Origin of the sequence: Aliiroseovarius sp. (genome assembly GCF_030148435.1) — a bacterium.
Taxonomy (GTDB): Bacteria; Pseudomonadota; Alphaproteobacteria; order Rhodobacterales; family Rhodobacteraceae; genus JASBTN01.
Genome location: NZ_JASBTN010000043.1, coordinates 1 through 55,818, shown reverse-complemented (window position 1 = coordinate 55,818; position 55,818 = coordinate 1). Strand labels below are relative to the sequence as shown.

Genomic DNA, 55,818 nt, shown 5'->3' with positions numbered 1-55,818 from the left:
TGTTGTCGCCGATCAGCAGCGCAGCGTTGGCGCAGAAATCATTGGACGCGATAACCTGGGTGTTTTCGGGCAGGGAAACAACCTGATCCTGATGCCAGGCGTTCAGCGCCAGGGTCTCGTCGCCGAAATCATACTCGGTCCGGCCGACGGCCCAGCCGCCTGGGAATTTCTCGACCTTGCCGCCAAGGGCCTGGGCGATGATCTGGTGGCCGAAGCAGACGCCGATCATCGGGCGGGCGCTGTCGCGAATGGCGCGGATCAGGTCTTCGAGCGGGGGGATCCAATCATGTGCCTCATAGGCGCCGTGTTTCGAACCGGTAATCAGCCAGCCGTCCGCCGCTTCGGGCCCGGCGGGAAACTCGCCATCCACCACATTGTAGATGTCGAACCCGAAGCCATGCCCGTCCAGCAGGCGCCGGAACATGTCCGCATAGTCGCCCAGGCTTCCCTGGACTTCGTCCGGCGCGTGGCCGGTTTGAAGGATGCCGATCCTCATGAGTCACCAAATTTGATCAAATTTCTGCCCGACCCTAGCCGAGGGCCTCTCATGGGGCAAGGGGGGAGGTGAAAAAACCGGGCGTCCCCGGTCCGGCTCCTACCCTTGGCGGCCTTTTGAAAGACCGCGCCCGGGTGCCACCCCACCCCGCCGGATCGGGGAGAAATGACGCGTATCCCTTTCATCTTTCAATAAATATCCCCGCCGGAGGCGAAGCGCCCGCCTGTGGGCGCGCCGCTCCCAAAGAGGGCGCCTTGGCGCCTGATGAGGGAGCCCCCCCCTTGCCCGAGACTCAGCGGATCAGGTTCGGACGAATGCGCAGCTTGCGCTTCCTTTCCGCGGGCAAGTGCCGGTTCAGCCGCTTGTTCACCAGCCCGTAAAGGCCGATCACGCAAAGCGTCAGCAGGATGAAATAGCCCGCCAGGATCGGGTAGGGCACGAACGGGTTGAAAGTCTTGTCGGCGAAATAGCTGGCGTAATACAGCGCGTCGCCCTGTTGCCGCCAGGTCGGAAACCCCGAGAAGAAGACCAGCGTGGTGGCGTGGAACAGAAAGATCGCCTCGTTCGTATAGGCGGGCCAGGCCAGGCGCAGCATGGTCGGCCAGGTGATGCGGCGGAACCGGCTCCAGCCGGTAATGCCATAGGCCTTGGCGGCCTCGATGTCCCCCCGCGGCACGGCTTTCAGCGCGCCGTTGAAGATCTCGCCCGAATAGGCCGAGGTGTTCAGGATCAAGACGATCAGCGCACCGGCCTGGGCCGAGGTCAGCCAGGGCATGTATCCCGCCTGCTTGACCTTCAGGAACATGACATAGGCAAAGAAGAACTGGATGAACAAAGGCGAGCCGCGGAAGACGAAGATGAACCACTCGGACGGTTTGCGCAGCCAGGGCGACCGCGCGCTTTTCCCCACCGCCACTGCGGAGGCGATGAAGAAGCCGACCAGCAGGGCCAGCGCGCCGAAATAGAGGTTCCAGATCATGCCCGACCCGATCAGCGTGAATTGCTGACAGAGGGTGAAATCGGTTTTCGGAAGCAACCGTTCACCAATGCCGATCGAACGCAGCGCATAGTCCTGGATCGTCTCGATACAGCTCATGACGCGCCTCCCGTGGCGATCGCCTGGCCATGGGCCAGCCTGCGCGACAGGCGGTCGAAGGCGATCTCGGACACGCGGGTAAAGCAGAGGTAGAAGACCAAAAGGCCAAAGAAGAACTGCGCGCGCCAGTCACCATGCGGATAATCGGTAAAGCGCGGGTTGATGCTGCCGCCCAGCTCGCGCGCCCAGTAGACGATATCCTCGACCCCCAGCAGGAACAGAAGCGGCGTGGCCTTGATCAGGATCATCCACAGGTTGCCCAGCCCCGGCATGGCATACATCCACATCTGCGGCACCAGAACGCGCCAGAAGGCCTGTCGGTGGCTCATGCCATAGGCCTCGGCGGTTTCCATCTGGCCGTGCGGCACCGCGCGCATGGCGCCGAACAGCACGTTCGCGGCAAAGGCGCCAAAGACGATCGAAAAGGTCAGTACCGCCAGAAAGAAACCGTAAACCTCGTGCACCCACTGGTCCGAGGTCGACAGGGGCAGCTTGGCCTGGGCGCAGACGATGAAATCATTGCCCTGGCGGATCGGTTGGTCCCAGTCCGGGCAGAGCGCCTGGTGGCGCAGGTACTCGAACCCCTGATCCAGCGCGATCACGAAAAACATGAAAAAGGCGATGTCCGGCACACCGCGCACGATCGCGATATAGGCCTTGCCCAGCCAGCTCACCGGCGCGACATGGCTGCGCGCGGACATGGCGCCGAGGAAGCCGAAGGCCAGCGCCGTGGGGGCGGTGATGAACAGAAGCACCAGCACCGTGACGAAGGAGCCATAGAAATTGAACAGCTTGCCCGTGGTGAAATAACAGGCAAACCACTGGAAATCTCCCAGCGTCTCGGGATTGGTGCAGAATTCGAACATGGAGGTCCAAGGTTTGCCGCGCGCGCCCGGGCCAGCAGGCCGGCGCGCGCGGCGGGATCAACTTACCATTGGGAAGAGACTTCCCACTTGGCGATCAGGGTGTTCAGCGTGCCGTCGTCCTTCATCGACTGGATCGCCGCGTCGAACTTGGCGCGCAGCTCGCCGTCGCTTTCACGTACGCCCATGCCGACGCCGCCGCCGATGGCTTCCATGCGCTCCAGCATCACCAGACCGTCAACACCGTTGTGGGTGTCCAGGAAGCTCTTGTCGGCCAGCACCGCGTCGGCTTCGCCGTTGCGCACGGCGGCCACGGTTTCCTCGGGCGTGGCATATTCGACCAGGGTCCAGCCCTTTTCGGCGATGAAACCGGCCTGGATGGTGGTTGCCTGGGCCGCGATCACGCCGCCTTCCAGGTCCACATCGGTCGACATGGCCAGATAGGCCGAGGGATCCGGCGGGGTGTAGGCCTGGGTGAAGTCGATGACCTCGTCACGTTCGTCGGTGATCGACATGCCGGCGATGATCGTGTCGTAGTTGCCGGACACGAGGTTCGGGATGATCGAATCCCACTCGTTCGTCACCCAGGTGCACTCCAGCTCGGCACGCATGCACAGTTCGTCGCCCAGCTCCCGCTCGAAGCCGTCCACTTCGCCCGCGTCGTTGATGAAGTTCCACGGGGCATAGGCGCCCTCGGTGCCCAGGCGCACGGTGTTGCCGTCGGCGGCCGCGAACCCCGCGGTCAGCGCCAGGGCGGCGGCGGAAAGGATCAGTTTTTTCATATGTTTACTCCCTTGATGATAGGTCAGGACGGCACGGTCGCAGACAGGAATTGCTGCAGGCGTTCCGTCTTTGGATTGCCGAAGAGCTCTTGTGGCGGCCCTTCTTCTTCGATCTTCCCCTGGTGGAGGAAAACCACATGGTCGGCGACGTCCCCGGCCATGCGCATGTCGTGGGTGACGATGATCATCGTGCGGCCCTCGGCGGCGAGGTCCTTGATCACTTTCACCACTTCCTGTTCCAGCTCGGGGTCCAGCGCCGAGGTGGGTTCGTCGAACAGAAGGGCGCGCGGCTCCATGCAGAGCGCGCGGGCAATGGCGGCGCGCTGTTGCTGGCCGCCGGACAGCTGCGCCGGCCACATGTCGCATTTGTCGCCGATGCCGACCTTGTCGAGGTAATAGCGCGCCTTTTCCTCGACTTCGGCCCTGTCGCGTTTCAGCACCGTCACCGGCGCCTCCATCACGTTTTGCAGGATCGTCATATGGGCCCACAGGTTGAACTGCTGGAACACCATCGACAGGTTTGTGCGGATGCGCGTGACCTGTTTGCGGTCGGCGGGATGGCGTGACAGCCCCTGACCGCGCCACTGGATCGGTTCGCCTTCGAACCGGATCTCGCCCTGCTGGCTTTCCTCCAGCAGGTTGGCGCAGCGCAGCAGGGTGGACTTGCCGGAGCCCGACGAGCCGATGAGCGAAACCACATGGCCGCGCGGCGCTACAAGGTCGACGCCCTTGAGCACCTCCAGTTCACCATAGCTTTTATGCAGGTCACGGATCTCGATGACGGGCGTGTCGCCCGCATTCTGGTCTTGGGACTGTTGGGTATCTTTCAAGGCGGCAGCTATCGGTTGTTTCAGACGAAGAGTAGGGCGCAATTTCGTCGCGAATGCAACGGCGAAATCGCGGTTTACGCGGGGGAAATCGGACGCATTGACGCCCGAAAGCGTCAAAAGGTCGGAGCGGGTGGGATCGGTTGCGCGAGGTATTCCGAGGCCGGAATGTGAACCACGCCGCAGAGGTGCAGAATGTCGCGGTCCTGCGGGGCGAGCTTTTCAATGGCCGCTTCAACCACGGCGCGCAGGCGCGGGGCGTCGGTGCCCCTGGCTGCGATCAGTGGCAGGCCCGGAGTCGGCGGGGTGGTGGCCACTTCACGCAGGGCCCCGGCCCATGCGTCATGGCGCCGGATCAGGGCCCAGGTGACGCTGTCGAGCGATGCGAGGTCGGCGCCCCCCTCGGTCACGGCCCGGGCAGAGGCGCGGTGCGCCCCGGTCCGCAGGCAGCGCGCAGGCGAGAGGTTCCGCGCCGCCAGATAAGCCAGCGGTGCCGCCCAGCCGGATTGCGACAGGCCCTCGTTCACCGCCATGGTCCCGGCGGCCAGTCCGGCCAGGTCGCGGGGGTCATCCGCGCGGGCAACGAGGGTCGAATGGTAGTAGCCCGGCGCGCACCCCGGCAGGCCGTAGTCCGGCGTGCCGATCAGGGCGACCTTGTCATGCAGCCTCGCGCGGAAGGGCAGGCCACAGGTCTGGGCCAGAACCAGGCCCGGGTCGGTCCAGACCTCCCAGAGGTCGCGGTCGCGGGTGAGCCTCTGCGGCCCGTGCCCCAGCTCTGCGCGGATGGCGGCCCAGAGCCGGTCATTGGCCGCGGCGGTCTCGGCCCGGTCATACATGGAAAGGGCGGCGGTTTGGCGCCGTTCGGGCTGGGCGGCGCTCATGCGCCCTTTTGCGCCCGCTGCCGCGCCAGCGCCGAGTCGCGGTCGTTTATCCCCAGAAGGTTCGCCACCATGCGCATGAGCGCGTCCTCCTCATCCGCCCGGGTGCCATCGGCCAGCACCACGGCCCAGGCGGCCTCCACGACGGCCGCGCGCGCCTCGTGGGGCACCGCGTCCTTGATCGCGCGGGTAAAGCGCACGGTGTCGGGGGCGTTTTCCTCGAACAGTTCGGCATCACGGCGCAGTTCGTTGGCGGCGTCCCCCTCCAGCCCGTAGCGGTCGGTGATGATGCGTTCGATCTGGGCCACTTCGACGCGGGCGTAATCCCCGTCCGAGCGCGCCAGCCGCACCAGAAGGGCGGTCAGCGCCAGCCGGGCGTCATTCTCGGGCAGGGGGCTGGGCGTTTCGCCCATCAGGCGGTTCAGAAGCTGTTGAAACATGTCTTTGATATAGGTCCGTTGCGACGGGGCGCCAAGCGGCGCTCAGCCGTCATAGCCTTCGATGATTACCACATCGCCTTCGGAAACCGGCAGGCGGAAGGCCCTGGCCTGCTGGTATTCCGGGCTGTCATAGCAGTCCTTGGCGGCCTGGTAGGACGGAAACTCGATCACCACATTGCGCGCGCGGGCCTGTCCCTCGCGGGCCTCGAATTCGCCGCCCCGGATCAGGAAGCGCCCGCCGTATTTCTCGAACGCCCCGGCGTTGGCGGCAATGTATTTCCTGTATTCTTCCGGGTCGTGCACATCGACGCGACCGATCCAGTATCCTTTGGGCATTGGGGCCTCCTTCTTGTCGACCGGATGCTGACGGGCGCGCGGGGCAATGGCAAGAGGGAAGTCGGTCCGCATGGGCGAAGGGCAAGGCTGAACCTGTCCTCGCCAATCAACCCGGGGCGCGTGTCAGACCAGGCGCTCCACCTCTTTCGCGGCGCGCACGAAATCGGCAAACAGCGGGTGCGGCAGGAAGGGTTTCGACTTCAGTTCCGGGTGGAACTGCACGCCGATGAACCAGGGGTGGTCCTTCCATTCGACGATCTCCGGCAGGCGGCCATCCGGCGACATGCCCGAGAACTCCAGCCCGCAGGCTTCCAGCTGCTCGCGGTATTTCACGTCCACCTCGTAACGGTGGCGGTGGCGTTCCTCGATCGCGGTGCCGCCATAGACACGCGCCACGGTCGAGCCTTCGGCCAGGGTCGCGTTATAGGCGCCCAGGCGCATGGTGCCGCCCTTGTCGTCGCCGAGTTTGCGCTTGACGGTATAATTGCCCTGCACCCATTCCTTGAGGTGGTAGACCACCGGTTCGAACCGTTTGGCCCCGGCCTCGTGGTCGAATTCCTCGGACCCTGCTGCCTCGATCCCGGCCACGTTGCGGGCGGCTTCGATCACTGCCATCTGCATGCCCAGACAGATGCCCAGGTAGGGGATCTTGCGGGTGCGGGCGAACTCGGCCGCCTTGATCTTGCCCTCGGTGCCACGTTCGCCGAAGCCGCCGGGCACCAGGATCGCGTGGAACCCTTCCAGATAGGGGGCGGCGTCCTTGTCGTCGAACTGTTCGCTGTCGACCCATTCCAGCGTGACCCTGACCCGGTTGGCCATGCCGCCGTGCACCAGGGCCTCCTTGATCGACTTGTAGGCGTCTTCCAGCTGGGTGTATTTGCCGACCACGGCCACGCGCACCTCGCCCTCGGCGTTGTGAATACGGTCCTCGACATCGACCCAGCGGCTGAGATCCGGTTTCGGCGCCGGGCTGATCTGGAAGGCGTCCAGAACCGCCTGGTCCAGACCCACATTGTGATAGGCCATCGGCGCTTCGTAGATCGATTTCAGGTCATAGGCCGGGATGACGCTGTCCTGACGCACGTTGCAGAACAGCGCGATCTTGCCGCGTTCCTTGTCCGGGATCGGGTGTTCCGAGCGGCAGACCAGCACGTCGGGCGCGATGCCGATCGAGCGCAGCTCCTTCACCGAGTGCTGGGTCGGTTTGGTCTTCAGCTCGCCCGAGGCGGCCAGGTAGGGCAGCAGGGTCAGGTGCATGAAGATGCATTGCCCGCGCGGGCGTTCCTGGCTGAACTGGCGAATGGCCTCGAAGAAGGGCAGGGCCTCGATATCGCCGACCGTGCCGCCGATCTCGCAGAGCATGAAATCGACCTCGTCGTCACCAATGGCGATGAAGTCCTTGATCTCGTTGGTGACGTGGGGAATGACCTGGATCGTCTTGCCCAGATAGTCGCCGCGGCGTTCCTTCTCCAGCACCGTGGTATAGATGCGGCCCGAGCTGACCGAGTCCGTGTTGCGCGCGGCCACGCCGGTGAACCGTTCGTAATGGCCCAGGTCCAGGTCTGTCTCGGCGCCATCGTCGGTGACGAAAACCTCGCCGTGTTCGAACGGGCTCATCGTGCCGGGATCGACGTTCAGATAGGGGTCCAGCTTGCGCAGGCGGACCGAAAAGCCGCGCGCCTGCAAAAGCGCCCCGAGCGCGGCAGAGGTCAGCCCCTTGCCGAGCGAAGAAACAACACCACCGGTGATGAAGATGTAACGTGCCATAAGGTTGGCTGCCCCCGTGTTCTAAGCGTGCCTGTGCGGGTCGTTTAACCCCGGACCGCCCGGCAATTCATGCCAATCGAATCCGCTTCCCACGGGACTCGAGCCATAACCGGATTCGGCGTCCCGCGCAACCGAACCGCAAGATGATGGGGCGATGAAATCGCCCGTCTCAAGGTATTGTCTGGGTGATCCCGGGCTGCCTGAACAGCACCGGGAGGGATCAGTTCGCGATGTGCCGGGTCATTCGGCGCGCGGCGGGGCCAGGCCGTCATCCGCCGCGGGCGGCATCAGGCTGTCCAGATCCACCGCTGGCGGGGTCACGGCATCTGCGGCCGGTGCGGCTTGTTCGGCCGGGGCGATGATGTCGACCACCGACGTGTCCTCCGAGCGTTGCGCGGCAATGATCGTCAGGCCGATCGACGTCGCCAGGAAGGCGATCGCCAGCCCCCAGGTGATCTTCGACAGAGCCGTTGCAGCGCCACGCGACGACATGACACCGCCACCGCCGCCGCCACCAATCCCAAGGCCGCCGCCTTCCGAACGCTGCAGCAGCACGACGCCGATCAGGCTCAGGGCCAGGATCAGGTGAACAACAAGAACGACGTTTTCCATGTGGCGGAATCCCCGGGGTAACGATCTGATGGGGCTATCTAGGCGCTTGGACGCGCGCCCGCAACCCCCTAAGCGTGGGGGGAGCATGCCGGGATTGCCTGGTCGCTTACAGATTCAGGTTTCAACGCGGCGCGCATGCCGCTATACGGGCGCGGGTTTACCGAACACAGGATTAAAGACATGGCCAACGTCGTCGTTGTGGGCGCCCAATGGGGTGACGAGGGAAAAGGCAAGATCGTGGACTGGCTGTCCGAACGTGCCGATGTGATCGCGCGTTTCCAGGGCGGGCATAACGCGGGTCACACGCTGGTCATCGACGGGGCGGTCTACAAGCTGCACGCGCTGCCTTCGGGCGTTGTGCGCGGTGGCAAGCTGTCCGTGATCGGCAATGGCGTGGTGCTGGACCCGTGGAACCTCCTGCGCGAGATCGAGACGATCACCGGCCAGGGCGTGGACATCAGCCCCGAGACGCTGATGATCGCGGAAAACACCCCGCTGATCCTGCCCTTCCACGGCGAGCTGGACCGCGCCCGCGAGGAAGCCGCCTCGAAGGGCACCAAGATCGGCACCACCGGGCGCGGCATCGGCCCGTGCTATGAGGACAAGGTGGGCCGCCGAGCGATCCGCGTCGCCGACCTGGCCGACCCTGCCACGCTGGAGGCCCGCGTCGACCGCGCGCTGCAGCATCACGATCCGCTGCGCAAGGGTCTGGGCGTTGATCCCATCGACCGCGACGCGCTGATTGCGCAACTGTCGGAGGTTGCGCCGAAGATCCTGAAATATGCCGCCCCCGTGTGGAAAGTGCTGAACGAGAAGCGCAAGGCGGGCAAACGCATCCTGTTCGAAGGGGCGCAGGGCGCGCTCTTGGACATCGATTTCGGCACCTACCCGTTCGTCACCTCCTCGAACGTGATTGCGGGGCAGGCGGCCACGGGCGTGGGCATCGGCCCGGGCTCGATCGACTACGTGCTGGGCATCGTCAAGGCCTATACCACCCGCGTCGGCGAGGGCCCGTTCCCGACCGAGCTGTTGAACGAGGATGGCACGCCGGATGCGGATGGCGAACGTCTGGGTACGCGCGGGCACGAATTCGGCACCACCACCGGGCGCCAGCGTCGCTGTGGCTGGTTCGACGCGGCCCTGGTGCGCCAGACCTGTGCCACTTCGGGCGTGTCGGGCATCTCGCTGACCAAGCTCGACGTGCTGGACGGGTTCGAGACGCTGAAGATCTGCGTCGGCTATGAACTGGACGGCGCGCGCCTGGACTACCTGCCGACCGCTGCCGACCAGCAGGCACGCTGCACGCCGATCTACGAGGAGATGCCCGGCTGGTCGGAATCGACCGAGGGCGCGCGCAGCTGGAACGACCTGCCGGCCAATGCGATCAAATACGTGAAACGCGTGGAAGAGCTGATCGAGTGTCCGGTTGCGCTGCTCTCGACCTCGCCGGAGCGCGACGATACCATTCTGGTGACTGACCCCTTCGCCGACTGATCCTGACCAATTGGAGGCCCCATGGCGCTCAGCTACAAGACCCGCAAGCGGCTGTCGATCCTGATCCTGGTGGTCGGGCTGCCGCTGTATATCATTGCGGCCGTCAGCCTGGTGAACTGGCTTGACCGGCCACATATCCTGGTCGAGCTGGCCGTCTATGTCGTTCTCGGGTTTCTGTGGATGATACCGTTCAGGAAGGTCTTTCTGGGCGTGGGCAAGGGCGACCCGGACAAGGATCCGGACAGTTATCCGCATGATCCTGCGGGCAAGTACGGCCCGCAAGGCGGCAAGGACAAGGACTGAGGAAAGGCCCCGCGTGGGGCCTTTTCCTTTGGTCCGCTCCGGGGCAAGCCTGCGAAAGCAGGAAGGGCCCCGATCCGGGGCCCTTCCTGTTCGTATGTCTGTCCGGTTCAGGCGCTTTCGCGACCTTCGTCCGGGTGAAAGCGGGTGGCTTCGTTCAGAACGAACTGGCCCCGCTTGATCTTGCGGATGCGACCCTCGCGCAGCAGTTTGCCGAACGCGCGCAGACCGTCTTCGCGGCTATGGCCCGCTTCGGGGTCGTGGGCCAGCGCCAGCTTCATGATCTGCGGGCGCGAGAAATGCGGGCGGCCTTCGATGAAGACGGCATGGGCCGCGGCGGCTTCCAGCAACTCGCCCATGCCGGTGGCACCCTTCTGGCGGGCAAAGCTGTCGAAATCGATCCGCGCATCGATCTTGGCTGCGGGGCGGGCGGGCGGAATTTCTTCGCCGACGGCTTCGTCCAGATCGTCCTCCAGCGCCAGGTTGCCCTTCGTCACGCGACGCGGACGCACGGTGGCGGCAGGCGCGGCCTGGTCCGGAGCGGGGGTGTCAATGCGCTGTTCCGAGACCAGCATCAGCGGTGCCAGGCGACGTGCGACGCCTTTGGCGCCACCATCCGGCCGGCGGGGCCGGACCACATGGGCCAGGTCGTCGCGATAGGCCTCGGTCTCGTCGGGCGAGGGGGTGTCTTCCAAAGCCTCCTTGTCGGCACGGGTGGCCTGGACGGCGGCCTTCAGATGGGCGATCGCAGAGCGGCGACGGCTGACTTCCGAACTGTCCATCTTGACGTTGGTCTCGGCCAGGATGCGATCGACGGCGACGCCTTCGGCAAAGCCGGGCTGGTCGGAGCCTTTCGGGGCGGCGTCCTGCGCTTCGTCTTCGGCGCCTTCCCCGGCGTCCGGATCCGCGAAGTCCCGTTCGACATCGGCCAGTTCGGCCATCAGCTCGGCCTCGTCCTGCGGGCTGAGCATGCTGTCTTCGTTGTCCTGCGATTCCGGTTCCGCCGCGTCGTCTTCATCGCTCGCGACGGGCTCGAAATCGGTGCGCTTGACCTTGATGACACGGGCGATCGGGCGGCGCGGCTCCGGAGCCTCCGAAGCCTCTTCGGCCTCGGTCTCGGCAAAGACGTTTTCGGCCTCTCCCTCTTCGGACGGGTCTGCGGCGGCGTCCGGGCTGTCGTCCAGATCGACGCTCAGGTCATCGCCCAGGTCATCGTCCAAGTCATCACCAAGGGCAATGTCCCGTTCTTCGTTCCGGGCATCGTCCCCGGTCCTTTCTCCGGTCCTTTCGTCGGTGCTGTCGGGGGTGGCGAGACCGGCCAGGACCGAGCTGATGGGATCGTCTTCCTCGGACAGCTCTTCGACGATCTCGAACTCGTCCTCTTCATAGCTGTCCTCGACCGGTGTCGCACTGGCCATTGTTCCCATGACGGCGGCGAGCGCATCGGCGCCTTTGCCATCGTCGGGAACTTCGGCGTCTGCCTCGGCCTCGATGTCACCGGCTTCGGCACCCGTCTCTTCGGCAGGTTCCGAGGCCACGGGGTCGGCGAATTCGGTTTCGGCGAACATCGGCGGGGCGGGGGACGGAATCGGGGCGGGGGACGGCGCCGGCGTTTCGGTGACGGGATCTGCCGCAGCCTCCGCTTCGGGTTCGGCCTCTACATCCAGGGTGAGAGGTTGCTGGTCCTCGGCGTAGTCGTCAGGCTCGTCATGGCCCCGATCCACCACGGCACGAATGCGCTGAAGCTTGGCGGCAATCGAATCGGCGGGGAGATCCGAGGCAGGGTCCTCCACCGCTTCGGCCACCAGCCCGGCTTCGGGGGCGTGTTCTGGGGTCCGGGCCGGCTCTGCGGCGGGTGCGGCAACGGCGGGATCGGCCACCACGGCGGGCGCCGGGGCCGCGTCCTGTGCCAGATCTTCATCGTCCAGCAGCGTCTCGCCGGGAATCAGCGTGGCGGCAGCCGGTTTGATCCGGGGCGCGGCAGCATCGGCCTGACGCAGCACGACCTCGTCATTCTCGACGCGGGCTTCGACTCGCTTCTGGATCTCACGTTCCGCGATGCGATGCAGCATCTCGGCGTCCGGGGTCGGCGGTTCGGCTCCGAAGTAACGATCATCTGCCGCCAGGTCGCGAAAATATTCCGCGATGGACTTCATCGTGTTGAACGGCTCGTCAAACCCTTCGAGCGTGCACGAGAAGGTCCCGTATGAAACTGTGAGAATCTTGCTCGTACTCACCATGGTTGCCTCGCTTTCTCCCCCGATCCAGCAACAGTCTGTTTACCATGCACTGGTTCGATTTTTGGAACAGAACCGGGAAAAACCCGGTATTTTTTCAAGGCGGGAATGTGGTTAGTTTCCCGGATGGAGACAATAAACACCATGATAGACGACTTTTTGCCATTTTGCGAAAGCATAACGCTTGTGGGTGGTGGGGATGTTAGCCGCTCAACCCTTGAGGAAGCGTTGATCCACGCGCCGAATCTGGTGGCCGCCGACGGCGGGGCGGACCGGGCACTAGCGCTGGGCCATGACCCCCTGCGCGTGGTTGGAGACATGGATTCGGTGTCCGAGGCGGCGCGCGCGCATCTGGGGGCGGAGCGGTTCCAGCAGATCGAAGAACAGGACAGCACGGATTTCGACAAGGCGCTGCGGTCGGTCGGGGCCTCGCTGGTGATCGGGGTGGGCTTTCTGGGGCGGCGGCTGGATCATGAGCTGGCCTGTCTGAACAGCCTGGTACGCCATGCCGACCGGCCCTGCGTGCTGTTGGGCGAGAAGGACCTGTGTTTCCACCTGCCCGGCGAACTGGCCCTGGAGTTGCCGGTGGGAATGCGCCTGTCGCTCTTTCCCATGGCCGGGCTGGAGGCCCGGGCCGAGGGGCTGCGGTGGTCCTTTGACGCGCTGACCATGGCGCCCTGGGACAAGATTGGCACCTCGAACGAGGTCGCGGGGCCGGTGCGCCTGCGCGCGGACCGGCCGGGCCTGTTGGTGATGTTGCCGCGGGCGGCTTTGCCCCGGGTGGTGGAGGCGCTGGCCTGACGCTTCCGGTCTCAGCAGTTGGGCACGTTCACCGCCAGCCCGCCCAGCGAGGTTTCCTTGTATTTCTCGTGCATGTCCTGGCCGGTCTCGAACATGGTGCGGATGCAGGCATCGAGCGGCACCAGGTGGGAGCCGTCGCCGCGCAGCGCCAGAGAGGCAGCGGACACGGCCTTGATCGCGCCCAGCCCGTTGCGTTCGATACAGGGCACCTGCACCAGCCCCTTCACCGGGTCGCAGGTCAGGCCCAGGTGGTGTTCCAGCGCGATCTCGGCGGCGTTTTCCACCTGTTCGGGCGAGCCGCCCATGACAGCGGTCAGCCCGGCGGCGGCCATGGCGCTGGCTGACCCGACCTCGGCCTGGCAGCCCGCTTCGGCGCCCGAGATCGACGCATTATGCTTGACGATCCCGCCAATGGCCGAAGCGGTCAGCATAAACTCGGGAATGCGCGAGGGCACGGCGCCGGGCACGTGGTTCAACCAGTATTTCAGCACCGCAGGCAGCACGCCCGCTGCCCCGTTGGTGGGGGCGGTGACGACCTGTCCACCGGCGGCGTTCTCTTCGTTGACTGCCATGGCATAGACGCTCATCCAGTCGTTGATCGTATGCGGTGCGCCCAGGTTCAGGCCCCGTTCGGCCAGCAGTTCCTGATGGATCTTGCGCGCGCGGCGCTTCACATTCAGCCCGCCGGGCAGGATGCCGTCGCCCGCCAACCCGCGTTCGATACAGGCGTCCATCACCTGCCAGATCCTGTCGATCCCCTCGGCCAGCGATCCGGGACCGCGATGTTCCAGCTCGTTGGCGCGTTTCATCTCGGCGATCGTCTTGCCCGAGGACTTGGCCATGGCCAGCATCTGCTGGGCGCTCTCGAACGGGTAGGGGTGGGTGGCGGCGTCTTTGGCATCCATCTGCGGCTCGGCGGCCTGTTCGGCTTCGGTCACGACGAATCCGCCGCCGATGGAATAATAGGTTTCCTGCACCACCACGTCGCCCTGGGCGTCCACCGCCATCAGCCGCATGCCGTTGGCATGGCGGGGCAGCGGGTGGTCGTAGTCGAAGACCAGGTGATGCTCGGGCTGGAAGGCCAGCTCGGGCAGTCCTTCGGGGGTAACGGTGCCGGTCGCCGCGATCGCGGCAAGCGCCGCCTCCGCGGCCTCGGCGTCATAGCTGTCGGGCAGGAAGCCCGCGAGGCCCAGGACGGTGGCGCGATCCGTGGCGTGGCCCACGCCGGTCCAGGCCAGCGAGCCGTGCAGCGAGGCGCGCAGCCCCGCGACCTCGAAGGGCGAGGCGCGCAACAGGTCCAGGAACCGGCCGGCGGCCACCATCGGTCCCATCGTGTGGGAGGAGCTGGGACCGACCCCAACCTTGAACATGTCGAATACGGACAGGAACATGGGCATACCTCGCGTGCGTCTTCCCTTAGCCTGCGGCAAAGCGGCGCGGCGTGTCATGCAGAAAGCGACGTTTTGTGGGGTAGCATCGTCGGTGGTGCCCAAGGGGGGGCGCATGCGTGGAGGCGGCGAGGTCGGGGAGGGGGCGTTCAGCGGGTCATGCCGTCGGGCCGGGTCAGGATGAAGGCGGCCCCGGACCCCATCGCCACAACCTGCAGGGCAATCACCCACAAGGCCGCGCCCAGGATCAGGCTGGCGCCCAGCACCAGCGCCATCATCGAACAGGCCAGAACCTTGGCCCCGCGCGAAATCGCGCCGTTTTCTTCCCAGTTGCGGATCGCCGGGCCGAAATGGGCGTGTTCGATCAGCCAGGCCCGCGCCTCGGGGCTGCCCTTGCCGAAGGCGAAGGCGGCGACCAGCAGGAAGGGCGTGGTCGGCAGCACCGGCAGGATCACCCCCACCAGCCCCAGCGCCACGGCGCACCAGCCCAAAACGATATAGATCAGCCTGCCCATCGGTCTCCGTTCGCGCGACTCGTAACTCCGAGCCATATGCTCAGGTATCTGGGGGCGGATGTCCATGCGACAAGAGGCAGGCCGCCCGGAGCGGCCGGTCAGAGTGCGGTTCCCTCTTTCGGCGTGGCGTAGCGCGGCGCGGTCAGGGGGGAGGGGCCGAGCCCTTCGGCCTCGATTGCGCTCTGCATCGAGGGGCGGCGTTCGACGGCGGCGCAGAGCGCCTGCAGCCTGGGCCAGGTGCCCAGGACGAACCAATCCGTGCCCCCGCGCGGATAGAGCCCGTGCCAGCGCAACAATACGGTGACGTAGATGTCGAGCACCGTCATCCTGTCGCCCGCGAACCAGCCATGCCCGTCGCCGGCAAGCGCTTCGAGCCGGTCCAGCATGCGGATCAGGCGCGCACGGACCTTGGCGGCGTGGCTTTCGGTGTCGTCGCCTGCGTATCTCTCGGGGTAGGAAAGCTGGCGCAGCTCCATCTGCAACCCGGTCGATATTGCGACGAGCCAGGAGAGGAAGGGCGCGCGCTCGGGCGTACCGGGCAGGGGCGCCATGAGCCCGTATTTGTCCGCCAGCCACAAGAGGATCGCGGCGGTCTCGAACATCGGACCGTCCGGGGTCTCCAGCGCGGGGATCATGCCCATCGGGTTGATCCTGAGATAGGCCGCGCTGTGTTGGGCAGTGACGGAACGGTCCACAAGGACCGTGCGATATGGCAGGTCCATTTCCTCCAGCACCAGGCGGATGATCAGCGAAGCGTTGTCGGGGGCATAGTGCAGGCGGTACATGGCGGGCTCCTTTCTGTCCCTCTCAGTTTGGCGGGCAGGCTGGGAATGGCTGCGCCATGGGCGTCGTCGCAGGGTTCGAAGGCGACCTTGCCACCCTGGGCAACGGGCGCAAGCGACCCACCAGCGGCGTGCGCCCCCCCCCCGAGCTTTTTTCAGGTAAAAATCGTCCGCCCCCTCGCATGGGCCGCACATCTTTCCTATAAGTCCCGGGTACGTAACAGGGAGCGCTGCAATGTCCGGGGAATTGTCACCCATCGATACCGCCAAGTTCGTTGCCGCCAAACGCGCGGTGGATTTCGTCGAGGACGGCATGCGCGTAGGGCTCGGCACCGGTTCGACCGCCGCCTGGATGGTGCGCTGCCTGGGCGAGCGTATCCGCGAGGAAGGGCTGAAGATCTCCGGTGTGCCGACCTCGACCCGGACGGCGGAACTGGCCCGCCAGGTCGGCATCCACGTGGTCAGCCTGGACGAGGCACGCTGGCTCGACCTGACCATTGACGGGACCGATGAATATGACGCCGACCTCTGCCTCATCAAGGGTGGCGGCGGGGCGCTGTTGCAGGAAAAGATCGTCGCCACGGCCTCGGACCAGATGGTGGTCATCGCCGACCCCACCAAACAGGTCGAGAAACTGGGGGCCTTTCCGCTGCCGGTCGAAGTTGTTCCCTTCGGCTGGCAGACAACCAAGGCGTTGCTGGAGGAAATGCTGGTCAGCATGGATGTGCTTGGCCGGCGCTCGACCCTGCGCATGAACGGCGATGCGGCCTTCGTCACCGACGAGGGCAATCACATTGTCGACCTGCACCTGCAGCGCATCGGCAATCCGCGCCAGCTCTCGCTGGTGCTGAACCAGATCCCCGGTGTGGTGGAAAACGGCCTGTTCATCGATATCTGTGACGTGGTCGTCGTCGGCCATGGCGACGGAAAGGTCGAGGTGACGGACATCAACGAAGGCACCCACGAGGAAGATCGGATCGAGTTCGTCGATACGGACAACCTGTTCGCGGATATCTGAGCCGGTAATGGCTCAGGAGAAGTGGCTGAGCCAGATTTTCGTCCGTTCTGCGTCGCGCGCGTCGTAGTCCGCCATCGCATCTGACAGGTCGATCTTCCCGGCAAAGGTGCCGTTTACCCGGTTCTCGGCGATCTCGGTCATCCGCATGGTGTACCAGGCGGTCACGCCGCCCTCGGGCGTTTCGATGAAGCGCGGGAAGGCCGGTTCCGGCACGCGATCCGCCTGCCACAGGTTGGGCAGGTCGGGCTCCAGGACAAGGGCGCGGGCCAGGCCGACCATGTCCACCGCGCCGCTGGAGACCGCCTTGTCCGCCTGAGCGCGTGTCTTGAACCCGCCGGTCGCCATCAGCGGTTTTGTGGTCACGGCCCGGGCCCGGCGCGCGAAATCCAGGAAATAGGGACCGCGACCGGCGCTGTCCGACGCGGATTTGGCGCCGGGGAAATAGGTGCCGCCGCTGATGTCGATCAGGTCGACCGAGGTCGCGTCCAATGCGCCGATCACCTTGAGGGCCTCGCCTTCGGCAAAGCCACCTTCCAACTGGTCCGAGGAATTAAGTTTCACCGCAATCGGAAACCTGGACCCAACCGCGGCCCGGACCGCGTCGATGACCTGCACGAGCAGCCGCATCCGGTTTTCGATCGACCCGCCGTAAGCGTCTTCGCGTTGGTTGAACAGGGGCGACAGGAACTGGCTCAATACGAAACCATGGGCCGCGTGGACCTGCACACCCCCGAAGCCGGCTTCCCTGGCCAGTCGCGCGGTGCGGGCGAATTCGCCGGGCAGGGCGGCAATCTCGTCCCGGCTCAGCGCCTCGCAGTGCAGCCCCGGAAGGTCCAGGGCACTGGGGCCCTTCGGTCGGCTGGTGGGGGCGTAGGCCAGCGCCCCCGCGTGGCCCAGTTGCAGCCACAGTCCGGTTTCATTCGCGCCGCCCAACCGGGCCAATTCGCGAAACCTGTCCATGTCAGAGGCCGGGTCCAGCAGCAGATTGCCCGGTTTCTCGATATATCCCGGCACGCCCTGCACCTCGCCGATGATCGACAGGGCCAGCCCGCCCTCGGCCCAACGGGAATAGAGCCGCATCTGGGCCTCGGTCGGGTGGCCGGTGCCATCCCCGAGGGAATCGGACATGGCGGATTTGGCGATCCGGTTCTTCAACGTGACCCCACAGGGCAGGGTCAGCGGGGCAAACAGCGACGGTGCGTTGGTCAAGGCGGGCCTCCCAATTGTCTGACATTTAGGCAATCACGTTTCTTTGAGCGCCGCAAGTGCCCTTCCCCTGCCGCCCCAAAGCCACTACATCTGACCGGAAATTTGATCTGGCCGTTGCGCGGCCCGGAAAAGCCCATGAAAGGCAGGCAAGATGGCATTCGACTATGATCTTTTCGTGATTGGCGGCGGCTCGGGCGGGGTGCGCGCGGGGCGCGTGGCGGCGCAGACCGGGGCCAGGGTCGGACTGGCCGAGGAATTCCGCATGGGTGGCACCTGCGTCATTCGCGGCTGTGTGCCCAAGAAGCTGATGGTATTCGCGTCGGGTTATGGCCCGGCCAGCGAAGCTGCGCGCGCCTATGGCTGGGACTACGAAGGCGGCACCTTCAACTGGTCCCGGTTCCGGCCGATGCTGCACAGGGAGCTGGAGCGGCTCGAAGGCATCTACCGCAAGAACCTGGGTGGGGCCGGTGCCGATATCTTCGACGCCCGCGCCACCATCAGGGATCCGCACACGGTCGAGCTGTCGACCGGCGAGAGTTTCACCGCCAAGCACATCCTGGTCGCCACCGGCGGCCGCCCCTTCCTGCCCGGGACCCCGGGCGCGGCCGAACTGGGCATTACCTCGAACGAGGTGTTCGACCTGGACGCCTTCCCCGAGCGAATTCTGATTGTCGGCGGCGGCTATATCGCTTGTGAATTCGCCTGCATTTTCAACGGGTTGGGCGCCCATACCGCACAATGGTACCGCGGTGCGCAGATTCTGCGCGGTTTTGACGACGAGGTGCGCGGTTTTCTGGCCGAACATATCCGCGACCGTGGCGTCGACCTGCATGTCGGGCTGGAGGTCGAGCGCATGGAGCGTTGCGCCGAAAATGGTCGTGACCGCATCTGGGTCAAGGGCACTGACGGGCGCGAGGACATTTTCGACCAGGTGCTCTTTGCCACTGGTCGTGTGCCGAACTCGGACGGGCTGGGCCTGGAGGAGGCGGGCGTCAAGCTGGGTCGCAAGGGCGAGATCCTTGTGGATGACTACAGCCAGACCTCGGTGCCTTCGATCTACGCGGTGGGCGACGTGACCGACCGGATCAACCTGACCCCGGTGGCGATCCGCGAAGGGGCGGCCTTTGTCGAGACCGTGTTCAACGGCAACCCGACCAAGCCCGACCACGAGAATGTCGCCTCCGCCGTCTTTACCCAGCCGGAATACGGCACCGTGGGCCTGAGCGAGGAACAGGCGCGCGACCAGGAGCCGATCGACGTCTACTGCGCCGCCTTCCGGCCGATGCAGAAAAGTTTCATCGGCGTGAATGAACGCGTTCTGTTCAAGCTGATCGTCAGCCAGGCAACGCAGAAGGTTCTGGGCTGCCACATCGTGGCGGACGGGGCGGGCGAAATGATCCAGCTTGCCGCCGTGGCGGTAAAGATGGGTGCCACCAAGGAGGATTTCGACCGCACCGTGGCGGTGCATCCGACCATGTCGGAAGAGATCGTGTTGATGAAAACTCCGACCCGCCGGGACTGAACGGTCCCTATCGGGTTGAATTATCCACGCTGTGGGGCCATTTTCCACAGCATATCCGTATGTTTGAAAGGACAGGAGCACATGGCCAGTGACAATGGCGGACCCTGGGGCGGCGGTGGCAACCGCGGCTCGGGCGGGTCCGGGGACGGGCAGGGCCCCAATCGGGGCGGGGGCGGCAAGCGCCCCGGCGACGACGGCCCGCAGATCCCCGAGATCGACGAACTGATGAAGAAAGGCCAGGAGCAGCTGCGCGTGCTCATGGGCGGCAAGGGCGGGAACGCCCGGCGCGGTGGCGGTGGCCAGGGCGGCGGCGGAATGCCCAGCTTCGGGCGTGGCTCGATTGCGCTGGTGATCCTGGCGGCCGCGGCGGTCTGGGTCTTTGCCAGCTTTTACCGGGTCGATACGTCGGAACAGTCGATCGAGCTTCTGTTCGGTGAACGATTCGGTGTCGGGCAGGAGGGTCTGAATTTCGCCCCCTGGCCGGTCGTGACCAAGGAAATCTATGCCGTGACCCGCGAGAACGTGGAAGATATCGGCGTGGGCTCGGCCGAGGGGCTGATGCTGACCGGGGATGAAAACATCGTCGACATCGATTTCCAGGTGGTCTGGAACATCTCGAATGTCGAGGATTTCGTCTTCAACCTGGCCGAACCGGAAGGCACCATCAAGGCGGTGTCTGAATCGGCCATGCGCGAGATTATCGCGCGGTCGAACCTGGCGCCGATCCTGAACCGTGACCGGGGCGCGATTGCCCAGGAGCTCGGGGAATTGATCCAGGCCACTCTGGACAGCTACGAGAGCGGCGTGAACATCGTGCGCGTGAACTTCGACCGTGCCGACCCGCCGCGTGAGGTCATCGACGACTTCCGTGAAGTGCAGGCCGCCGAACAGGAACGCGACACGCTGGAGAAACAGGCGGACGCCTACGCGAACCGGGTCGTTGCCGGGGCCCGGGGTGAGGCCGCCCAGTTGCTGGAAGAGGCCGAAGCCTACCGCGCCCAGGTCGTCAACGAGGCCGAAGGTGAAGCCGCGCGTTTCATCGCCGTCTATGACGAATATGCCAAGGCGCAGGATGTGACGCGCAAACGTCTGTACCTGGAGACTCTGGAGCGTGTTCTGGGCAGCGTGGACAAGATCATCATCGACGAAGGTGCCGGCGGCACGGATGGCATCGTGCCCTATCTGCCGCTGAATGAACTGCGCACCCCCAATACCGGGAGGACCAACTGATGCGACGTTCCCAATTCCTGATCGGCGTGGTGGTCGTGGCGCTGGTCGCCCTGGTCAACTCGATCTACATCGTCGACGAACGTGAAAAGGCCCTGCGCCTGTGGTTCGGTGAGGTCACGGCCGTGATCGAAGAGCCGGGCCTGAACTTCCGCATTCCGGTGCTGCACGAGATCGTCAAGTATGACGATCGCATTCTGGCGCTGGACACCGATCCGCTGGAAGTCACCCCGGCCGATGATCGCCGCCTTGTGGTCGATGCTTTCGCCCGCTGGCGGATCAAGGATCCGGTCCAGTTCCGCCGCGCGGTGGGGGCCAGCGGCATCAATGGCGCCCGTTCGCGGCTGGAGCGCATCCTGAACGCCGAGCTGCGTGAGGTTCTGGGTGGCGTGGATTCGGGGGCGGTCCTGTCCGCCGACCGTGTTGCGCTGATGAACCAGATCCGTGACCAGGCCCGCATCCAGTCCGCAAGCCTGGGGATCGAGGTCGTCGACGTGCGCATCAAGCGCGCCGACCTTCCCGCGCAGAACCTGGCCGCGACCTTCGAACGTATGCGCGCCGAGCGTCAGCGGGAGGCCGAGGACGAACGCGCCCGGGGCCGCGAGGCCGCGCAACGTGTGCGCGCGGGGGCGGACCGGACCGTGGTCGAGACCACCTCGGAGGCGACCAAGCAGGCCGAGATCATTCGCGGTGAAGCGGATGCCCGCCGCAACGCGATCTTCGCCGAGGCCTTCGGCCGCGACCCGGAGTTCTTCGCGTTCTATCGCTCGCTGGCGGCCTATGAGCAGTCGCTGCTGGGCGAGAACTCGACCCTGGTGATCTCGCCGGACAGCGAGTTCTTCGACTACCTGAAGTCGGCAACTGTCGAGTAACGGGCGAAAGATGCTTGAAACGATCCTCCTGGGCCTTGGCCTGGTACTGATCATCGAGGGGCTGGTGTTCGCACTGGCCCCTTCGCGTCTGGACGAACTGGTTCAGATGATGGCCGAAATGACCCGCGACCGGCGCCGGGCCCTGGGCCTGGGTGCCCTTGCGCTGGGGCTGGTCCTGGTCTGGATTTCGAAAGGCTGAACCGGTCGGCCGGCTCTGCCGGGGCCCCCGTCCCCCCATCACAAAGCGGTGAGGTGCAATTTGCGCAAGTTTGCGTTGCAGAAACGCCTTCCTATCTAGAGACTGTCAGCAGACCCCGGGGCGATTTCCCCGCAAGAACAGTCGAAGGAGGACCGCGTGACACCGCAGGCACTATCCATCCCGAACCCGTCCCGAAGGACGATGCACGCCTTTGTCGCCCTGGTCATGGGCGTGGCCCTGGTCCTGGCCTCGGCCATGCAGGCCCGGGCGCGCGGCGTGCCCGAAAGCTTCGCCGACCTTGCCGAAAAAGTCAGCCCCGCGGTGGTGAACATCACCACCTCGACCATGGTCGCCCAGCCGGGTGGTGGTGGCCAGATGGTGCCCGAGGGCTCGCCCTTCGAGGATTTCTTCCGCGACTTTCTGGACCGCGACGGCCAGGGCAACGGCCCCGACCGCGAACGCCGGCGCCGCAGCCAGGCGCTGGGCTCGGGTTTCGTCATCTCCGAAGACGGGTTCATCGTCACAAACAACCACGTGATCGAAGGCGCCGATGAGATCCTGATCGAATTCTACAATGGCCAGGGAGAGCTTCCCGCCACGGTGGTGGGCACCGACGCGAACACCGACCTCGCGCTTTTGAAGGTCGAAAGCGACGCGCCGCTGGCCTATGTGCCCTTCGGCGACAGCGACATCATGCGCGTTGGCGACTGGGTCATGGCCGTAGGCAACCCCCTGGGGCAGGGTTTTTCCGCCTCGGCCGGGATCGTTTCGGCGCGCAACCGCGAGCTGTCGGGGACCTATGACGACTATATCCAGACCGATGCGGCCATCAACCGGGGCAACTCGGGTGGTCCGCTGTTCAACATGGACGGCCAGGTGATCGGCGTGAACACCGCGATCCTGTCGCCCAATGGCGGCTCCATCGGCATCGGGTTTGCCATGTCTTCGGCCGTGGTCGAGCGCGTGATCGGCCAGCTCAAGGATTTCGGCGAGACCCGCCGCGGCTGGCTTGGGGTCTCGATCCAGGACCTCTCCGACGATATCGCCGAGGCGATGGGGCTGGAAAACACGGTCGGTGCTCTCGTCACCGACGTGCCTGAAGGCCCGGCCCGAGAGGCCGGCATGGAGGTCAATGACGTGATCCTCTCCTTTGACGGTGCGGACGTGGCCGACACCCGCGATCTGGTGCGTCAGGTGGGCAACGCCCCCGTCGGCAAGAGCGTGCGGGTCATGGTGCTGCGCGACGGTGAGACCCAGACGCTGAAAGTGGTCCTGGGACGCCGGGAAGAGGCGCTGGCCAGCCGCTCCAACGAAGGTTCCCAGGTCGAACCGGAGGGGCCGATGCGCAAGTCGCTGCTGGGGCTCGATCTGGCCGAGATGAACGACGATCTGCGGGCCGAGCTGGGGTTGAACCCGGGCGAACAGGGCCTGGTCGTGATGCAACTGGCCGAGGACAGCGAAGCCTTCGCCAAGGGGCTGCGCGCCGGTGACGTGATCGTCGAGGCCGGGCAGGAGAAAGTCGGAACGATTGCCGAATTCGAGGGCCGCCTGAAGGATGCCCGTGCCGGTGGGCGCAAGTCGATCCTGCTCCTGGTCCGCCGCCAGGGCGATCCGCGTTTCGTGGCGCTGGGATTGAAGTAAACCCTGGCCACAGCGTGACCGGACCGGCCGTTTCCGACGCGGAGGCGGCCGGTCTTTTTTTTTGGGGGGAAGGGCAGGCCGCGCCCCTGAAACTGCACCTGCACGTGCCCCTGAAAAAGCAAAACCCCCGCAAATCAGCGGGGGCCAGTCACGCGGGTCGCCCGGATCGGGCGGCCCGTTTGCTTTGTCGCGTTCAGTGGATCGCGTCGATATCCGAGCGGGTAAGCCCGATGTCGTCGAGTTCGCGATCCGACAGCTTCGCCAGGGCGTTGCGGGTCATGCGCGCGTCGTTCCACGCGGCGATGGTGCCGAACATATTGGCGATGGTCTCGGACAGACGGCCCCCGAAGGAGAGACCGTCAACCGTCAGGCGGGTCGTTTCGAAAGCAGCCATTGCAGTGTCCTTTTCTGAGTAGACTGGCCCATGCGTCATTGCATAATTGGCCAATTAGGGCCAAAAATTCGGGCACACAAGCGCTGGAATTGCATGTCTCTTATGCAGTTTCTGCATCGCAGAAAAAAAGCGACATCCCGGTGTCGCAAACGGCTTTCGAACGTGGCGGAAGTGTCGTTTTCATTCCATGCCAAGGCGAAAACGGAACAGTTTCATCACCGCTTCATTTCGGTGAAAAATCTTTTAAGAACTGGCGAATGTTCGCGTTTCGTGCTAACTGTGCCGGAAAAGCAACAAGAGCAGGGGCGCAACATGCGGGTATTGGGAATCGATCCCGGGCTTCGAAACATGGGCTGGGGCGTAATCGACACCGATGGCGTGCGCATGACCCATGTGGCCAACGGGGTGGTGCATTCGGTTGGCACGGAACTGCCGGAACGTCTTCTGTCCCTGCATGAACAGCTCACAGATGTGCTGACGCAGTACCAGCCCGACTCCGCGGCGGTGGAGCAGACTTTCGTCAACAAGGACGGCGTCGGTACGCTGAAGCTCGGTCAGGCCCGCGGCATTGCCCTTCTGGTTCCGGCCCAGGCCGGGCTGAGCGTCGGCGAATACGCCCCCAACAAGGTCAAGAAGACCGTGGTCGGCGTGGGCCATGCGGACAAGCGGCAGGTCGATCATATGGTGCGGCTGCAACTGCCGGGCTGCGAGATTGCCGGGCCGGATGCCGCCGATGCCCTCGCCGTGGCGCTGTGTCATGCCTATTACGCGCGCTCGGGCGGATCGCTCGAAGCGGCCTTGAAGAGGGCGGTGTGATGATCGGACGGATTGCGGGGCGGGTCGATTACAAGGCGCTCGATCACGTGCTGATCGATGTGCGCGGCGTGGGCTACCTGGTTTTTGTTTCCGACCGGACCATGGTGGCACTCCCGCCGGCGGGAGAGGCGGTGGCGCTCTATACCGACCTTCTTGTGCAGGAAACCAACCTGCAGCTCTTCGGCTTTACCTCGCTTGTGGAAAAGGAATGGCATCGGCTGCTCATGTCGGTGCAGGGCATCGGTGCCAAGGCCTCGATGTCGATCCTGGGCGCGTTGGGGGCGGATGGGGTCAGCCGGGCGATTGCGCTGGGCGACTGGACCGCGCTGAAAGCGGCCAAGGGGGTCGGGCCGAAAACCGCCCAGCGGGTGGTGATCGAACTGAAGGACAAGGCGCCCTCGGTGATGGCGATGGCCGGTGGCGGCGACCTGAGCGCCGACCCGGCCGAAGTGATCGAAGACACGCCCGCCCCCGCGCCCGAACGCAGGACCCCACCGCAACCCGCCGCAAATGCAGCGGCGCAGAGCGAAGCCCTCTCGGCCCTGGGCAACCTCGGCTACAGCCCATCGGATGCGGCCTCGGCGGTGGTGCAGGCGCTGGGCGACAGCCCGGACGCCGACACGCCCACGCTGATCCGCGAGGCGCTGAAACTACTGGCACCGAAAGGCTAAGCCATGACCGGATCCGATCCCACCCTGCGACCGGAGCCGCGCCCGGAAGACGCCGACCGCGCCCTGCGGCCAAAGCAGCTGTCCGATTTCATCGGCCAGGCCGAGGCGCGGGCGAACCTGCGCGTCTTCATCGAAAGCGCGCGTCAGCGCGGCGAGGCGATGGACCATGCTCTGTTCCACGGCCCGCCCGGCCTGGGCAAGACGACGCTGGCGCAGATCATGGCGCGCGAACTGGGGGTGAACTTCCGCATGACCTCGGGCCCTGTGCTGGCCAAGGCGGGGGATCTGGCGGCGATCCTGACCAATATGGAACGCAATGACGTGCTGTTCATCGACGAGATCCACCGGCTGAACCCGGTTGTCGAGGAAGTGCTCTACCCGGCGATGGAGGATTTCGAGCTTGACCTGGTGATCGGCGAGGGGCCTGCCGCGCGCACGGTTCGGATCGAGCTGCAGCCCTTTACCCTGGTGGGCGCGACCACCCGGCTGGGGCTTCTGACCACGCCGCTGCGCGACCGGTTTGGCATCCCGACGAGGTTGCAATTCTATACCGAGGACGAGCTGCACCAGATCGTCACCAAGAACGCAACCAAGCTGGGCGCGCCGGCCGATGACGAAGGCGCGCGCGAGATTGCGCGCCGGTCTCGTGGCACGCCGCGCATCGCCGGGCGGCTTTTGCGCCGGGTGCTCGATTTCGCCATTGTCGATGGCGACGGGCGCATTACCCGCGATCTGGCGGACAACGCGCTGACACGGCTCGGGGTGGATCACCTGGGTCTGGACGGGGCCGACCGGCGCTACATGAAGCTGATGGCGGACCATTATGGCGGCGGCCCGGTCGGGATCGAAACCCTCTCGGCCGCGCTGTCGGAAAGCCGCGACGCGCTGGAAGAGGTGATCGAGCCCTACCTGCTGCAACAGGGCCTGATCCAGCGCACCCCGCGCGGGCGCATGCTGGCGCAGAAGGCCTGGCGGCACCTCGGGCTGGAGGCCCCGCGCGCACCGGGGCAGGGGCAGCTGTTCGACGGCTGAGGCCCGGAGGCGTAACCGGGGCGCAACCGGGGGCGTGGCCGGGGGCAAAGCCGCCTCGGACAGGGGCAGGGCCTTGCGCGGAGGCGATTTGGATTTTATGCCCTCCCTCACATTCTTCGAATGTGCTGTCGGGCAAAGGCGCCCGCAAGCGACCGCCAGGCCTCCGGCGGGGATATTTGGGAAAGATGAAAGCGACATGACACCTGACGACATCCAGGCTCATTTCACCCGGGGCGACGGCAGCTATGGTTTTGCCCGCTGGGGGCGGCCGATCGTGCCGGTGGTCTTCGGCGTTGAAGAGGCGACGCTTCAGACCGTCAAGGGCGCGATCGAGGCGGTGGTTGCGCTCGCCGGCCACAAGATGGCCGAGACCGATGCGGAGCTGGGTGCGAACCTGATGCTGTTCTTTTTCCGCGAGTGGGACGAGCTGCTGGAGGTGCCGAACCTTGAAAAGATGGTGCCGGATCTGCCCGCCTTGGTGGCGCGCCTGAAGGCGGGGGAGGCCAGCCAATATCGCGGCTTCCGTTTCGACGATCAGGGGGGGATTCAGGCCTGTTTCACATTCGTGCGCATGGCGGGCGGCATGGAGAAACTGCCGGCCGAGACCATTGCGCTGACCCAGGCGGTTCTGGCGATGTTGACCTGGGCGGATACGGCCTTTGCCACGCAGAGCCCGCTGGCGGTGCTGCCCGGTGACGGGCCGGACGGAGGCAAGACGGTGCTGCGGCCGGACGTGGGGGCTCTGATCGCGGCGGCTTATGATCCGGTGTTGCCGGTGGCGGCGGCCGATGCTGCTCACGCTTTGCGGCTGTTTGCGCGGATGCAGGCGGCGGGGTGATGCAGCCGACCGAAGCCGCTTTGGACGGGCTGACCCCCTGGTGGCCATCGATCCTGACGGGCGGATGGTTTGCGTGAGGTGTTTCCTGGCCCTTCCCCTGCCGGAGGCAACGCGCGAAACCCTCGCCGATCTTGCCCATGCCCTGCCCATGGGCCGCCCGGTGCCGGAGGAGAACCTGCACCTGACGCTGGCGTTTCTGGACGAGGTGACTCACGACGACCTGGAGCGCCTGCACGAGGGGCTGGAGGCAATGTGCGCCCCGCCGGTGACGCTGACCCTCTCCGGGCTCGAACTTTTCGGCGGCAAATCCCCCGCGCTGATGGCGATCCTGGCGTCGGGGGCTGACGCCTTGCAAGGCAAGCTCGTGCGTGCCGCCGGCCAGGCGGGGATCCCTCTGCCACGCCGCCGTTTTCGTGGCCACGTCACCCTGACCCGTTTCCCGCGCCGCATGGAGCCGGGGCAGCTCGACAAACTGGGCCTCTTCCTGCAATCCGAAGCCGCCACCCGCCTGCCGCCCTTCGAGGTCGGCCACTTTGCGCTCTACGCCTCCCACCTCCACCCGGAGGGTGCGCGACATGAGGTCTTGGCGCAGTATCCTCTGGAAGGCTAGGGTGCCCACACGAGCAGACAGAAAGGCCCCCCATGCATACATTCCCCATCCGCGTCTATTACGAAGACACCGACATGGCCGGGATCGTCTTTTACGCCAACTACCTGCGCTATATCGAACGGGCGCGGTCGGATTGGGTGCGCCGGATGGGTATCGACCAGGGAGAGATGCGCGCCGACGGGCTGATCTTTGCGGTGCGCCGGGTGGAAGCCGACTACCTCGCTCCAGCGCGGTTCGATGACGAGCTGACCGTGACGACCTCCACCGGCCAGATGACCGGTGCGCGGCTGGTGCTGGACCAGGTGGTGCGCCGTGGCGACGAGGTGCTGTTCGAAGCGGTTGTGACGATCGTGTGCCTGACCGTGACCGGCCAGCCGGCGCGCCTGCCGGCGCTTCTGCGCCAGTCGGTTCATTAGGGGCAAGCCGCGGACCAGCTCGCCGTCCCCTGTATCCGGGCACTTGAAGAATTCTCCGCAGTGGTCCTTGCCCTGTGCGGCCCTCTTGTCCCGGAGGGGTCTCATGACCCTCGTTCACCCCCGCCCGGACCAGTTCCCCACGGCAAATATCCGCCCAAATTCCCACTCTTGGCAGACAAATCTCCGCCGATGTCGCGCTTTTGTTGCCTTTCCCCGTGAATCTGCGCTAGATTCAGCGCAATAGAGCTGCCCAGAAGAGGTGGCGGTATAGAGGCAGAAACATGGAAACGGAAACGCTTGCAGCGGCGGCGGAGATCGATTTCTCCTTCCTTGCGCTGTTCCTTCGCGCGACACTGATGGTCAAACTGGTGATGATCCTCCTGATCATCGCCTCCTTCTGGTCCTGGGCCATCATCGTCACGAAATTCATCCAGTACCGCGCGGCCAAGCGCGAAGCGTCGGCGTTTGACCGCAGTTTCTGGTCGGGCGAGCCGCTGGATGAGCTTTTCGACCAGATCGGCCCGGCCCCGGACGGGGCGGCGCAGAAAGTGTTTGCCTCGGGCATGCTCGAATGGCGCCGAAGTCACCGCGAGGATGGCGGGCTGATTGCCAACGCCCAGGCGCGGATCGACCGCTCGATGGATGTGGCCATCGCCAAGGAGGGCGAGAACCTGAACAACGGGCTGTCCTTCCTGGCCACGGTCGCGGCCACGGCGCCCTTCGTCGGGCTTTTTGGCACGGTCTGGGGCATCATGAACGCCTTCATCGAGATCGCCCAGCAGCAGAATACCAACCTGGCCGTGGTTGCGCCCGGCATTGCCGAGGCGCTGATGGCGACCGGGCTGGGGCTTCTGGCCGCGATCCCGGCCTTGATCTTCTACAACAAGCTCACTTCGGACAGTGACAATATCCTGGCCAGCTACGAGGCCTTCGCCGACGAATTCGCCACCATCCTCAGCCGCCAGTTGGACAGCTGAGATGGGTGGCGCGGTTCAACAACAGGCCGTGCGACGCGCCCGCCGGGGCCGTCGGCGCGGCAAGCACCGCAGGCTGATGGGCGAGATCAACATCACCCCCTTCGTCGATGTCATGCTGGTGCTTCTTATCATCTTCATGGTGGCCGCCCCACTGATGACCGTGGGCGTGCCGGTGGAGCTGCCGAAAACGGCGGCCACCACTCTGCCGACGCCGGACGAGGAGCCCCTCACCGTGACCATTACCGCCGAAGGCGAGGTGATGTTGCAGACCACCGCGATCACCATCACGGACCTGGTGCCGCGCCTGCGCGCCATCGCCGAGGAGCGGGATGATGACCGCATCTTCCTGCGCGCCGACGGGCAGGTGCCCTATGAGCTGGTCGCCCAGGTCATGGGCGCGCTGAACGCAGGCGGTTTCCACAATATCGGCCTGGTGACGGATACCGGCGGGCCGGGGCTGGATGGTGGCTGACGCCCATGCGCACGGGGTTCTATATCTCTGGGGCGGGGCACGGGCTGCTTCTGCTGGCCATGCTGTTCGGTGGCGTGTTTTCCTGGGAGGACGAAGAGCCTTCGATCCGGGTGACGGAAGTGTCGATCCTGACCGAGGAACAGTTCGCCGCCCTGTCGGTTCCCGAGGCCGCGCCCGAGCCGCCCGCGCCCGTGGTGTCGCCCCCGCCGCGCCGCCGTCCCGACCCCGAGCCGACGCCCGAGCCTGACCCCGAGCCCCCGGCGCCCGAACCGCTCCCGGAACCCGTGCCCGAGGCCCCCCCCGCGTCGGAAAGCGTGCCCGCACCCGCCGAACGCATCGCCCCGGTGCCCACGCCGCAACCCGACCCGGTCGCCGAACCCGCCCCCGAACGGATCGAAGCGCCGGAGCCCGCGCCTGCCGAGGACGTGGCCGCCCCGCCGCCCGAGCCCGTCACCCCGACCGCGCCGGAGGAAACCACCACCGCGATCCGGCCCGAGCCGCCCTCGGCCGCGCCTGTCACCAGCCCGCGCCCGCAGCGTCGCCCGAACCCGCCGCGCCGGCCTGAGCCCGAACCGGAGCCGACCCCCGAACCGGAAGCGCCCAGCGTGGCGGATGCGATCGACGATGCCGTGGAAGACGCAATCACCGGCGCGCTGGCCGATGCCACGCCCGACGCGCCGCAGGGCCCGCCGCTGACCGGTGGCGAACGCGAGGCGATGCGCCTGGCGGTTTCTGCCTGCTGGAACCTCGGCGCGCTGTCCACGGATGCCATGGCCACCGTGGTCGTCGTCGGCTTCGACATGGCGCGTGACGGCAAGCCTGACGCGGGGTCGATCGAGATGCTCTCCTATCGTGGCGCATCGGAAGCCGGCGCCAGCCAGGCCTTCCAGGCCGCCCGCCGGGCCGTCATCCGCTGCGGGGTGAACGGCTATGACCTGCCGGAAGAGAAATACGACCACTGGCGCCGGATCGAGATCACCTTCAATCCCGAACAGATGAGGCTGCGCTGACATGGTCCATCTGCCCGTCCCACAAGCCGAATTCTGCCGATGCCCCGGCACGGATTTTGCAATTCCCCCCCCCGCGGATAAGAGGTTCGCATGAAGCTTCTCAAACTCCTGACCCTCGCTCTGGCCCTGTCCGGCCTGACCCTGAGCCTTCCCGTTGCCGCCCGGGCCGAGCCCCTGCGGCTGGAACTGACCGACGGGATCATCGAACCCTTGCCCTTCGCGGTGCCCGCCTTCCAGGCGGAAAACTCCGGCGCGGCGGAGCTGGCGCAGAATATCGCGCGGGTGGTGGCCTCGGATCTTGCCGGCACCGGCCTGTTTCGCGAGATCCCGGCCTCGGCCTTCATCTCCAACGTCACGAATTTCGACAGCCCGCTCCAATATGCCGACTGGCGCGCGATCAACGCCCAGGCGCTGATCACAGGGGCGGTTTCGACCGGGGCCGGGGGCAGGATCACGGTGAAGTTCCGCGTCTTCGACGTGGTCTCGGGCGCGCCCCTTGGGGAAGGGCTGCAATTCGGCGGCTCGGTTGCCAGCTGGCGGCGCATCGCCCACAAGGTGTCGGACGTGGTTTACAGCCGGATTACCGGCGAGAGCGGCTATTTCGACAGCCGCGTGGCCTTCGTGTCCGAAACCGGTCCCAAGAACGCGCGCCGCAAGCGCCTGGCGATCATGGATTACGACGGTGCGAACGTGCAATACCTGACCGAAAGCAACGCCATCGTGCTGGCCCCGCGGTTTTCGCCCACGGGCGACCGGGTGCTCTATACGAGTTACGAGACCGGCTTTCCGCGCATCTACCTGCTGGACGTGGCAAGTGTGGGGCGCCGGGTTCTGGATGACCAGGACGGCACGATGACCTTCGCGCCGCGCTTCTCTCCCGATGGGCGCACGGTGGTGTTCTCGTTGTCCAGGGGCGGCAATACGGATCTCTATCGGATGAATGCGGACGGGTCTGGCCAGCAACGGCTGACCTCGGCGCCGTCGATCGAGACCGCGCCCAGTTTTTCGCCGGACGGGCAGTATATCGTTTTTGAAAGCGACCGCTCGGGTTCACCGCAGCTCTATATCATGCCCGCAACGGGGGGCGAGGCCCGCCGGATCAGCTTCGGCCCTGGCCGCTACGGCACGCCGGTCTGGTCGCCGCGCGGTGACATGGTGGCCTTTACCAAGCAGAACCGGGGGCGTTTCCACATCGGCGTGATGCGCACGGATGGCAGCGAAGAACGGCTGCTCACGGCGTCGTTTCTTGACGAGGGGCCCAGCTGGTCGCCCAATGGGCGGGTGATCATGTTCACTCGCGAAAGCCAGGGCGCAGAGGGGCAGCCGGCGCTTTATTCGATCGACATATCCGGGCGCAACCTGCGCCGGGTGGCGACGCCGCAGGCGGGATCCGACCCAGCCTGGGGGCCGCTGCAGAACTAGATTCCCAATGGGCGTCCCGAGTGATAGACTGGCGCCCAAGAGCAGAAACACACAGACAGGACAACCCCATGAGATATCTGATGAAAGCGTTGCTGTTGGTTGGCGTGCTTGGCACCGCTTCAGCCTGTACCAACCCGGGCCGGTTCGACACCTCTGGCGCCGGTGGCGCGGGCATGGTGCCCGGATCGGCCTCGGACCCGACCAGCCCCGCCTATTTCGAGCAGACCGTCGGTGATCGCGTGCTCTTTGCCGTGGACCAGTCGACCCTGTCGGCCGAGGCCGTGGCACTGCTGGAAATGCAGGCGACCTGGCTGATGGACAATCCCGCCTTTACCGCCGTGATCGAAGGTCACGCCGACGAACAGGGCACACGGGAATACAACCTAGCGCTGGGAGCGCGCCGCGCCAGCTCCGTGCAGAACTTCCTGATCGAGCGTGGTGTGGCGCCGAACCGCCTTAAGACGGTCAGCTATGGCAAGGAACGGCCGCTGGAGATCTGTTCGGCCGAATCCTGCTATGCCCAGAACCGCCGCGCGGTCACGGTGCTGTCGGCGGGCATGCCGACCAGCTGAGCCGGATGACCGGTCACAGGGTGTACAGAAAGGACACGCCATGAAAGCGCTTCTGGGGGCCGTGCTGACGGCCGGGATCATTGCCGCCACGCCTCTGCTGGCGCAGGACCGCAGCGAGACCCTGGCGGACATTCGCCAGGAGCTCTCGGTGCTTTATGTCGAGATCCAGATGCTGAAACGCGAGCTGTCCACCACCGGCGCCGCCAGCGGCCTGGCGGCGGGCGGCAATGCGACCGACCGGCTGAATGCGATCGAGGGTGAGCTTGCCCGGCTCATCGGTAAGACCGAAGAGCTGGAGTTTCGCATCACCCAGGTCGTGACCGACGGCACCAACCGTGTCGGCGACCTTGAATTCCGCCTCTGCGAGCTGGAAGAAGGCTGCGACCTGTCCCAGGCCGGGCAGGGAGGGACACTGGGCGGGGGCGATCTGCCCGCCGGGCCTGTGACCGTGCAGCCAACAGAGCCCGAAGGCGGCCAGATGGCCGTGGGGGAACAGGCCGATTTCGACGCCGCCATGGCGACCCTGGCGGAAGGCGGGTTCGAGGATGCAGCCGCCATGTTCGCCCGCTTTGCCGAAACCTACCCGGGCGGGCCACTGACCGGTCAGGCCCATTACCATCGCGGCGAGGCGCTGGAGGCGCTGGGCCAGGTGTCCGATGCCGCGCGCGCCTATCTGACCTCGTTCTCCGGCGCGCCGGACGGGGTGCGGGCGCCAGACGCCCTGTTCAAGCTGGGCACCAGCCTGGGCGCTCTGGGTCAGGTGCAGGAGGCCTGCGTGACGCTGGCCGAGGTTGGCGTACGTTTCCCCGGCAGCACGGCCGAGGCGGATGCGGAGGTGGCGCGCCAGGAGCTGGCCTGCCCGTGACCACGCAGGACTTCGAGCAATTCATTGGGGGAGCGCAAGGCCGCTCCCCTTTCGCGTCTCTGGGGCTGGCGGTGTCGGGCGGCGGAGATTCCATGGCGCTTCTGCACCTGGCGCATGGCTGGCTGGCCTCGCGGCATTCCCAGGGGGCTGCGCTGGAGGTGTCGCTGCATGCCGTGACCGTGGATCACGGGCTGCGCGACGAGGCGAAGGACGAGGCGGCGATGGTTGCCCGAGCCTGTGCCGGGCTGGGGATCTCGCATGAGGTTTTGCTCTGGAAATGGGACGGGCAGGGCAACCTGCAGGATGCCGCGCGCCGGGCCCGCTATGCGCTTATGGCGGACTGGGCGCAGGCGCGCGGGATTGACGCCATCGCCCTGGGTCATACCCGGGACGACCAGGCCGAAACCTTTCTCATGCGCCTTGCCAGGGGCTCCGGCGTGGACGGGCTCGCGGCAATGCGCGGGGACTGGCAGGCCGGTGGCACCCGCTGGCTGCGACCGTTGTTGCAGGTGCCCCGGGCTGATCTGCGCGATTACCTGACCGCTCGGGGCGTGACCTGGGCTGAGGATCCGTCAAATGAGGACGCGCGTTTCGACCGGGTCAAGGCCCGCCGTGCGATGGGTGTCCTGGCCGAGCTGGGGCTGGACGCCCGGCGCTTGGCAGAGACATCTGCGCATATGACGAACGCCCGCGCGGTGATGGAAGCGCACGCCCATCAGGCGGCGCGTCGCCTATGTGAGGTAAAAGGCGGGGGCGTGGCCTTCGATCTGGCCGGGCTGACCGACGAGCCGATGGAAACGCAGCTGCGCCTTGTTGCCCATGCGCTGGTCTGGGTGTCGGGGGCGGATTATCGCCCGCGGCTGGAGGCCCTTCAGGAAGCCCTGACGCTCGCCGCCTTCGGGGATCGGCGTACTTTGCATGGCTGCGTGATCGAAGGCGATCTGGAGCATCTGGAAATTCACCGCGAATACAACGCGGTACGGCGCAAGCGTGCCTTGCCCGGGGAAGCTTGGGACGGGCGCTGGCTGCTGGACGGCCCCGATCCCGATGCGCAGATCCGTGCGCTGGGGGAGGCGGTGAAACTCTGCCCCGACTGGCGGGAAACGGGGCTGTCACGCCGCGCGCTGATGGCCACCCCAGCCGCGTTTCGGGGGGATGAATTGCTGTCCGCGCCGCTCGCCGGGTTGGGAAATGGCTGGACCCTGACACCGGTCCGGCCGGACAATCACTTTTTCACAAGTGTTTTATCGCATTGAACATGCTGGTGTGATCCCTATTTTAAGGGTAAGCCTCCCACGCCCGGCCCCGGGCCTGGCAAGTTGTGCCCGCCGTCGGCTGGGCAAGTTTAAAGGAGATCCCCTTTGGGCAACGCGAGAAATTTCGCCTTTTGGATCGTGCTGTTTCTGCTGATCCTTGGCCTGTTCCGACTGTTTTCGGACGGCCAGACCATGGCCTCGACAAACGAGGTCCCCTATTCGCAATTCATCCAGCAGGTCGACAGCGGCAATGTCGCCATGGCCGACGTGGATGGGGAAACGGTGCGCTACCGCGGATCTGACGGTAGGGATTATTTCACTATCGTGCCGGGCAACGAGGAAGTCGTCGCCAACGTTCTGGACCGCATGCTGGAAAAGGGCGTCGAGGTGGCAGCCGAACCGCAGGCGCAGTCGGGCTTCTTCTCGCTCCTGTCGCTGCTTCTGCCGGTGCTGATCCTGATCGGTTTCTGGTTCTTCATGATGAACCGCATGCAGGGCGGCGGCAAAGGCGGCGCGATGGGCTTTGGCAAGTCCAAGGCCAAGATGCTGACCGAACGCGAGGGCCGCGTGACCTTCGACGATGTCGCCGGCATCGACGAGGCCAAGGAAGAGCTGGAAGAGATCGTCGAGTTCCTGCGCAACCCGCAGAAATTCTCGCGTCTGGGCGGCACCATCCCGAAAGGCGCGCTGCTGGTCGGCCCGCCGGGCACCGGTAAGACCCTGCTGGCCCGCGCCATCGCCGGTGAGGCGGGCGTGCCCTTCTTCACCATCTCGGGCTCGGACTTCGTGGAAATGTTCGTGGGCGTCGGCGCAAGCCGTGTGCGTGATATGTTCGAACAGGCCAAGAAGAACGCGCCCTGCATCGTCTTCATCGACGAGATTGATGCCGTGGGTCGTCACCGTGGCGCCGGTTACGGCGGCGGCAATGACGAACGCGAACAGACGCTGAACCAGTTGCTGGTCGAGATGGACGGGTTCGAGACCAACGAGGGTGTCATCATCCTGGCCGCGACCAACCGCAAGGACGTTCTGGACCCCGCGCTGCTGCGCCCGGGCCGTTTCGACCGCGAGGTCACAGTGCCGAACCCGGATATCAAGGGCCGCGAGAAGATCCTGGGCGTACATGCGCGCAAGGTGCCGCTGGGCCCGGATGCCGACATGCGCGTGATTGCGCGCGGCACGCCCGGTTTCTCCGGCGCGGACCTGGCCAACCTGGTAAACGAGGCCGCGCTGATGGCCGCCCGTGTGGGCCGCCGCTTTGTCACCATGGAGGATTTCGAAAACGCCAAGGACAAGGTCATGATGGGGGCCGAGCGGCGCTCGATGGTCCTGACCGACGAGCAGAAGGAAAAGACCGCCTATCACGAGGCCGGTCACGCCGTGGTGGGTCTGGCCCTGCCGCAATGCGACCCGGTCTACAAGGCGACGATCATCCCGCGCGGTGGTGCGCTGGGCATGGTCGTGTCCCTGCCGGAGATTGACCGTCTGAACTGGCACAAGTCGGAATGCGAGGAAAAGCTTGCCATGACCATGGCCGGCAAGGCGGCCGAGATCATCAAATACGGCGAGGAGAATGTCTCGAACGGTCCGGCCGGCGACATCCAGCAGGCCTCCGGGCTGGCGCGCGCCATGGTGATGCGCTGGGGCATGTCCGACAAGGTCGGCAACATCGACTATGCCGAGGCGCATGAGGGCTACCAGGGCAACACCGGCGGTTTCTCGGTCTCGGCACATACGAAGGAACTGATCGAGGAAGAGGTCAAGGGTTTCGTCCAGGAAGCCTATGACACCGCCTTCAAGATCTTGTCCGAACGGGCGGACGAATGGGAAAACCTGGCCCAGGGTCTGTTGGAATACGAGACCCTGACCGGCGAAGAAATCCAGCGTGTCATGCGTGGCGAGCCGCCGCACAAGGGCGAGGACGAGGACAAGCCGGACGAGGGCGGCAATGCCTCGGTCCTGGCGGTGCCGAAAACCAAGCCACGTGCCAAGCCGACCGGCGAGGCGGGCATGGAGCCCGAGCCCACCGCCTGACGCATGGCGTAAAGTCGCGCATGAATGTGCAGAAGACCACCCCGGCCCCGCGCCGGGGTGGTTTTGTTTTCAAGGCTGACGTAAGGTCAGCAGAACGCCTCCGGATGTGTGGGTTTCGCTTGGAATGACTGTATCGCGTGCCCCCCGGCTTCGGGCGCGAGACGCTGTGCAGACAAGGGGGGAGCGATGGCGCAGAAGGACATTTCCACAACTGAAATTGACGAACGCATTACCTTTCACGACGACGACCAGATCATGGAGGTCAGTTTCGCCGGTATGGAACTGGACAGTTCCACCCAGGTGAACCTTTTCTACGACCGGATCGAGGAACGCATCGCCGCCAGTGGCGAAAAGCTCTGGTTTTTTCTGGTAGATTACCGCGAAACCCGGATTGACAGCACCGCCTGGTTCGCCTTTTCGCGCCGCGGCAAGGAGCTGAACATGGCCCATTCGATGGGGTCGGTGCGGTTCGATGCCTCCGAAATCACCCGAAAGCAGATCGAACAGAACGCCGGGACCGAAAATTTCGACCCGAACCTGTTTTATGACCGCGACAGTGCCGTGGCGCGGTTGCGCTCGCTGCCCTCGAAGCGGCAGGCGAAAGTCGTGCATACACCCACCTTGACAGTCGGGGACGTGGCCGCGCGCCTGTCCTTCCTGCACGAGGAACAGGTGATGGAAGTCGACTTCACCGATCTTGCATTGCGGCATTCGGGCGATGTTGACCTGCTTTATGACGTGATCGAGGAAAAGATCGGTCAGACCCGGCGCAAGTGGTATTTCCTGATCAACTACGAGCGCACGCGCATTCATTCCCCCGCCTGGGTCCGCTACGCGGCGCGGGGCAAGCGGCTGAACATCAATTGGTCGCTGGGCTCGGTGCGCTATGCGCCGGGGTCCGAGACCGAGGCCGACATCCGCCTGCGCGCTGAAAGCCAGGACTTCCGCCCCAATATCCGCAACACCCGCGCCGAGGCGTTGGAACGGATCGCCGAGATGAAGGCCGAAGCGCTTCAGCATTGACGCGCCCTTGCGGCGTTCCCTCGGGGGGGGGCGCAGCTTCCTGACAGGTTCTGACAGGGTCCGGGTTGCGGGCAGGCTTGCAGCCGGGCAGGCTGCATGCAGCGCACGGGAGGGTTTCATGCCGACATCAACAAAAACGGATCACCTTGGGCGGCGCACCGGAGCGCGGGCGTTTTCCCTCTGATGGAGCCGTTCAAGAACGCCTACAACCCGGCCATGGTGGCCGACATGGCGCGGCACCTGTCCGCTGCGGGGCCTTTCGACGCGGAGCGGTTCACGCGGCGCGCCTGTGACGGGCTGGAGGCGCTGGAGCTGAAGGCGCGCGCGCGCCATATCGCCCAGGCGCTGGACACCTGCCTGCCCGCCGATTTCGCCGCGGCCTGCGCGCAGATGGTGGCCGCCCTGGGCCCGGAGGCCAAGACCGAGGGCTGGGAACAATCGGGCACCGGCGAAGGTATTCGCGGCTGGGCCATGCTGCCCATGGGCGAAGTGGTGCAGCGGCGCGGGGCAGGGGCGTATGACCTGGCGATGGAAACGCTCGCGACCTTTACCAGCCGCTTCTCGTCCGAATTCGATGTGCGCCCCTTTCTGGACGCGGATCTGACGCGCGGACTGACCTTCCTGCATCGCTGGGCCGATGACCCGAACCCGCATCTGCGCCGCCTGGCCAGCGAAGGCTGCCGTCCGCGCCTGCCCTGGGGCACGCGCCTGAAGGGGCTGATTGCCGATCCCACGCCGATCCTGCCGCTGCTGGCCCGGCTGCGCGATGATCCGTCGGAATACGTGCGCCGCTCGGTTGCCAACAACCTCAATGACATAGCCAAGGACCACCCGGACCTGGTGGGGGAAATCGCCGCGGACTGGCTCGATCGCGCTTCGAAGGACCGCACCCGGCTGGTGCGCCACGCCTGCCGCACGTTGATCAAAGCGGGACACCCCGGGGCTTTGGCCGCATTCTGCTATGCGCCGCCCGAACTGGAGCTGTCGTTTTCCGTCACCCCGCAGCTGGCGCGGATGGGCGATGACCTGACCCTGACGGCGCGTCTGAAAAGCCGGTCGGAAAGGGCACAGAAACTGGTCGTGGACTATGCGCTGTATTTCATGCGGGCAAACGGAAAGCCCGCGCCGAAAGTGTTCAAATGGACCCGTGTGGACCTGCCCCCCGGCAAGGAACTGACCCTGTCGAAAACCCACAAATTGCGTGAAGTCACGACCCGCAAGCACTACCCCGGGGCGCATGAGGTGGTGATTCAGGTCAACGGACAGGGCATGGGGGCCGATCGGTTCACTCTGGTGCTGAACGGCGACTGAGGTTTCCCATCCGCGACTCCCGGGACGCGAAGGCGACGAATTCAGGGCTGGATATGTCGGATTCCCGCCTATGCTTTCAGCGCATGACCGGTATACGCGAGGTCAGAGTTTTGCTCCCACCCTTCCAGACAGGATCCCGAGATGAGCTATAAATCCGACATCGAAATCGCCCGCGAGGCAAAGAAGCGCCCGATCCAGGAGATCGGCAACAAGCTGGGCATCCCCGCCGAGCACCTGCTGCCCTATGGCCATGACAAGGCCAAGGTTGGTCAGGACTTCATCGAGAGCCTTGGCGATCGGGAAGACGGCAAGCTGATCCTCGTGACCGCGATCAACCCGACCCCGGCCGGTGAAGGCAAGACCACCACCACCGTGGGTCTGGGTGACGGGCTGAACCGCATCGGCAAGAACGCGATGATCTGTATCCGCGAAGCCTCGCTGGGTCCGAACTTCGGCATGAAGGGTGGCGCCGCCGGTGGCGGTTACGCCCAGGTCGTGCCGATGGAGGAGATGAACCTCCACTTCACCGGCGACTTCCACGCCATCACCTCGGCCCACTCGCTGCTGTCGGCGATGATCGACAACCACATCTACTGGGGCAATGAGCTGGAGATCGACGAGCGCCGCGTGGCCTGGCGCCGCGTCGTGGACATGAATGACCGCGCCCTGCGTGACATCGTGGTGTCGCTGGGTGGCGTGTCGAACGGCTTCCCGCGTCAGACCGGCTTTGACATCACCGTGGCGTCCGAAGTCATGGCGATCCTGTGCCTGGCCAACGACCTTGAAGACCTGCAGAAGCGCCTGGGCGACATCATCGTGGCCTACACCCGTGCCCGCAAGCCGATCTACTGCCGCGACATCGGGGCCGACGGCGCCATGACCGTTCTGCTGAAGGACGCGATGCAGCCGAACCTGGTGCAGACGCTGGAAAACAACCCGGCCTTCGTGCACGGTGGTCCCTTCGCCAACATTGCGCATGGCTGCAACTCGGTCATCGCCACCAAGACCGCGCTGAAACTGGCCGATTACGTCGTGACCGAAGCCGGTTTCGGTGCCGACCTGGGCGCCGAGAAATTCATGAACATCAAGTGCCGCAAGGCGGGCCTGGCCCCGTCGGTCGTGGTGCTGGTCGCCACCGTGCGCGCGATGAAGATGAACGGCGGTGTCGCCAAGGCCGACCTGGGCGCCGAGAATGTCGAGGCCGTGCAGGCGGGCTGTGACAACCTGGGCCGTCACATCGAGAACCTGAAGGGCTTCGGTGTGCCGGTGGTGGTCGCCATCAACCACTTCGTCACCGACACCGATGCCGAGGTCGACGCGGTCAGGGACTACGTGGAAGGTCACGGTGCCGAGGCGATCCTCTCGCGTCACTGGGAACTGGGCTCGGAAGGCTCCGCCGACCTGGCCACCCGCGTGGCCGAGATCGCCGATGCCGACGTGGCTTCCTTCGCGCCGATCTACCCGGACGAAATGCCGCTGTTCGAAAAGATCGAGACCGTCGCCAAGCGCATCTACCGTGCTGACGAGGTTCTGGCCGATGCCAAGGTGCGCAACCAGCTGCGCGACTGGGAAGAAGCCGGTTACGGCGACCTGCCGGTCTGCATGGCGAAGACCCAGTACTCGTTCTCGACCGACCCCAGCCTGCGCGGCGCGCCCACCGGCCATTCGGTCCCGGTGCGTGAGGTCCGCCTGTCGGCCGGCGCCGGCTTCATCGTTGTCGTCTGCGGCGACATCATGACCATGCCGGGCCTGCCCCGGAACCCCGCCGCCCTGTCGATCGGTCTGAACGCGGAAGGCGACGTCGAAGGCCTGTTCTAAGGTCTGGTGATCCCGGGGGCTGCGACCCCCCGGGGCATTGCACATGGACCGGATGCGGGGTAGGGCAAGGCACCCGTAAGGAGGCTGACATGCTCGACCCCGCAACCTGTTCCGACATGACGGCGCTGCGCGCCAATATCGACGCTCTGGACCGCGATCTGGTCCGCCTGTTGCGTCTGCGGGCAGCCCATATCGACCGGGCAATCGAATTGAAGCGGGCCAATGGCTGGCCGGCCCGCATCCCGACCCGGGTCGAGGAGGTGGTCTCCAAGGTGCGCGCCGAAAGTGCGGCCTGTGGTCTGGACCCGAACCTGACGGAAGACCTCTGGCGCCAGCTGATCGACTGGTCGATCGACCGCGAAGCCCGCGTGATCGGCACAGGCATTGCTGATGTACCGGGCAAGAAGCCCGCGTGAGGGAAGACAAGAAAAAATGCAGATGAGCGCGACCATCATCGACGGCAAGGCCATTGGGGCCCGGATGAAAGAGGAGGTCGCGGCAGACGCGGCTGCCCTCGCCGAAAAGGGCTGGCAGCCCAAGCTGGTCTCGGTCAGCGTCGGGGACACCGCCGCGGCGGAGCTCTATGTGCGCAACCAGCAGCGCAGCGCCGAAAGCGCCGGGGTCGAGTTCGAGGCCCGCAATTACCCCTTTGACACCTCGCTGGAGCAGCTCACCGGCATCATCCAGGGCCTGAATGCCGACCCGCGCGTGAACGGCATCATCATCCAGCGCCCGCTGCCCGACCACATCCCGGTCAAGACCCTGCAGAAGGCCGTGCATCCGCTTAAGGATGTCGAAGGCATGCACCCGGCGTCGATCGGCAATATCGTCTATAACGATCTGGCGCTGGGCCCCTGTACCGCCGTGGCCGCCGTGGAAATCCTGAAGACGCTGCCCCTGGACATCGAGGGCCTGAACGTCACCGTCATCGGCCACTCGGAAATCGTCGGCAAACCCATCGCGTTTCTGTTGATGGGGCTGGGCGCCACCGTGACCGTCTGCCACCACATGACCCGCTCGGTCGCGATGCATTCGCGCGCTGCGGATGCCGTCTTCGTCGCGGTGGGCAAACCCGGCCTCGTGACCGGCGAAATGCTGAAACCCGGCGGCGTGGTGATCGACATCGGCATCAACCGGATTGACACCCCCGAAGGCCCCAGGACCGTCGGCGACGCCGATTTCGACAGCTGCTCGCAAGTTGCCGGCTGGATCACCCCGGTACCCGGCGGCGTCGGCCCGGTGACTGTCGCCATCCTGATGAAGAACGCCGTGCTGGCCACGGAAATGCAAATGAACCACTACCGGGACAGCTTTGCCCGGGTCGATATGTGAGGAGACCCCCCATGACTGCCACCATCATCGACGGCAAGGCCTTCGCGGCCAATGTCCGTGAGAAAGTCGCGGGCCACGTGGCCCGGCTGAAGGAAGAGAACGACATCACCCCCGGCCTGGCCGTGGTGCTGGTGGGCGAAGACCCGGCCAGCCAGGTCTATGTCCGTTCGAAGGGCAAGCAGACCGTCGAGGTCGGCATGAATTCGTTCGAGCACAAGCTCGACGCCGACACGGCGGAAGAGGACCTGCTGGCGCTGATCGACCAGTTGAACAACGACCCGGCGGTGCATGGCATCCTGGTCCAGCTGCCGCTGCCCGGCCACCTGAACGAAGACCTGGTGATCAACTCGATCGATCCGGCCAAGGACGTGGACGGGTTTCACATCTCGAACGTGGGCCTGCTGGGCACCGGTCAGAAATCCATGGTGCCCTGTACGCCGCTGGGCTGCCTGATGATGCTGCGCGACCATCATGGGTCACTGTCCGGTCTGAACGCCGTGGTCGTGGGCCGCTCGAACATCGTCGGCAAGCCGATGGCCAACCTGCTGCTGCGCGACAGCTGCACCGTGACCATCGCGCATTCGCGCACCAAGGACATCGAAGAGGTCTGCAAACAGGCCGACATCCTGGTTGCCGCCGTGGGCCGCGCCGAGATGATCACCGGCGACTGGGTCAAGCCCGGCGCCACTGTGATCGACGTGGGCATCAACCGCATCGACGCCCCCGAAAAGGGTGAGGGCAAGACCCGTCTGGTCGGCGATTGCCATTTCGACAGCTGTGCCGAGGTGGCCGGCGCCATCACCCCCGTGCCGGGCGGAGTGGGCCCGATGACCATCGCCTGCCTGCTGGCCAACACGCTGACCGCCTGCTGCCGCGCCAATGGTCTGACCGAGCCGGAAGGCCTGACCGCCTGATACACGCGGGACCATGATTTTCAGGCGGCGCTGGGGAAACCCGGCGCCGTTTTTTGTTCGGTTAGCGGATGCGGTTTGAATCCCTCAGCAAAATATCCGAAAAGATATCTGCCAAAATCCCCCAATCCCCGTCGTCCATTACCAAGTGCGGCATACCACTACCTCTCCGGATCATCCTATACTGTCCCCTCTTTTTCCAAATTTTAATACAGTCGCCCGGTAGCAATTCGTCATCAGAGTTCTGCGAGTGAAAATAGTCGGCAATCTGTTTCGCGGTTTCCAACTGAATTCCAACGACATGAAATTCCCCACCGCTTATTGCAAGAAGAATTGGGGTGTCACTGCTCCGGCATCGGTATACCTTTAGCTTAGAGTTCACTTTGAATGCGGTAACTGGTTGATAGCAATGCCATAAAATTCGTACGAGCCAACCGACAGGCTTGGGGTTTCCAGGCTTTGTTTCGTAAATGTTTTTCCGCATTGCTCTTCCAATTTCAATGCTGATCTACTGTTACCAATCCTTTTGGTTCAATTCCTGAACACCGGGTCGCGTTTCTGCATCCCGGCCATGACCGCCTCCATCTGGTTGGGCGTGCCCACCAGCTTCTCCTGCGCCGCGCTTTCGGCGATCAGGGTTTCTCCAACCCCGAGCAATTCGGTTTCCGTGATCAAGGCCTTGGCGGCCCGCACCGCGTCGGGGGATTTCGCGGCGATCTCGGCGGCCAGCGTCTGGGCGCGTGCCAGCGGATCGGTGTCCAGCTCGGTCACGAAGCCCCAGTCCCGGGCCTGCGTGGCGGAAAACTGTTCGGCGGTATAGGTCAGGCGGCGAATGATGTCGCCCCGCGCCAGACGGCGCATCAGCACCATGCCCCCCATATCCGGCACCAGACCCCAGCGCCCCTCCATGATCGAAAACCGCGTATCCGGTGCGGCCACGCGCATGTCGGCCCCCAGCATGATCTGGAACCCGCCGCCGAAAGCATAGCCGTGAATGGCGGCGATGACCGGCTGCGGAAGCTCTGCCCAGGCCATGGCGGTGGCCTGAAACAGGTTTGAGGCCCCATGGGTCCGCGTCTGGAACCCCGCCTCGCCGGCCACCTTGGCCAGCATCGGCATGGCGCTGACGTCCAGACCCGCGCAGAAGGCCTCGCCCGCCCCGGTCAGAACCACCGCGCGGATGTCACGCCGCACCTTCAGGCTGGCGGCTGCCTCAACGATGCCCTCGATCATCGGCAGATCCAGCGCATTGCGCTTTTCCGGCCGCGACAGGGTCACGGTGGCCACCGGGCCGTTTTCTGTAATGATCACACGGTCGCTCATCGGGCTCTCCTTGTTTGGGCCGAGTTAATCCGTCTGGGCAGGAAAACCCAAGCCTCACGTTGCGGCAGTCACTCCGGTGGCGTCAGGGGGACCGGTACCATGGTGCCCAGCAGGACCGCGACCTGCCTGCGGGTGTCGCCGGTCACGGCCCAAACCTCGGACTGGACCGTGATGAGGCGGCGTCCCGGTCGGATCACGCGCCCTTCGGCCAGAAGGTAGTCGCCCGTCGCGGGGGCCAGCAGGTTGATCTTGATCTCGGAGGTCACGACCTCGCTGTCCAGCCCCATGCAGGTCAGGGCGGCATAGCCCGCCGCGCTGTCTCCGATCGAGAAGGTCAGCCCGGCATGGCCGAACCCCTGCTGCTGGCGTGCGCCCGGCGGGATCGAGGAGCGTATGCTGCAGCGTCCCTCGCCAAGCGTCATGATCTCCGCGCCAAGCGTGCGCATCATGCTCTGTTTGGCGAAACTCGCCCGCACACGGGATTCGATAGTGGGGTCCAGCTGGGTGTCCGATGTCATATGTGCCTCCTCCCCTCCAGCGGTAACAGGGGGCGGGGACGGGGCAAAGCGTGACGTCCCGTCCTAGCGCGGCATCGGGATCATGCAGGGCGTCGACCCGGTCAGGACCGCCCGCGCGTCCGGGCGCATCAGCCGGGTCAGCGCCCCGTCATCCGACCGCAGCCCGCCGGTATAGGTGCCATAGGCGGGCAGGATCACCCGGTCGCTGTCGACCAGAGCGCAGGCCCGGGTCACGGATCGGCCACGCAGGCGGATACGCGCCTTGGGGTGATAATGCCCCGAGATTTCGCCGGCCGTGCCCGGGCGCGCGATGTGGCGAAAGGACAGCGGCGGGCGGTGCAGCTCGGCCAGGTGGGTGCCGCCGAATTCGACCGGGCCGGGGTCATGATTGCCCTCGATCCAGACCCAGCGCCGCCCGGCCATGAGCCGCGCCAGCCACAGGGTCTCGTCCTCGGCCAATCCTCGTGCGGCGTCCAGATCGTCGAAACTGTCGCCCAGACAGACCACGCTGCGCGCGCCGGTCGCCTCGATATCCGCTTCGAGCCTGGTCAGCGTATCGCGGGTTTCATAGGGCGGCAGCATGTCACCGCCGCGCCGCGCCATGCGTTCGGACTTGCCCAGATGCAGGTCCGAGACACACAGGAGACCGGCCTCGCCCCACCACAGCGCCCCCGTACCCAGCAGGGTAAGTTCACATCCGGCAAAGGTGAAAGCGCATCCGTTCATGATATTTGCCTGCCGTGACCGCGCCGAAAAATCAAACCAGACCCGCCGCCTGCATCAGGCTTTCGGCCTCGGCGGCCAGCTGCGCCTCGGCACCGGCGCCCTCCACGGGAACCTTGCCGACCTCAAGGAACAGAGGCGCGGCGAAGGGTGGTACCCTGTCCAGAACCACATGATCGACCCGGGCGCGGGTGCGCGCCAGCATCTCTTCGATCCGGGCGAAACCGATCAGCCCGGCCATCGCCTCGTCGCGGGTGATGCGCAGCATCAGGTGGTCGGGATCGTATTTGCGCAGCGTGTCATAGAGGATGTCCGAGCTGAAGGTCGCCTGGCGCCCGGTTTTCTGTCGCCCGGGCAGATTGCGGGTGATCAGACCGGCGATGGTGGCGGTGGCGCGGAAACTACGTTTCATCAGGGCGTTTTCGGCGAGCCAACCGTCCAGTCCCTCACGCAACCCGTCCGGGTCCAGCAGCGCGGCAGGGTCGTGCATCGGTTCCAGCGACCAGATCAGCGTGGCATAGTCGGTGGCGACGAAGCCCAGCGGACCCAGCCCTGCCTCCTCCATCCGCCGGGTCAGCAGCAGCCCGAGGGTCTGCATCGCGTTCTTGCCGGCAAAGCCATAGACACAGCTGTGCGCGCGGCCTTCGTAGTCGAAGCTTTCGACCAGGATGCGGCCGGGGCGGGGCAGTTGCGAGCTGGATTTCTGCAAGGAAATCCAGTCCTTCGTGTGCTCGGGCAGGGCGGAAATGTCGCCGTGCAGCAGGCCCAGGATGCGGGCCGAAAGCTGGGTGGAGGTCGCGAATTTCGTGCCCATGAACACCGCGACCTTCGGCTTGCGGCCGCGATCACGGCTGACCTGGACTTCCATCTCGCGCAGGGTTTCAAACCGCACGATCTGCCCGCCGATCAGGAACGTGTCACCGGGCACGAGGGAGGCCGCGAAACCTTCCTCGACCTCGCCCAGCGGCTTGCCCCCCCCCATTCTTCCGCGCCCCCTCATGCGCACCTTCAGCGTGTCCGCATCCTGAATCGTTCCGATATTCATGCGCACCTGCTGGGCATGGCGCGGGTCACGCAGTTGCCACAGCCCGTCGGGGCGCTGCTTGAGCCGTTTCCACTGGTCATAGGCGTTGAGCGCATAGCCACCGGTGGCCACGAAGTCGAGGCAATCCTCGAACTCGGCCCGGGTCAGCGTGGCATAGGCGCCGGCGCTGCGCACCTCGTCAAACAGCTGGTCCGCGTCGAAGGGGCCGGAGCAGGCCGTGACCATGATGTGCTGGCACAGCACGTCGCGCGGGCCGGACCCGCGCGGCTCGCCGTCCAGATCATGGGCCAGGGCGGCCTCGATCGCGGCCTGGCATTCGATCACCTCCCAGCGGTTCGCCGGCAGCAACAGCGCCTTGGAGGGGGCGTTGTAGCGGTGGTTGGCCCGGCCGATGCGCTGCACCAGCCGTTTCACGTTCTTTGGCGCGCCGACCTGGATGACAAGGTCCACGTCGCCCCAATCCAGCCCCAGGTCCAGCGAGCCGGTGCAGACGATGGCGCGCAGCTGGCCTGCGACCATCGCTGCCTCGACCTTCTCGCGGGCCTCACGGGACAGGGATCCGTGGTGAATGCCGATGGGCAGGTTGTCGCGATTGGCAAGCCAGAGGTGGTGAAAGAAGATCTCGGCCTGGGCACGGGTGTTGTGAAAGATCAGCGTGGTCTTGTGGGCGCGCACCTGTTCCAGAACCTCTTGCATCGCGTATTTGCCGCCGCCCCCGGACCAGGGCGGCGTTGCTTCGGTGCGCAGCATGGCGATATCGGGATCGGGGCCGGGATCGGCGGTGAGGGTGCGGCAGGGGGCGGGGTGAGGGGCGAAGTAGCTGGCAAGAGCCGGCGGATCCCCCACCGTGGCCGACAGCCCCACGCGGCGCAGCCCGGGGCAGAGCGCGGCGAGGCGGGTCAGGCAGAGCATCAGCTGGTCGCCGCGCTTGCTTTCGGCCAGCGCGTGCAGTTCGTCCACGACCACGCGTTTCAAACCCGCGAAGATGCGTGGCGCATCCTCGTAGGAGAGCAGCAGAGCCAGGCTTTCAGGTGTGGTCAGAAGGATATGCGGCGGATCGGCGCGCTGTGCTTTCTTGCGGGTCTGCGAAGTGTCGCCGGAGCGATCCTCGACCCGGATGTGCAGGCCCATGTCCTCGATCGGCCGCAGCAGGTTGCGGCGCATGTCGGCGGCCAGGGCTTTCAGCGGTGAAATGTATAAACTGTGCAATCCCGCCGGTGGATTTTCCCCCAGTTCGACCAGCGAAGGCAGGAAACCTGCAAGCGTCTTGCCGCCGCCCGTGGGGGCGATCAGCATCAGAGCGGGGTCGGCGGCGCGTTCGAGCATCGTGATCTGATGCGGGTGGGGCTGCCAGCCGCGGGCAGTAAACCAGTCGGAAAATCGGGCGGGCAGGGGGCTCATGCGCCGACTGTAGCGCGGGGTGCAAAAAAACGCACGGGCAGACGACGGAACCTGCCTGCAATCCCGTTCATCAGGAAAGAGTGATGGAGATGACAATGAAAACCCTGCGCAAATGGGCCACGCCCCTGACCGTCGCCAGTTTCCTGATCATGGGAGTGACCGGCACGCTGATGTTCTTCCGCCTGGAAACCACGCTGGGCAAGGTTGTCCACGAATGGGCCGGCTGGGTCATGCTGATCGGGGTCGGGGCGCATCTGGTACTGAACTGGCGCCCGTTCACCACCTACCTGAAACGCCCCATGGCGGCGGGGATCATGGGGGTGGGCGCGGCTCTGCTGGCGCTGACCTTCCTGCCGATCGGACCGGGTGGTGGCAATCCGATGATCGCGGTCCTGCAGGCGGTCGAACAGGCCGACGTGCGGACCGTCATCGCCCTGTCGGGCCAGGAACTGGATGCCGGGTTGGCCGCGCTGAATGAGGCCGGTTTCGCGGCCACGGGCGATCAGCCGATGCAGGCCCTGACCGGCGGTCATCGCGGCACGCAGTTCGAGGTGATCAACGTCCTGTTCACCCCCTAAGGCCTCCCGGGTGAGCCTTGGGGGCGGCGTTTCCGTGCGTGTTGGCGCCGCGCCTTTTTTTGCCGCCCCTTTACCTCAGTGTTCGATATGCTCTTCGCGTACGAACATGTTGGCCCAGGCGCGGTCGATCAGCTCCGGGCTCATCTGGTGCGGAATGCCCTCGAATTCGCAGATCGCAATCATCTGGTCGATCAGGAAAATCGGCTGGTAGTTCGCATAGATATTATCGATGGTCGGGTATTTCTTCTTGAGCAGGTGCACGAGCGCGGCCTCGTCCAGCGGCATCTTCTTCTTGCGCGCGACCATGGCGAAGATCTTCAGGTAATCTTCCTGGCTCGGCCCGTCGATCTTGATCTTGAAGAAGATCCGGCGCAGCGCCGCCTTGTCGAAGATCTCGTTCGGGTGGAAGTTGGTCGAGAAGATGACCAGAGTGTCGAAGGGGACCTCGAATTTCTCGCCCGATTGCAACGCCAGGATGTCCTTGGATTCCTCCAGCGGGACGATCCAGCGGTTGATCAGCGCCTGGGGCGGTTCGGCCTGGCGGCCAAGGTCGTCGACGATGAAGACGCCGCCGGTGGATTTCAGTTGCAGGGGGGCCTGATAGGTGCGCGAGGTGGCGTTGTAGACCAGGTCGAGCATGTCCAGCGACAGCTCCCCCCCGGTGATCACCGTGGGCCGTTCGCACAGCACATAGCGCCGGTCGTATTTCATCGAGCTGCGGCGCAGGGAATTGCCGTTGTCCACGGCCTCCTCGGCCGAAGTGTGCACGATCGGGTCATAGACCGTAATGACCTGGCCGGAATATTCGATCGCACGGGGAACGTAAATCTTGTCGCCAAGCGCGTCGCGAATACCGTTCGAGATTGAGGACTTGCCGTTGCCCGGGGGGCCATACATCAGGATCGAACGGCCCGACCCCACCGCGGGGCCGAGGTGATCCAGAAGGTCGTCGGGCAGGACCAGATGCCCCATCGCGCCGGTCAGCTGGCCGCGTGTCATGGTGATGTTGCGGATCGACTGGCGTTTGACCTGTTTGCCGTATTCCTCCATCGGGACGGGCATGGCGCCGTAGTATTCCGATTGGGACAGTGCGTCCAGCGCGCGGGCCTTGCCGGTGTCGGTCAGTTGATAGCCCATCTCGTTGGTGGTGGCGCCGGCGTGCAGCGTGCCCATGGCTTCGATCAGCCCCTGATCGCGGCTCATGTCGATCAGCTCCTGCACCACGCGGCCGGGCAGGCAGAGCACCTTCTCCAGGTCGGACACCAGATCCAGGTTCATGCGGAACATCGTCTTCAGCAGGATGTCGCGCATCATCACGATGCTCAGCCCGGTGTCGGACAGGTTGCGTGCGGGGGGCGGCGCGGGCACGATTGCCGTCTGCATGTTCATCTGATCTGCTCGTTTGCTGTCTGATTTTTCCCGTGATTCTACCCCTCATGGGTCATTGGAACAACAAAAACCACCAGTAGGGCTTTTGTATGGCACCGTCTGCGCAGATAGTGTTGCCGAACGATTAACGGGACAGGTTGTGAGGGGCACATGATGGAACGTCCAAATGCGGTGATGCTGGCGGGGGGGCTGGCGGCCCTGTTCATCCTTCTGGCGGGGACGTCGCTTGCACCCGGTGCGCTGCTCGTGGGCAAGCATGAGGGCGATACGTTTCATATTGTCGACGTGTTGATGCGCATGGCGCGTGGCGAGGTTCCGCACCTGGATTTCGCGACCCCGATCGGAGTGCTTGCCTTTGCCCCTATCGTTCTGTTTTTGAAGGCGGGTTTCGGTGTTGGCATGGCCATGATCATGGGCCAGGTGCTGATTGCCGCCCTGGTCTTTCCGGCGCTCTGGTGGGTGGCGCACAGCCGGTTTTCCACCGGCTGGGCCGTGGGGTTCGGAGCAGCGGTTCTGGTGCTTCTGCTGGGGTTGGTGCATGGCACGACCGAACCCAGTCTCAGCATGTCGATGCATTACAATCGCTGGGCCTGGGCAGCCACTTTCCTGGTCCTGGCCGCGGCGGTGCTGCCGGGGCGTGGCGCGGACCGTCCGCTGGCGGATGGGCTGGTGATCGGACTGGGCCTGTCGCTGATGGCCTTGACCAAGGTGACTTTCTTCGTGGCATTCGCGCTTCCGGTGGTGGTCGCCCTGGTCGCGCGGGGCGCCTGGCGCAGCCTTGCAGTGTCCGTCCTGGCGGGCCTGGCCGTGGTTGCCGTTGTCACCGGGGTGATGAGTGTCGAGTTCTGGATGGCCTGGCTGGGGGATCTGCGGACCGTCTCCTCCAGCCTTGTGCGCCCTCAACCCACCCTGAACCTGGGCCAGGTGATCGGTGCGCCCTCGCACATGGCGGGCACTTTGGTGCTGATCTTCGCGGTCGTGCTGCTGCGTCAGGCAGACCGTCCTGCCGAGGGGCTGATCCTTCTGCTGTTGGCGCCGGGCTTCATCTATGTCACCTGGCAGAATGCGGAAAACGACCCGCAATGGCTGATGCTGCTGGGGGTGATGCTGTTCGCGCTGGTGCCCACGCGTGAGCTGCACAATGTGCTGGGGTGGAATGTTTCCGCCGGGATCGGCTATCTGGGCATCGCGGCGATCACGCTGTCGGTGCCCAGTTTCATCAATATGGCCTGGAGCCCGTTTCGCCACCTCAACACCGACCGCGCGGCCTATATGCCGTTGCTGCCGGGGCAGGGGATTCACGAGGATCTGCAGGTCGCCCGGATACGTAACCTGGACGTGGGCGGCGCGGTGCCGTTGGGCCTGCCCACGGGAGACCGCGATGCGTCGGGGCAGGAAGAGGTCGCCAGGGTCAATGGCGAGGCCCTGCCGCAGTGCAACCTGGGGCTTGGCATGAGCCATTGGATGGCAACGATCGCGACCCGGTTGAACGAGAGCGGGCTGGCACGGGATCAGCAGGTTTTCGTGACGGATGTCCTGAACGTGACCTGGCTGTACGGTGCCGGAGAGCCGCTGCAAGGGGGCGCGCCGTGGTATTACGGTGGGCTCAGCGGGTTTGCCAATGCCGACCTGGTCCTGGTGCCGCTTTGCCCGATTTCCGCGCCCTTGCGCAAGCTGATGCTGACCGAGATCGAGGCGGACGGTGCACAGTTGACCGAGATTGACCGGACCGACCTGTATATTCTCTATCGAAAGTAAAAAAGCGGCCGGAATTACCGGCCGTAGAAGGCGACAATCAGAAGATAGAACAGGATGATCCCCGAGATCACCAGGCCCATCGGGAAATCCTTGCGCTCCCAGCTGTGCCAATCGGGCATGCGCGCGCGCAGGGCCGGGGTGTGAAGCACCACCCGGTGCAGGGTAAAGCCTGCCAGCAGGGTGGCCGAGGTCAGGATGATGATCAACGGTGCGTCCTGTCTGTCGAACAGCGGCGCGGCGGCGGCAGCGTATTTGGCGTCCCCGGCGCCCATGGCGCCCGCAGCAAAGAGCACGAAGCAGAAGGCCAGGATCACCGGTGCGTTGATCAGGCGAAAGAGCCAGTCCGTCGCGGGCATTGCCAGAAACCCCACGGGAATCGTCACCACGAGCAGGGCCAGCACTGCCAGGTTCGGGATTTTCATACGGGCCAGGTCGCTCCAGGCGACCCAGATCGCGATCGGAGTGACAACGGGCAGGAACCACCAGCCCGCGGCGGCGAATTGTGTGGAGATCATCGCTTCAGCCCGCGCTCACGCCGCCTTCCAGCGCACGCAGGGCCCGCACGGCGGACTCGAAATGCTGCGGATGGGTGTCGATGGCTTCCTTCAGCAGGGCCCTTCCGGTCTGGACGTCGCCCTGTTTGATCGCCGACAGGGCCAGCGTATGCAGAAGCTGTGCGCGTTCCGTCTGGGTCATCTCGATGATCGGAAGGTCGTATTTGCGCTGGGCGCCGCGGGCCAGGGTCAGGTTGTTCTTGGCGGTGAACACCTTGTTGTCATAGGTCAGCGATTCCGCGAACAGCGCCTCGGCGCCAGCGAAATCACCGCGGGTCAACTTTGAGTAACCCCAATTGTTCAACACGCCCGAAGGTCTTGTGGTCAGGCCGACGGCGGTCTCATAGAAACTGTCGGCCCGCTCCCAATCTTCGTTGCTGTCGGCGACCATCGCCTCAAGGCGATAGCGTTTGTAGGTTTCGAACGTGGGCGGGATCGCGTCCAGCACCTGTTCCGCCTTGGCCCAGTCCCCGGCGCGGATATGGGCGTCGGCCAGATCGACGCGGTCGTCGTTGGTGGCCTCGTCACTTTCGAGGACCTCGGCAAAGACCCGGGCGGCTTCCGGCGCCTTGCGGGCGCGCACCAGCGCCTTGCCCAGTCCGCGTTTCAAGTCGATCCGGTCGGGCTGGGAACCGGAGGCGCGGCGGAAATAGGCCACGGCTTCGTCCGCGTCGCTCACGGTGAGCATGATGTCGTTGAGATTGGCGTCGTCGATCACGTTTACATCGGCGATCGCACGGGTGACGTCGGCGTCGGCGCCGGGTTTCTGGCAGCCCGACAGGGCCACCAACCCGCCAAGGCAGACTGTAACAAGGATGGGATGGCGCATGCTGCGTCCTCTTACTGCTCGAACCCGCTTACGGCGTCGACAGAAGGAGGTAGTCCCCGGCCCCCCGGCGCACCAATGCGAAATTTTCGTTTATGTCCGGAGCATAGACCGGATTTTCCACCTTGGCGAGCGCGAGGCGCAAATTCTCGCGAATTTCGGCAGATTGGCCACTATCAAGCCCGAAAGCGATGCGGAAAACACGGGCGGCCTCGGCCACTTCGCGCTGTTCCATCAGGACGACACCAAGGTTGTTCCATGCCGGCGCGAAACTGTCATCCTTCTCGACCGCCCGGCGCAGCATCGTTTCGGCCTGGCCCAGGCGGCCCAGCATCAGGTTCGCCGATCCGATCGCGGAAAGCACATCGACCGTCGTGCCATGTTCGGCGGCCGAACGCAGGTAGCTTTTCAGCGCCAGCTCGTATTCCCCTGCCGCCATCAGGCGATGGCCGACGACCAGCCCGTCCACGCTTTCCTCGCCGCGCGGTACGCCGGATGGGGCAAAGGGGCTGTCGTTCTCCGGCAGCCCCGTGTTCGCACAACCCGCCAGCAGCGCCAGCGCACAAGTCAATCCCACCCGTATGATGCTGTTACCTCATTAGAAATTGGCGTTTTGCAACGTCACGTAAATCTCATATACCGACGGGCCGATCAGGATGATCAACAGCGGCGGCACGGTCAGCATCATAGTGGCAAGAGTCATCTTGGTGGGCAAGGTATTTGCCTTTTCTTCCGCGCGCATGACGCGTTTGTCGCGCATTTCACCGGCGTAGACGCGCAGGGCCTCGGCGATGGACGTGCCGAAGCTGGTCGACTGGATCAGCACGGTCACGAAACTGGCCACGTCCGGCACCCCGGCGCGTTCGGCCATGTCGCGCAGCACCTGGATGCGGTCCTTGCCCGCCTTCATCTCATGCGCGACGATCTCGAACTCGTCGGCCAGCGCCGGATAGCCCGCGCGGATCTCGCGGGCGACGCGGATGATCGACTGGTCAAGGGACTGACCGGCCTCGACACAGACCAGCATCATGTCCAGCGCGTCGGGGAAGCCGTTGGTGATCTGTTCCTTGCGTTCCTCGACCCGGCGCGTGACCCAGTATTTCGGCAGGTAATAGCCCGCGCCGCCGGGGATCAGCACCGACAGCATCATTTTCTGGGTCGTGACCTCGGCGCCGGTGGTTTTTTGCAGAAAGACATAGCCGACGCCCAGAACGAGGAAGCCGAGCCCCAGCGCAAACTGTGCGAAGTGGAACGTACGCACGGCTTCCTTGCCGGGGTAGCCCGCCTGCAGGAGCTTCAGGCGCATCGCTGAATATTCTTCCTCGTCCTGGGGTTCCAGGAAGCCGGAAAACTTTTCGAGCTTGTCATTCCCTTGCGCCGCGCGCAGGGCCATCTTCGGGTCCGATATCTGTTGCAGGTTCGACTTCTTGAGCTTGTCGAGCGGGTCTTCCTTCCTGTTCATCAGGATCGGCAGGGTGCCCAGCACCAGAAAGAGGCCCAGGATGCCCAAGGCAACCACCGGGCCCAGCGGGCCCATCGCATCGACGAGCATGGTGTTGATCTGTTCAAGCATGGGTAAGCCTCCTCAGACCTTGATGTTCACCAGCGCGCGCATCACGAAGACGTTCGCCACCAGGAAGGCAGCCACGACCAGGCTGGCGGGGATGAAAACCGCGGTTTCCTTGACGTCGTCATAGTAGTTCGGCTGGATCACGTTGATCATCACGAGCGCAACCAGCGGGAACCCCGACAGGAAGGTGCCGGACCACTTGGCCTCGGCGGTGATGGCCTTCACGCGACGGAACAGTTTGAACCGCGCCCGGATCACCTTGGCCAGACCGTCCAGGATCTCGGCCAGGTTGCCGCCCGAAGTCTGCTGGATCGTCACCGCCACCGCGAGGAAGCGCAGATCCTGCATGTCCATGCGTTCGGCCAGGGACTTCAGCGCCTCGCCCACGTCGCGCCCATAGGCGCTTTCGTCCGCGATCACACCCATTTCCGAACCCAGCGGATCGGGCACTTCCTTCGCGACGATCTGGATCGCCGAGCTGAACGGGTGGCCGACGCGCAAGCTGCGCACCATCAGTTCCACCGCGTCGGGAAGCTGTTCCTCGATCATCGAGAGGCGTTTCTTTGCGGTGTTGTTGATCCAGACATAGACCGCGCCCGCGCCCATGGCGACCGACACGGCAATGCGCACGGGCAGACCTGCCTCGGTGCCGACGGTCAGACCGACATAGGCAACTCCCATCAGCCCGACCATGACCATGATCAGCTGGTTGGGGGAAAAGGCGATATTGGCTTTCTGCGCCTTCAGGGCCAGCAGCGAATAGAGCGGGATGCCTTTCGCGTTCATGTGCTGGTGCATTTCCTTGCGCAGCTGTTCGAGCACCTGTTCGCGGCCCGCGCCCTTTTCCAGCATGTCGATCCGGCGGTTCACGCGGTTGTTCAGGCTGATCGACTTGCCGAATACCATCAGGTAGACGGCGTTCACCAGCACCAGCACGGCCACGAAGATCAGGCCGTAGATAAGCGGTTCTGCGGAAATGACCATGGTATCTACTCCGCTGCGACCGGTTCGAAGATCGAGTGGGGCAGGTCATAGCCCCACTGACGGAACC

General features: G+C 65.1%; 57 protein-coding genes (1 of these 57 only partly in view). 31 read left to right on the top strand and 26 right to left on the bottom strand.

Annotated elements, in window-relative coordinates:
* From Q1V43_RS08075 to secG, 10 genes are all read right to left on the bottom strand, one after another.
* Positions 1-496, bottom strand: partial view of a type 1 glutamine amidotransferase gene (locus Q1V43_RS08075; protein WP_300516296.1) — the 5' portion only. The gene continues 185 nt to the left of window position 1, outside the view; only the first 496 of its 681 coding nucleotides appear in the window; it begins with the start codon at positions 494-496; its stop codon lies beyond the left edge, outside the window.
* Between the two features lie 292 nt (positions 497-788).
* Complete coding sequence (locus Q1V43_RS08070; RefSeq protein ID WP_300516293.1) at positions 789-1,592, bottom strand: ABC transporter permease subunit; 804 nt, start codon at positions 1,590-1,592, stop codon at positions 789-791.
* Positions 1,589-2,458 carry an ABC transporter permease subunit gene (locus Q1V43_RS08065; RefSeq protein ID WP_300516291.1) on the bottom strand — a complete coding sequence of 290 codons (870 nt, stop codon included), beginning with the start codon at positions 2,456-2,458 and terminating at the stop codon, positions 1,589-1,591. Before Q1V43_RS08065 ends, Q1V43_RS08070 begins: the two co-directional genes overlap by 4 nt.
* 62 nt (positions 2,459-2,520) lie before the next feature.
* Positions 2,521-3,237 (bottom strand): transporter substrate-binding domain-containing protein, encoded by a 717-nt coding sequence (locus Q1V43_RS08060; RefSeq protein WP_300516289.1) that lies wholly within the window; start codon positions 3,235-3,237, stop codon positions 2,521-2,523.
* A gap of 23 nt (positions 3,238-3,260) precedes the next feature.
* The gene (locus Q1V43_RS08055; RefSeq protein ID WP_300516287.1) at positions 3,261-4,067 is read right to left on the bottom strand and encodes an amino acid ABC transporter ATP-binding protein; all 807 of its coding nucleotides are present in this window, start codon (positions 4,065-4,067) and stop codon (positions 3,261-3,263) included.
* A gap of 113 nt (positions 4,068-4,180) precedes the next feature.
* On the bottom strand, positions 4,181-4,945 hold the full coding sequence (locus tag Q1V43_RS08050; protein WP_300516285.1) for a PhnD/SsuA/transferrin family substrate-binding protein: 765 nt from the start codon (positions 4,943-4,945) through the stop codon (positions 4,181-4,183).
* Positions 4,942-5,382, bottom strand: coding sequence for a TerB family tellurite resistance protein (locus Q1V43_RS08045; RefSeq protein ID WP_300516282.1), 441 nt, complete (start codon positions 5,380-5,382; stop codon positions 4,942-4,944). The genes Q1V43_RS08050 and Q1V43_RS08045 overlap by 4 nt, the downstream gene beginning before the upstream one ends.
* Positions 5,383-5,424: 42 nt before the next feature.
* Complete coding sequence (locus Q1V43_RS08040) at positions 5,425-5,718, bottom strand: DUF1330 domain-containing protein (protein WP_300516278.1); 294 nt, start codon at positions 5,716-5,718, stop codon at positions 5,425-5,427.
* A gap of 123 nt (positions 5,719-5,841) precedes the next feature.
* A complete protein-coding gene (locus tag Q1V43_RS08035) occupies positions 5,842-7,485 on the bottom strand; it encodes a CTP synthase (protein WP_300516274.1) in 1,644 nt (547 codons plus the stop codon).
* A gap of 240 nt (positions 7,486-7,725) precedes the next feature.
* Positions 7,726-8,097, bottom strand: coding sequence for a preprotein translocase subunit SecG (gene secG / locus Q1V43_RS08030; protein WP_300516271.1), 372 nt, complete (start codon positions 8,095-8,097; stop codon positions 7,726-7,728).
* Between the two features lie 180 nt (positions 8,098-8,277).
* Here secG and Q1V43_RS08025 point away from each other — a divergent pair, with 180 nt between their 5' ends.
* A complete protein-coding gene (locus Q1V43_RS08025) occupies positions 8,278-9,591 on the top strand; it encodes an adenylosuccinate synthase (RefSeq protein WP_300516268.1) in 1,314 nt (437 codons plus the stop codon).
* Positions 9,592-9,612: 21 nt separating this feature from the next.
* Positions 9,613-9,894, top strand: a complete 282-nt coding sequence (locus Q1V43_RS08020; protein WP_300516265.1) for a DUF2842 domain-containing protein — start codon at positions 9,613-9,615, stop codon at positions 9,892-9,894.
* A 107-nt stretch (positions 9,895-10,001) separates the two neighbouring features.
* Here Q1V43_RS08020 and Q1V43_RS08015 read toward each other — a convergent pair whose 3' ends face one another.
* Entirely contained in the window at positions 10,002-12,131 is a 2,130-nt protein-coding gene (locus tag Q1V43_RS08015) for a hypothetical protein (protein ID WP_300516262.1), read from the bottom strand.
* Positions 12,132-12,272: 141 nt separating this feature from the next.
* On the opposite strand from Q1V43_RS08015, the gene Q1V43_RS08010 reads away from it, so the two are divergent.
* Positions 12,273-12,929 carry a thiamine diphosphokinase gene (locus Q1V43_RS08010; RefSeq protein WP_300516259.1) on the top strand — a complete coding sequence of 219 codons (657 nt, stop codon included), beginning with the start codon at positions 12,273-12,275 and terminating at the stop codon, positions 12,927-12,929.
* An 11-nt stretch (positions 12,930-12,940) separates the two neighbouring features.
* Here Q1V43_RS08010 and Q1V43_RS08005 read toward each other — a convergent pair whose 3' ends face one another.
* The 3 genes from Q1V43_RS08005 to Q1V43_RS07995 form a co-directional block, all read right to left on the bottom strand.
* Positions 12,941-14,320, bottom strand: coding sequence for an L-serine ammonia-lyase (locus Q1V43_RS08005; RefSeq protein ID WP_300516256.1), 1,380 nt, complete (start codon positions 14,318-14,320; stop codon positions 12,941-12,943).
* Positions 14,321-14,466: 146 nt separating this feature from the next.
* Positions 14,467-14,898 (bottom strand): YbaN family protein, encoded by a 432-nt coding sequence (locus Q1V43_RS08000; protein ID WP_300516251.1) that lies wholly within the window; start codon positions 14,896-14,898, stop codon positions 14,467-14,469.
* Positions 14,899-14,930: 32 nt separating this feature from the next.
* The gene (locus Q1V43_RS07995; protein WP_300516249.1) at positions 14,931-15,617 is read right to left on the bottom strand and encodes a glutathione S-transferase family protein; all 687 of its coding nucleotides are present in this window, start codon (positions 15,615-15,617) and stop codon (positions 14,931-14,933) included.
* Positions 15,618-15,849: 232 nt separating this feature from the next.
* Here Q1V43_RS07995 and rpiA point away from each other — a divergent pair, with 232 nt between their 5' ends.
* Complete coding sequence (gene rpiA, locus Q1V43_RS07990) at positions 15,850-16,632, top strand: ribose-5-phosphate isomerase RpiA (protein ID WP_300516247.1); 783 nt, start codon at positions 15,850-15,852, stop codon at positions 16,630-16,632.
* A gap of 12 nt (positions 16,633-16,644) precedes the next feature.
* On the opposite strand, the gene Q1V43_RS07985 is transcribed toward rpiA, so the two are convergent.
* Entirely contained in the window at positions 16,645-17,841 is a 1,197-nt protein-coding gene (locus Q1V43_RS07985) for an NADH:flavin oxidoreductase/NADH oxidase family protein (protein WP_300516245.1), read from the bottom strand.
* A gap of 151 nt (positions 17,842-17,992) precedes the next feature.
* On the opposite strand from Q1V43_RS07985, the gene gor reads away from it, so the two are divergent.
* From gor to Q1V43_RS07960, 5 genes are all read left to right on the top strand, one after another.
* Complete coding sequence (gene gor / locus Q1V43_RS07980) at positions 17,993-19,363, top strand: glutathione-disulfide reductase (protein ID WP_300516242.1); 1,371 nt, start codon at positions 17,993-17,995, stop codon at positions 19,361-19,363.
* Positions 19,364-19,444: 81 nt separating this feature from the next.
* A complete protein-coding gene (hflK, locus tag Q1V43_RS07975; RefSeq protein WP_300516240.1) occupies positions 19,445-20,593 on the top strand; it encodes an FtsH protease activity modulator HflK in 1,149 nt (382 codons plus the stop codon).
* Positions 20,593-21,462, top strand: a complete 870-nt coding sequence (gene hflC, locus Q1V43_RS07970) for a protease modulator HflC (protein ID WP_300516238.1) — start codon at positions 20,593-20,595, stop codon at positions 21,460-21,462. The genes hflK and hflC overlap by 1 nt, the downstream gene beginning before the upstream one ends.
* A gap of 10 nt (positions 21,463-21,472) precedes the next feature.
* Complete coding sequence (locus tag Q1V43_RS07965) at positions 21,473-21,661, top strand: DUF2065 family protein (RefSeq protein WP_300516235.1); 189 nt, start codon at positions 21,473-21,475, stop codon at positions 21,659-21,661.
* Between the two features lie 201 nt (positions 21,662-21,862).
* Positions 21,863-23,302, top strand: coding sequence for a Do family serine endopeptidase (locus tag Q1V43_RS07960; RefSeq protein WP_300516341.1), 1,440 nt, complete (start codon positions 21,863-21,865; stop codon positions 23,300-23,302).
* A gap of 193 nt (positions 23,303-23,495) precedes the next feature.
* On the opposite strand, the gene Q1V43_RS07955 is transcribed toward Q1V43_RS07960, so the two are convergent.
* The gene (locus Q1V43_RS07955; RefSeq protein WP_300516232.1) at positions 23,496-23,696 is read right to left on the bottom strand and encodes a DUF1127 domain-containing protein; all 201 of its coding nucleotides are present in this window, start codon (positions 23,694-23,696) and stop codon (positions 23,496-23,498) included.
* A 312-nt stretch (positions 23,697-24,008) separates the two neighbouring features.
* Here Q1V43_RS07955 and ruvC point away from each other — a divergent pair, with 312 nt between their 5' ends.
* The 20 genes from ruvC (at position 24,009) to folD (ending at position 43,085) form a co-directional block, all read left to right on the top strand.
* A complete protein-coding gene (gene ruvC / locus Q1V43_RS07950) occupies positions 24,009-24,512 on the top strand; it encodes a crossover junction endodeoxyribonuclease RuvC (RefSeq protein WP_300516229.1) in 504 nt (167 codons plus the stop codon).
* Positions 24,512-25,183, top strand: a complete 672-nt coding sequence (gene ruvA / locus Q1V43_RS07945; RefSeq protein ID WP_300516226.1) for a Holliday junction branch migration protein RuvA — start codon at positions 24,512-24,514, stop codon at positions 25,181-25,183. The genes ruvC and ruvA overlap by 1 nt, the downstream gene beginning before the upstream one ends.
* A 3-nt stretch (positions 25,184-25,186) precedes the next feature.
* On the top strand, positions 25,187-26,215 hold the full coding sequence (ruvB, locus tag Q1V43_RS07940) for a Holliday junction branch migration DNA helicase RuvB (protein ID WP_300516223.1): 1,029 nt from the start codon (positions 25,187-25,189) through the stop codon (positions 26,213-26,215).
* A 196-nt stretch (positions 26,216-26,411) separates the two neighbouring features.
* Positions 26,412-27,053 carry a hypothetical protein gene (locus Q1V43_RS07935; protein WP_300516220.1) on the top strand — a complete coding sequence of 214 codons (642 nt, stop codon included), beginning with the start codon at positions 26,412-26,414 and terminating at the stop codon, positions 27,051-27,053.
* 64 nt (positions 27,054-27,117) lie between these two features.
* Positions 27,118-27,663 (top strand): RNA 2',3'-cyclic phosphodiesterase, encoded by a 546-nt coding sequence (thpR, locus tag Q1V43_RS07930; RefSeq protein ID WP_300516217.1) that lies wholly within the window; start codon positions 27,118-27,120, stop codon positions 27,661-27,663.
* Positions 27,664-27,695: 32 nt separating this feature from the next.
* A complete protein-coding gene (ybgC, locus tag Q1V43_RS07925; protein WP_300516214.1) occupies positions 27,696-28,079 on the top strand; it encodes a tol-pal system-associated acyl-CoA thioesterase in 384 nt (127 codons plus the stop codon).
* A gap of 281 nt (positions 28,080-28,360) precedes the next feature.
* Positions 28,361-29,056 carry a protein TolQ gene (tolQ, locus tag Q1V43_RS07920; RefSeq protein WP_300516212.1) on the top strand — a complete coding sequence of 232 codons (696 nt, stop codon included), beginning with the start codon at positions 28,361-28,363 and terminating at the stop codon, positions 29,054-29,056.
* A gap of 1 nt (position 29,057) precedes the next feature.
* Positions 29,058-29,528 carry a protein TolR gene (gene tolR, locus Q1V43_RS07915; RefSeq protein WP_300516210.1) on the top strand — a complete coding sequence of 157 codons (471 nt, stop codon included), beginning with the start codon at positions 29,058-29,060 and terminating at the stop codon, positions 29,526-29,528.
* Positions 29,529-29,533: 5 nt separating this feature from the next.
* Entirely contained in the window at positions 29,534-30,538 is a 1,005-nt protein-coding gene (locus Q1V43_RS07910) for an energy transducer TonB (RefSeq protein WP_300516208.1), read from the top strand.
* A 90-nt stretch (positions 30,539-30,628) separates the two neighbouring features.
* The gene (tolB, locus tag Q1V43_RS07905) at positions 30,629-31,960 is read left to right on the top strand and encodes a Tol-Pal system beta propeller repeat protein TolB (protein ID WP_300516206.1); all 1,332 of its coding nucleotides are present in this window, start codon (positions 30,629-30,631) and stop codon (positions 31,958-31,960) included.
* Positions 31,961-32,028: 68 nt separating this feature from the next.
* Positions 32,029-32,532, top strand: a complete 504-nt coding sequence (gene pal / locus Q1V43_RS07900) for a peptidoglycan-associated lipoprotein Pal (protein WP_300516204.1) — start codon at positions 32,029-32,031, stop codon at positions 32,530-32,532.
* Between the two features lie 40 nt (positions 32,533-32,572).
* A complete protein-coding gene (ybgF, locus tag Q1V43_RS07895) occupies positions 32,573-33,397 on the top strand; it encodes a tol-pal system protein YbgF (RefSeq protein ID WP_300516202.1) in 825 nt (274 codons plus the stop codon).
* Positions 33,394-34,653: a tRNA lysidine(34) synthetase TilS gene (tilS, locus tag Q1V43_RS07890; RefSeq protein WP_300516200.1), complete on the top strand. Its 1,260-nt coding sequence runs from the start codon at positions 33,394-33,396 to the stop codon at positions 34,651-34,653. The genes ybgF and tilS overlap by 4 nt, the downstream gene beginning before the upstream one ends.
* Positions 34,654-34,758: 105 nt before the next feature.
* Positions 34,759-36,687 carry an ATP-dependent zinc metalloprotease FtsH gene (ftsH, locus tag Q1V43_RS07885; protein WP_300516198.1) on the top strand — a complete coding sequence of 643 codons (1,929 nt, stop codon included), beginning with the start codon at positions 34,759-34,761 and terminating at the stop codon, positions 36,685-36,687.
* Positions 36,688-36,873: 186 nt separating this feature from the next.
* Positions 36,874-37,710 (top strand): hypothetical protein, encoded by an 837-nt coding sequence (locus tag Q1V43_RS07880; protein ID WP_300516196.1) that lies wholly within the window; start codon positions 36,874-36,876, stop codon positions 37,708-37,710.
* A 183-nt stretch (positions 37,711-37,893) separates the two neighbouring features.
* Positions 37,894-39,021, top strand: coding sequence for a DNA alkylation repair protein (locus Q1V43_RS07875; protein ID WP_300516194.1), 1,128 nt, complete (start codon positions 37,894-37,896; stop codon positions 39,019-39,021).
* A gap of 141 nt (positions 39,022-39,162) precedes the next feature.
* Positions 39,163-40,839, top strand: coding sequence for a formate--tetrahydrofolate ligase (locus Q1V43_RS07870; protein WP_300516192.1), 1,677 nt, complete (start codon positions 39,163-39,165; stop codon positions 40,837-40,839).
* Between the two features lie 89 nt (positions 40,840-40,928).
* Positions 40,929-41,255 (top strand): chorismate mutase, encoded by a 327-nt coding sequence (locus Q1V43_RS07865; protein WP_300516190.1) that lies wholly within the window; start codon positions 40,929-40,931, stop codon positions 41,253-41,255.
* Between the two features lie 22 nt (positions 41,256-41,277).
* Positions 41,278-42,171 (top strand): bifunctional 5,10-methylenetetrahydrofolate dehydrogenase/5,10-methenyltetrahydrofolate cyclohydrolase, encoded by an 894-nt coding sequence (locus tag Q1V43_RS07860; RefSeq protein ID WP_366146212.1) that lies wholly within the window; start codon positions 41,278-41,280, stop codon positions 42,169-42,171.
* An 11-nt stretch (positions 42,172-42,182) separates the two neighbouring features.
* Positions 42,183-43,085: a bifunctional methylenetetrahydrofolate dehydrogenase/methenyltetrahydrofolate cyclohydrolase FolD gene (gene folD, locus Q1V43_RS07855; RefSeq protein WP_300516185.1), complete on the top strand. Its 903-nt coding sequence runs from the start codon at positions 42,183-42,185 to the stop codon at positions 43,083-43,085.
* 528 nt (positions 43,086-43,613) lie between these two features.
* Here folD and Q1V43_RS07850 read toward each other — a convergent pair.
* From Q1V43_RS07850 to Q1V43_RS07835, 4 genes are all read right to left on the bottom strand, one after another.
* On the bottom strand, positions 43,614-44,405 hold the full coding sequence (locus Q1V43_RS07850; RefSeq protein ID WP_300516183.1) for a crotonase/enoyl-CoA hydratase family protein: 792 nt from the start codon (positions 44,403-44,405) through the stop codon (positions 43,614-43,616).
* Between the two features lie 68 nt (positions 44,406-44,473).
* Positions 44,474-44,923, bottom strand: a complete 450-nt coding sequence (locus Q1V43_RS07845; protein ID WP_300516181.1) for a PaaI family thioesterase — start codon at positions 44,921-44,923, stop codon at positions 44,474-44,476.
* A 63-nt stretch (positions 44,924-44,986) separates the two neighbouring features.
* The gene (gene pdeM, locus Q1V43_RS07840) at positions 44,987-45,649 is read right to left on the bottom strand and encodes a ligase-associated DNA damage response endonuclease PdeM (RefSeq protein ID WP_300516178.1); all 663 of its coding nucleotides are present in this window, start codon (positions 45,647-45,649) and stop codon (positions 44,987-44,989) included.
* 31 nt (positions 45,650-45,680) lie between these two features.
* Positions 45,681-48,092, bottom strand: a complete 2,412-nt coding sequence (locus tag Q1V43_RS07835) for a ligase-associated DNA damage response DEXH box helicase (RefSeq protein WP_300516175.1) — start codon at positions 48,090-48,092, stop codon at positions 45,681-45,683.
* 83 nt (positions 48,093-48,175) lie between these two features.
* On the opposite strand from Q1V43_RS07835, the gene Q1V43_RS07830 reads away from it, so the two are divergent.
* Positions 48,176-48,670 carry a DUF4405 domain-containing protein gene (locus tag Q1V43_RS07830; protein WP_300516173.1) on the top strand — a complete coding sequence of 165 codons (495 nt, stop codon included), beginning with the start codon at positions 48,176-48,178 and terminating at the stop codon, positions 48,668-48,670.
* Between the two features lie 75 nt (positions 48,671-48,745).
* Here Q1V43_RS07830 and Q1V43_RS07825 read toward each other — a convergent pair whose 3' ends face one another.
* Positions 48,746-50,059 carry an ATPase gene (locus Q1V43_RS07825; RefSeq protein WP_300516171.1) on the bottom strand — a complete coding sequence of 438 codons (1,314 nt, stop codon included), beginning with the start codon at positions 50,057-50,059 and terminating at the stop codon, positions 48,746-48,748.
* 150 nt (positions 50,060-50,209) lie between these two features.
* Here Q1V43_RS07825 and Q1V43_RS07820 point away from each other — a divergent pair, with 150 nt between their 5' ends.
* Positions 50,210-51,817 (top strand): hypothetical protein, encoded by a 1,608-nt coding sequence (locus Q1V43_RS07820; protein WP_300516167.1) that lies wholly within the window; start codon positions 50,210-50,212, stop codon positions 51,815-51,817.
* Between the two features lie 14 nt (positions 51,818-51,831).
* Here the strand turns inward: Q1V43_RS07820 and Q1V43_RS07815 are convergent, their stop codons facing one another.
* Genes Q1V43_RS07815 through Q1V43_RS07795 form a run of 5 tightly spaced genes read right to left on the bottom strand, consistent with a single transcriptional unit; the run spans position 51,832 to position 55,751 of the window.
* Positions 51,832-52,332 (bottom strand): prepilin peptidase, encoded by a 501-nt coding sequence (locus Q1V43_RS07815; protein WP_300516165.1) that lies wholly within the window; start codon positions 52,330-52,332, stop codon positions 51,832-51,834.
* A 4-nt stretch (positions 52,333-52,336) separates the two neighbouring features.
* Entirely contained in the window at positions 52,337-53,200 is an 864-nt protein-coding gene (locus Q1V43_RS07810; RefSeq protein ID WP_300516162.1) for a tetratricopeptide repeat protein, read from the bottom strand.
* A 28-nt stretch (positions 53,201-53,228) separates the two neighbouring features.
* Positions 53,229-53,768 carry a tetratricopeptide repeat protein gene (locus Q1V43_RS07805; RefSeq protein WP_300516338.1) on the bottom strand — a complete coding sequence of 180 codons (540 nt, stop codon included), beginning with the start codon at positions 53,766-53,768 and terminating at the stop codon, positions 53,229-53,231.
* A 27-nt stretch (positions 53,769-53,795) separates the two neighbouring features.
* On the bottom strand, positions 53,796-54,770 hold the full coding sequence (locus Q1V43_RS07800) for a type II secretion system F family protein (RefSeq protein WP_300516159.1): 975 nt from the start codon (positions 54,768-54,770) through the stop codon (positions 53,796-53,798).
* Between the two features lie 12 nt (positions 54,771-54,782).
* Complete coding sequence (locus Q1V43_RS07795; protein ID WP_300516156.1) at positions 54,783-55,751, bottom strand: type II secretion system F family protein; 969 nt, start codon at positions 55,749-55,751, stop codon at positions 54,783-54,785.
* Positions 55,752-55,818 lie beyond the last annotated feature (67 nt).

Coding starts and splice junctions, on each gene's coding strand:
- Q1V43_RS08070 (WP_300516293.1), bottom strand. CDS start 1,592: ATGAGCTGTATCGAGACGATCCAGGACTATGCGCTGCGTTCGATCGGC.
- Q1V43_RS08065 (WP_300516291.1), bottom strand. CDS start 2,458: ATGTTCGAATTCTGCACCAATCCCGAGACGCTGGGAGATTTCCAGTGG.
- Q1V43_RS08060 (WP_300516289.1), bottom strand. CDS start 3,237: ATGAAAAAACTGATCCTTTCCGCCGCCGCCCTGGCGCTGACCGCGGGG.
- Q1V43_RS08050 (WP_300516285.1), bottom strand. CDS start 4,945: ATGAGCGCCGCCCAGCCCGAACGGCGCCAAACCGCCGCCCTTTCCATG.
- Q1V43_RS08045 (WP_300516282.1), bottom strand. CDS start 5,382: ATGTTTCAACAGCTTCTGAACCGCCTGATGGGCGAAACGCCCAGCCCC.
- Q1V43_RS08040 (WP_300516278.1), bottom strand. CDS start 5,718: ATGCCCAAAGGATACTGGATCGGTCGCGTCGATGTGCACGACCCGGAA.
- Q1V43_RS08035 (WP_300516274.1), bottom strand. CDS start 7,485: ATGGCACGTTACATCTTCATCACCGGTGGTGTTGTTTCTTCGCTCGGC.
- secG (WP_300516271.1), bottom strand. CDS start 8,097: ATGGAAAACGTCGTTCTTGTTGTTCACCTGATCCTGGCCCTGAGCCTG.
- Q1V43_RS08025 (WP_300516268.1), top strand. CDS start 8,278: ATGGCCAACGTCGTCGTTGTGGGCGCCCAATGGGGTGACGAGGGAAAA.
- Q1V43_RS08020 (WP_300516265.1), top strand. CDS start 9,613: ATGGCGCTCAGCTACAAGACCCGCAAGCGGCTGTCGATCCTGATCCTG.
- Q1V43_RS08015 (WP_300516262.1), bottom strand. CDS start 12,131: ATGGTGAGTACGAGCAAGATTCTCACAGTTTCATACGGGACCTTCTCG.
- Q1V43_RS08010 (WP_300516259.1), top strand. CDS start 12,273: ATGATAGACGACTTTTTGCCATTTTGCGAAAGCATAACGCTTGTGGGT.
- Q1V43_RS08005 (WP_300516256.1), bottom strand. CDS start 14,320: ATGTTCCTGTCCGTATTCGACATGTTCAAGGTTGGGGTCGGTCCCAGC.
- Q1V43_RS08000 (WP_300516251.1), bottom strand. CDS start 14,898: ATGGACATCCGCCCCCAGATACCTGAGCATATGGCTCGGAGTTACGAG.
- Q1V43_RS07995 (WP_300516249.1), bottom strand. CDS start 15,617: ATGTACCGCCTGCACTATGCCCCCGACAACGCTTCGCTGATCATCCGC.
- rpiA (WP_300516247.1), top strand. CDS start 15,850: ATGTCCGGGGAATTGTCACCCATCGATACCGCCAAGTTCGTTGCCGCC.
- gor (WP_300516242.1), top strand. CDS start 17,993: ATGGCATTCGACTATGATCTTTTCGTGATTGGCGGCGGCTCGGGCGGG.
- hflK (WP_300516240.1), top strand. CDS start 19,445: ATGGCCAGTGACAATGGCGGACCCTGGGGCGGCGGTGGCAACCGCGGC.
- hflC (WP_300516238.1), top strand. CDS start 20,593: ATGCGACGTTCCCAATTCCTGATCGGCGTGGTGGTCGTGGCGCTGGTC.
- Q1V43_RS07965 (WP_300516235.1), top strand. CDS start 21,473: ATGCTTGAAACGATCCTCCTGGGCCTTGGCCTGGTACTGATCATCGAG.
- Q1V43_RS07960 (WP_300516341.1), top strand. CDS start 21,863: ATGCACGCCTTTGTCGCCCTGGTCATGGGCGTGGCCCTGGTCCTGGCC.
- Q1V43_RS07955 (WP_300516232.1), bottom strand. CDS start 23,696: ATGGCTGCTTTCGAAACGACCCGCCTGACGGTTGACGGTCTCTCCTTC.
- ruvC (WP_300516229.1), top strand. CDS start 24,009: ATGCGGGTATTGGGAATCGATCCCGGGCTTCGAAACATGGGCTGGGGC.
- ruvA (WP_300516226.1), top strand. CDS start 24,512: ATGATCGGACGGATTGCGGGGCGGGTCGATTACAAGGCGCTCGATCAC.
- ruvB (WP_300516223.1), top strand. CDS start 25,187: ATGACCGGATCCGATCCCACCCTGCGACCGGAGCCGCGCCCGGAAGAC.
- Q1V43_RS07935 (WP_300516220.1), top strand. CDS start 26,412: ATGACACCTGACGACATCCAGGCTCATTTCACCCGGGGCGACGGCAGC.
- thpR (WP_300516217.1), top strand. CDS start 27,118: ATGGTTTGCGTGAGGTGTTTCCTGGCCCTTCCCCTGCCGGAGGCAACG.
- ybgC (WP_300516214.1), top strand. CDS start 27,696: ATGCATACATTCCCCATCCGCGTCTATTACGAAGACACCGACATGGCC.
- tolQ (WP_300516212.1), top strand. CDS start 28,361: ATGGAAACGGAAACGCTTGCAGCGGCGGCGGAGATCGATTTCTCCTTC.
- tolR (WP_300516210.1), top strand. CDS start 29,058: ATGGGTGGCGCGGTTCAACAACAGGCCGTGCGACGCGCCCGCCGGGGC.
- Q1V43_RS07910 (WP_300516208.1), top strand. CDS start 29,534: ATGCGCACGGGGTTCTATATCTCTGGGGCGGGGCACGGGCTGCTTCTG.
- tolB (WP_300516206.1), top strand. CDS start 30,629: ATGAAGCTTCTCAAACTCCTGACCCTCGCTCTGGCCCTGTCCGGCCTG.
- pal (WP_300516204.1), top strand. CDS start 32,029: ATGAGATATCTGATGAAAGCGTTGCTGTTGGTTGGCGTGCTTGGCACC.
- ybgF (WP_300516202.1), top strand. CDS start 32,573: ATGAAAGCGCTTCTGGGGGCCGTGCTGACGGCCGGGATCATTGCCGCC.
- Q1V43_RS07880 (WP_300516196.1), top strand. CDS start 36,874: ATGGCGCAGAAGGACATTTCCACAACTGAAATTGACGAACGCATTACC.
- Q1V43_RS07875 (WP_300516194.1), top strand. CDS start 37,894: ATGGAGCCGTTCAAGAACGCCTACAACCCGGCCATGGTGGCCGACATG.
- Q1V43_RS07870 (WP_300516192.1), top strand. CDS start 39,163: ATGAGCTATAAATCCGACATCGAAATCGCCCGCGAGGCAAAGAAGCGC.
- Q1V43_RS07865 (WP_300516190.1), top strand. CDS start 40,929: ATGCTCGACCCCGCAACCTGTTCCGACATGACGGCGCTGCGCGCCAAT.
- Q1V43_RS07860 (WP_366146212.1), top strand. CDS start 41,278: ATGAGCGCGACCATCATCGACGGCAAGGCCATTGGGGCCCGGATGAAA.
- folD (WP_300516185.1), top strand. CDS start 42,183: ATGACTGCCACCATCATCGACGGCAAGGCCTTCGCGGCCAATGTCCGT.
- Q1V43_RS07850 (WP_300516183.1), bottom strand. CDS start 44,405: ATGAGCGACCGTGTGATCATTACAGAAAACGGCCCGGTGGCCACCGTG.
- Q1V43_RS07845 (WP_300516181.1), bottom strand. CDS start 44,923: ATGACATCGGACACCCAGCTGGACCCCACTATCGAATCCCGTGTGCGG.
- pdeM (WP_300516178.1), bottom strand. CDS start 45,649: ATGAACGGATGCGCTTTCACCTTTGCCGGATGTGAACTTACCCTGCTG.
- Q1V43_RS07835 (WP_300516175.1), bottom strand. CDS start 48,092: ATGAGCCCCCTGCCCGCCCGATTTTCCGACTGGTTTACTGCCCGCGGC.
- Q1V43_RS07830 (WP_300516173.1), top strand. CDS start 48,176: ATGGAGATGACAATGAAAACCCTGCGCAAATGGGCCACGCCCCTGACC.
- Q1V43_RS07825 (WP_300516171.1), bottom strand. CDS start 50,059: ATGAACATGCAGACGGCAATCGTGCCCGCGCCGCCCCCCGCACGCAAC.
- Q1V43_RS07820 (WP_300516167.1), top strand. CDS start 50,210: ATGATGGAACGTCCAAATGCGGTGATGCTGGCGGGGGGGCTGGCGGCC.
- Q1V43_RS07815 (WP_300516165.1), bottom strand. CDS start 52,332: ATGATCTCCACACAATTCGCCGCCGCGGGCTGGTGGTTCCTGCCCGTT.
- Q1V43_RS07810 (WP_300516162.1), bottom strand. CDS start 53,200: ATGCGCCATCCCATCCTTGTTACAGTCTGCCTTGGCGGGTTGGTGGCC.
- Q1V43_RS07800 (WP_300516159.1), bottom strand. CDS start 54,770: ATGCTTGAACAGATCAACACCATGCTCGTCGATGCGATGGGCCCGCTG.
- Q1V43_RS07795 (WP_300516156.1), bottom strand. CDS start 55,751: ATGGTCATTTCCGCAGAACCGCTTATCTACGGCCTGATCTTCGTGGCC.